Origin of the sequence: Arcticibacter eurypsychrophilus, from assembly GCF_001730525.1 — a bacterium.
Classification (GTDB): domain Bacteria; phylum Bacteroidota; class Bacteroidia; order Sphingobacteriales; family Sphingobacteriaceae; genus Arcticibacter; species Arcticibacter eurypsychrophilus.
This window is the reverse complement of sequence record NZ_MDFN01000005.1, coordinates 57,672-115,342: the sequence shown is the minus strand read 5'-3', so window position 1 is coordinate 115,342 and position 57,671 is coordinate 57,672. Positions and strand designations below refer to the sequence as shown.

At 38.0% G+C, this 57,671-nt stretch carries 48 protein-coding genes (2 of these 48 cut by a window edge); 20 read left to right on the top strand and 28 right to left on the bottom strand.

Going from position 1 to position 57,671, the window contains the following annotated elements; all coding sequences use genetic code 11:
• A protein-coding gene (locus tag BFL47_RS04410; RefSeq protein WP_069658593.1) for an AAA family ATPase crosses the window boundary here: on the bottom strand, window positions 1-1,222 show its start. Its footprint begins 2,441 nt before the window's first position; 1,222 of the gene's 3,663 nt are visible here — the first part of the coding sequence; its start codon is at window positions 1,220-1,222; its stop codon lies off the left edge, out of view.
• Between the two features lie 2 nt (window positions 1,223-1,224).
• Complete coding sequence (locus BFL47_RS04405) at window positions 1,225-2,442, bottom strand: exonuclease SbcCD subunit D C-terminal domain-containing protein (RefSeq protein WP_069658592.1); 1,218 nt, start codon at window positions 2,440-2,442, stop codon at window positions 1,225-1,227.
• A gap of 313 nt (window positions 2,443-2,755) precedes the next feature.
• Here BFL47_RS04405 and BFL47_RS04400 point away from each other — a divergent pair, with 313 nt between their 5' ends.
• From BFL47_RS04400 to BFL47_RS04390, 3 genes are all read left to right on the top strand, one after another.
• Window positions 2,756-3,070: an HPF/RaiA family ribosome-associated protein gene (locus tag BFL47_RS04400; RefSeq protein WP_069658591.1), complete on the top strand. Its 315-nt coding sequence runs from the start codon at window positions 2,756-2,758 to the stop codon at window positions 3,068-3,070.
• Window positions 3,071-3,209: 139 nt separating this feature from the next.
• Window positions 3,210-4,121 (top strand): DnaJ C-terminal domain-containing protein, encoded by a 912-nt coding sequence (locus BFL47_RS04395; RefSeq protein WP_069658642.1) that lies wholly within the window; start codon window positions 3,210-3,212, stop codon window positions 4,119-4,121.
• 9 nt (window positions 4,122-4,130) lie between these two features.
• A complete protein-coding gene (locus BFL47_RS04390) occupies window positions 4,131-4,421 on the top strand; it encodes a chaperone modulator CbpM (RefSeq protein ID WP_069658641.1) in 291 nt (96 codons plus the stop codon).
• Between the two features lie 105 nt (window positions 4,422-4,526).
• Here BFL47_RS04390 and BFL47_RS04385 read toward each other — a convergent pair whose 3' ends face one another.
• From BFL47_RS04385 to BFL47_RS04375, 3 genes are read right to left on the bottom strand one after another with little or no spacing between them, the layout of a single operon-like run.
• Window positions 4,527-6,017 (bottom strand): RagB/SusD family nutrient uptake outer membrane protein, encoded by a 1,491-nt coding sequence (locus tag BFL47_RS04385; protein WP_069658590.1) that lies wholly within the window; start codon window positions 6,015-6,017, stop codon window positions 4,527-4,529.
• Between the two features lie 11 nt (window positions 6,018-6,028).
• The gene (locus tag BFL47_RS04380; protein WP_069658589.1) at window positions 6,029-9,169 is read right to left on the bottom strand and encodes a SusC/RagA family TonB-linked outer membrane protein; all 3,141 of its coding nucleotides are present in this window, start codon (window positions 9,167-9,169) and stop codon (window positions 6,029-6,031) included.
• A 21-nt stretch (window positions 9,170-9,190) separates the two neighbouring features.
• Window positions 9,191-11,530 carry a glycoside hydrolase family 2 protein gene (locus BFL47_RS04375; RefSeq protein WP_069658588.1) on the bottom strand — a complete coding sequence of 780 codons (2,340 nt, stop codon included), beginning with the start codon at window positions 11,528-11,530 and terminating at the stop codon, window positions 9,191-9,193.
• A gap of 164 nt (window positions 11,531-11,694) precedes the next feature.
• Between BFL47_RS04375 and BFL47_RS04370 the strand changes: the two genes are divergently transcribed.
• Entirely contained in the window at window positions 11,695-15,819 is a 4,125-nt protein-coding gene (locus BFL47_RS04370) for a hybrid sensor histidine kinase/response regulator transcription factor (protein WP_245681301.1), read from the top strand.
• Between the two features lie 85 nt (window positions 15,820-15,904).
• On the opposite strand, the gene BFL47_RS04365 is transcribed toward BFL47_RS04370, so the two are convergent.
• The 11 genes from BFL47_RS04365 to BFL47_RS04315 all read right to left on the bottom strand — a co-directional run bounded on the left by BFL47_RS04365 (window position 15,905) and on the right by BFL47_RS04315 (window position 32,107).
• Window positions 15,905-17,341 (bottom strand): glycoside hydrolase family 28 protein, encoded by a 1,437-nt coding sequence (locus tag BFL47_RS04365; RefSeq protein ID WP_069658587.1) that lies wholly within the window; start codon window positions 17,339-17,341, stop codon window positions 15,905-15,907.
• 104 nt (window positions 17,342-17,445) lie between these two features.
• Complete coding sequence (locus BFL47_RS04360) at window positions 17,446-18,963, bottom strand: pectate lyase family protein (protein ID WP_069658586.1); 1,518 nt, start codon at window positions 18,961-18,963, stop codon at window positions 17,446-17,448.
• 77 nt (window positions 18,964-19,040) lie between these two features.
• Entirely contained in the window at window positions 19,041-19,967 is a 927-nt protein-coding gene (locus tag BFL47_RS04355) for an alpha/beta hydrolase (protein WP_069658585.1), read from the bottom strand.
• Window positions 19,967-21,622 (bottom strand): glycoside hydrolase family 43 protein, encoded by a 1,656-nt coding sequence (locus BFL47_RS04350; protein WP_083257002.1) that lies wholly within the window; start codon window positions 21,620-21,622, stop codon window positions 19,967-19,969. Before BFL47_RS04350 ends, BFL47_RS04355 begins: the two co-directional genes overlap by 1 nt.
• A 41-nt stretch (window positions 21,623-21,663) precedes the next feature.
• Window positions 21,664-22,671 (bottom strand): pectinesterase family protein, encoded by a 1,008-nt coding sequence (locus tag BFL47_RS04345; protein WP_069658584.1) that lies wholly within the window; start codon window positions 22,669-22,671, stop codon window positions 21,664-21,666.
• Window positions 22,672-23,177: 506 nt separating this feature from the next.
• Complete coding sequence (gene pelA, locus BFL47_RS04340; RefSeq protein ID WP_211480928.1) at window positions 23,178-24,233, bottom strand: pectate lyase; 1,056 nt, start codon at window positions 24,231-24,233, stop codon at window positions 23,178-23,180.
• Between the two features lie 54 nt (window positions 24,234-24,287).
• The gene (locus BFL47_RS04335; RefSeq protein ID WP_069658583.1) at window positions 24,288-27,527 is read right to left on the bottom strand and encodes a type I restriction endonuclease subunit R; all 3,240 of its coding nucleotides are present in this window, start codon (window positions 27,525-27,527) and stop codon (window positions 24,288-24,290) included.
• A 51-nt stretch (window positions 27,528-27,578) separates the two neighbouring features.
• Window positions 27,579-28,982: a restriction endonuclease subunit S gene (locus BFL47_RS04330; RefSeq protein WP_083257001.1), complete on the bottom strand. Its 1,404-nt coding sequence runs from the start codon at window positions 28,980-28,982 to the stop codon at window positions 27,579-27,581.
• Window positions 28,975-29,388, bottom strand: a complete 414-nt coding sequence (locus tag BFL47_RS04325; RefSeq protein ID WP_069658582.1) for a nucleotidyltransferase substrate binding protein — start codon at window positions 29,386-29,388, stop codon at window positions 28,975-28,977. Before BFL47_RS04325 ends, BFL47_RS04330 begins: the two co-directional genes overlap by 8 nt.
• Window positions 29,375-30,985: a type I restriction-modification system subunit M gene (locus BFL47_RS04320; protein WP_069658581.1), complete on the bottom strand. Its 1,611-nt coding sequence runs from the start codon at window positions 30,983-30,985 to the stop codon at window positions 29,375-29,377. The genes BFL47_RS04325 and BFL47_RS04320 overlap by 14 nt, the downstream gene beginning before the upstream one ends.
• Before the next feature lie 159 nt (window positions 30,986-31,144).
• Window positions 31,145-32,107: a hypothetical protein gene (locus BFL47_RS04315; protein WP_069658580.1), complete on the bottom strand. Its 963-nt coding sequence runs from the start codon at window positions 32,105-32,107 to the stop codon at window positions 31,145-31,147.
• Window positions 32,108-32,558: 451 nt separating this feature from the next.
• Between BFL47_RS04315 and BFL47_RS04310 the strand changes: the two genes are divergently transcribed.
• Window positions 32,559-33,002: a hypothetical protein gene (locus tag BFL47_RS04310; protein ID WP_131677934.1), complete on the top strand. Its 444-nt coding sequence runs from the start codon at window positions 32,559-32,561 to the stop codon at window positions 33,000-33,002.
• Between the two features lie 324 nt (window positions 33,003-33,326).
• Here BFL47_RS04310 and BFL47_RS04305 read toward each other — a convergent pair whose 3' ends face one another.
• The 3 genes from BFL47_RS04305 to BFL47_RS04295 are packed head-to-tail and all read right to left on the bottom strand — an operon-like array spanning window position 33,327 to window position 34,593.
• Window positions 33,327-33,746, bottom strand: a complete 420-nt coding sequence (locus BFL47_RS04305) for an arsenate reductase ArsC (protein WP_069658578.1) — start codon at window positions 33,744-33,746, stop codon at window positions 33,327-33,329.
• A complete protein-coding gene (locus BFL47_RS04300) occupies window positions 33,743-34,231 on the bottom strand; it encodes a GNAT family N-acetyltransferase (protein WP_069658577.1) in 489 nt (162 codons plus the stop codon). Before BFL47_RS04300 ends, BFL47_RS04305 begins: the two co-directional genes overlap by 4 nt.
• A 32-nt stretch (window positions 34,232-34,263) precedes the next feature.
• Window positions 34,264-34,593: an ArsR/SmtB family transcription factor gene (locus BFL47_RS04295; RefSeq protein WP_069658576.1), complete on the bottom strand. Its 330-nt coding sequence runs from the start codon at window positions 34,591-34,593 to the stop codon at window positions 34,264-34,266.
• Between the two features lie 265 nt (window positions 34,594-34,858).
• Here BFL47_RS04295 and BFL47_RS04290 point away from each other — a divergent pair, with 265 nt between their 5' ends.
• On the top strand, window positions 34,859-35,206 hold the full coding sequence (locus BFL47_RS04290; RefSeq protein ID WP_069658575.1) for a hypothetical protein: 348 nt from the start codon (window positions 34,859-34,861) through the stop codon (window positions 35,204-35,206).
• Window positions 35,207-35,208: 2 nt separating this feature from the next.
• Here the strand turns inward: BFL47_RS04290 and BFL47_RS04285 are convergent, their stop codons facing one another.
• Window positions 35,209-36,675, bottom strand: a complete 1,467-nt coding sequence (locus BFL47_RS04285) for an SDR family oxidoreductase (RefSeq protein WP_069658574.1) — start codon at window positions 36,673-36,675, stop codon at window positions 35,209-35,211.
• A gap of 141 nt (window positions 36,676-36,816) precedes the next feature.
• Between BFL47_RS04285 and BFL47_RS04280 the strand changes: the two genes are divergently transcribed.
• Window positions 36,817-37,038 carry a hypothetical protein gene (locus BFL47_RS04280; RefSeq protein WP_069658573.1) on the top strand — a complete coding sequence of 74 codons (222 nt, stop codon included), beginning with the start codon at window positions 36,817-36,819 and terminating at the stop codon, window positions 37,036-37,038.
• 155 nt (window positions 37,039-37,193) lie between these two features.
• Here the strand turns inward: BFL47_RS04280 and BFL47_RS04275 are convergent, their stop codons facing one another.
• Window positions 37,194-37,904 (bottom strand): DUF92 domain-containing protein, encoded by a 711-nt coding sequence (locus BFL47_RS04275; RefSeq protein WP_069658572.1) that lies wholly within the window; start codon window positions 37,902-37,904, stop codon window positions 37,194-37,196.
• A gap of 268 nt (window positions 37,905-38,172) precedes the next feature.
• Between BFL47_RS04275 and BFL47_RS04270 the strand changes: the two genes are divergently transcribed.
• The 8 genes from BFL47_RS04270 to smpB all read left to right on the top strand — a co-directional run bounded on the left by BFL47_RS04270 (window position 38,173) and on the right by smpB (window position 45,806).
• Window positions 38,173-38,616 carry a hypothetical protein gene (locus tag BFL47_RS04270; protein WP_069658571.1) on the top strand — a complete coding sequence of 148 codons (444 nt, stop codon included), beginning with the start codon at window positions 38,173-38,175 and terminating at the stop codon, window positions 38,614-38,616.
• A gap of 122 nt (window positions 38,617-38,738) precedes the next feature.
• A complete protein-coding gene (locus BFL47_RS04265) occupies window positions 38,739-40,475 on the top strand; it encodes a phospho-sugar mutase (RefSeq protein ID WP_069658570.1) in 1,737 nt (578 codons plus the stop codon).
• A 185-nt stretch (window positions 40,476-40,660) separates the two neighbouring features.
• Window positions 40,661-40,945, top strand: coding sequence for a hypothetical protein (locus BFL47_RS04260; protein ID WP_069658569.1), 285 nt, complete (start codon window positions 40,661-40,663; stop codon window positions 40,943-40,945).
• A complete protein-coding gene (locus tag BFL47_RS04255) occupies window positions 40,942-41,628 on the top strand; it encodes an ATP-binding cassette domain-containing protein (protein WP_069658568.1) in 687 nt (228 codons plus the stop codon). The genes BFL47_RS04260 and BFL47_RS04255 overlap by 4 nt, the downstream gene beginning before the upstream one ends.
• Window positions 41,629-41,795: 167 nt before the next feature.
• Window positions 41,796-42,269 carry a ribonuclease H-like YkuK family protein gene (locus tag BFL47_RS04250; RefSeq protein WP_069658567.1) on the top strand — a complete coding sequence of 158 codons (474 nt, stop codon included), beginning with the start codon at window positions 41,796-41,798 and terminating at the stop codon, window positions 42,267-42,269.
• 153 nt (window positions 42,270-42,422) lie between these two features.
• The gene (locus tag BFL47_RS04245) at window positions 42,423-44,654 is read left to right on the top strand and encodes a cation:proton antiporter (protein WP_069658636.1); all 2,232 of its coding nucleotides are present in this window, start codon (window positions 42,423-42,425) and stop codon (window positions 44,652-44,654) included.
• 20 nt (window positions 44,655-44,674) lie between these two features.
• Complete coding sequence (locus tag BFL47_RS04240) at window positions 44,675-45,331, top strand: metal-dependent transcriptional regulator (RefSeq protein ID WP_069658566.1); 657 nt, start codon at window positions 44,675-44,677, stop codon at window positions 45,329-45,331.
• A complete protein-coding gene (gene smpB, locus BFL47_RS04235; RefSeq protein WP_262482880.1) occupies window positions 45,324-45,806 on the top strand; it encodes an SsrA-binding protein SmpB in 483 nt (160 codons plus the stop codon). The genes BFL47_RS04240 and smpB overlap by 8 nt, the downstream gene beginning before the upstream one ends.
• A 14-nt stretch (window positions 45,807-45,820) precedes the next feature.
• Here the strand turns inward: smpB and BFL47_RS04230 are convergent, their stop codons facing one another.
• From BFL47_RS04230 to BFL47_RS04220, 3 genes are all read right to left on the bottom strand, one after another.
• On the bottom strand, window positions 45,821-46,480 hold the full coding sequence (locus BFL47_RS04230; RefSeq protein WP_069658565.1) for a protein-L-isoaspartate(D-aspartate) O-methyltransferase: 660 nt from the start codon (window positions 46,478-46,480) through the stop codon (window positions 45,821-45,823).
• A gap of 93 nt (window positions 46,481-46,573) precedes the next feature.
• Window positions 46,574-49,054, bottom strand: coding sequence for a replication restart helicase PriA (gene priA / locus BFL47_RS04225; protein WP_069658564.1), 2,481 nt, complete (start codon window positions 49,052-49,054; stop codon window positions 46,574-46,576).
• On the bottom strand, window positions 49,054-49,434 hold the full coding sequence (locus tag BFL47_RS04220) for a DUF423 domain-containing protein (protein ID WP_069658563.1): 381 nt from the start codon (window positions 49,432-49,434) through the stop codon (window positions 49,054-49,056). Before BFL47_RS04220 ends, priA begins: the two co-directional genes overlap by 1 nt.
• A gap of 147 nt (window positions 49,435-49,581) precedes the next feature.
• Between BFL47_RS04220 and BFL47_RS04215 the strand changes: the two genes are divergently transcribed.
• On the top strand, window positions 49,582-52,212 hold the full coding sequence (locus BFL47_RS04215) for a hypothetical protein (protein WP_069658562.1): 2,631 nt from the start codon (window positions 49,582-49,584) through the stop codon (window positions 52,210-52,212).
• Window positions 52,148-53,626, top strand: a complete 1,479-nt coding sequence (locus BFL47_RS19710) for a DUF5723 family protein (RefSeq protein WP_170827263.1) — start codon at window positions 52,148-52,150, stop codon at window positions 53,624-53,626. The genes BFL47_RS04215 and BFL47_RS19710 overlap by 65 nt, the downstream gene beginning before the upstream one ends.
• On the opposite strand, the gene tsaB is transcribed toward BFL47_RS19710, so the two are convergent.
• The 4 genes from tsaB to rpmH all read right to left on the bottom strand — a co-directional run bounded on the left by tsaB (window position 53,623) and on the right by rpmH (window position 55,185).
• Entirely contained in the window at window positions 53,623-54,309 is a 687-nt protein-coding gene (gene tsaB, locus BFL47_RS04205; RefSeq protein WP_069658560.1) for a tRNA (adenosine(37)-N6)-threonylcarbamoyltransferase complex dimerization subunit type 1 TsaB, read from the bottom strand. The two genes, BFL47_RS19710 and tsaB, sit on opposite strands and share 4 nt — an antisense overlap.
• A gap of 32 nt (window positions 54,310-54,341) precedes the next feature.
• Window positions 54,342-54,587 (bottom strand): membrane protein insertion efficiency factor YidD, encoded by a 246-nt coding sequence (gene yidD / locus BFL47_RS19220; protein ID WP_083257000.1) that lies wholly within the window; start codon window positions 54,585-54,587, stop codon window positions 54,342-54,344.
• Window positions 54,568-54,960, bottom strand: coding sequence for a ribonuclease P protein component (locus BFL47_RS04200; RefSeq protein WP_069658559.1), 393 nt, complete (start codon window positions 54,958-54,960; stop codon window positions 54,568-54,570). The genes yidD and BFL47_RS04200 overlap by 20 nt, the downstream gene beginning before the upstream one ends.
• Window positions 54,961-55,026: 66 nt before the next feature.
• Window positions 55,027-55,185: a 50S ribosomal protein L34 gene (gene rpmH, locus BFL47_RS19215; RefSeq protein ID WP_083256999.1), complete on the bottom strand. Its 159-nt coding sequence runs from the start codon at window positions 55,183-55,185 to the stop codon at window positions 55,027-55,029.
• Between the two features lie 364 nt (window positions 55,186-55,549).
• Here rpmH and BFL47_RS04195 point away from each other — a divergent pair, with 364 nt between their 5' ends.
• From BFL47_RS04195 to BFL47_RS04185, 3 genes are all read left to right on the top strand, one after another.
• Window positions 55,550-56,140 carry an NADH-quinone oxidoreductase subunit A gene (locus BFL47_RS04195; protein ID WP_069658558.1) on the top strand — a complete coding sequence of 197 codons (591 nt, stop codon included), beginning with the start codon at window positions 55,550-55,552 and terminating at the stop codon, window positions 56,138-56,140.
• Entirely contained in the window at window positions 56,137-56,622 is a 486-nt protein-coding gene (locus tag BFL47_RS04190) for an NADH-quinone oxidoreductase subunit B (protein WP_069658557.1), read from the top strand. Before BFL47_RS04195 ends, BFL47_RS04190 begins: the two co-directional genes overlap by 4 nt.
• An 86-nt stretch (window positions 56,623-56,708) precedes the next feature.
• On the top strand, window positions 56,709-57,671 hold the 5' portion of the coding sequence (locus BFL47_RS04185) for a 5-(carboxyamino)imidazole ribonucleotide synthase (RefSeq protein WP_069658556.1). It continues 177 nt past the right edge of the window; the window shows 963 of its 1,140 coding nt (coding positions 1-963); it begins with the start codon at window positions 56,709-56,711; its stop codon lies beyond the right edge, outside the window.

The following is a 57,671-nucleotide window of genomic DNA, read 5'->3' as shown; positions in this document are numbered from 1 at the left end:
GCTCTTTGGTAGCACCTTCTACTTTTAGTAATTCTTCAGATCGCTGCTCCTGTTCTTTTTGTTTCTGATCCAGTTCTTTTCCTGCCTCCTTTAGTAAAGATTCGGTGCGTAGAAACTGCCCCTTAATCACCTCTATAGAAGCATCTTTACGCGACACTTCCTGTAATAAAGGTTCCACATCCTTTATTACACTTTCTTGTTGTTCAGCTGAATTTTTAGCAAGTAAAAGATCTTGCTGTGCCTTTGTCAATTGCTCCTGAATAATTGGAAAATCAAGTTCCAATTTTTCTAATAAAGCTTGTTTGGTTACCTGCTGATCCTTCTGGCTTTGTATTTCCTTAAGCGCAGGCCTAAACGATTCCGCTACATGATGAGAAGACAACCGTTCAAAATCTTGCTTATGCTGCAGATGCAAGGCTGTTTGTTCATCTAAATATAGTTTCTGGTTTATCTGCTGTGCGCTGAGTTTAACAAGGCCTAAAAGCCAGTTTCGCTTTGAATTCGCTTCCTGCAGAGAAGCCCGGGCACTCTTATCTGCGTTAATTAGCTCTTCAAGGGAAACTTGTAGTGCCCGAATCTCCTCATCTGATAATAATTCAGTGCTATTGAGCTGCAATTTCAGATTTTCAAGCTTATCCTTTTCGGTCCTCGCCCTATCATATACATATTTAGAAATATCTGAATAAATCGCTGTATCCGTAATGCGCTCTAACAGTTCACTCCGCTCATTCTCTTTTGATTTCAAAAACTGGGTAAAGTCGCCCTGCGAAAGCATCACCGAACGCAGAAATTGGTTATAATCTAATCCGCATAGATCCACAATATACTGTAATACCTCTGCCAATGGGTGATTGATAATGACTTCAGAAGAACTTAGATCAATAAGCTCCATTTTATGCGTTTGAAGTGTGCCGTCTACCTTGCCTCTACTCCTTCTTTGCGACCATTTAGCACGGTAAGATTTCGCTTTTACTTCAAATTCAACCTCTGAAAATGACTCTGCGGTATGTCGTGTCATATTTTCAGATACATCACGATCGTGACGATGTACACGGCCATATAAGGCTACTGTTATAGCATCCAGAATAGTCGTTTTGCCGGCACCTGTTGGACCTGTTATCGCGAATAGACCACTTTCAGTAAAGGGATATTCATCAAAGCGAATCTGATGTTCACCCTTAAGCGAATTTAAATTCAAAAAGCGTACACTTAATATCTTCATTATTAATCTTTTTGATCCATATGCTCCAACACTTCATTAAACATGTGCATCAGATCGGTGTAATCTGCATCGGGTAGTTCCGATTCACAGCGTTTCAAAAAAACAGTTTTAGGATCAAGCTCATTTAAAGCGCTTGCTATGATTTGCTGTTCATTCAAACTTTGACTTTGTCGGCTCCTAATCTGCCTTGGAAAGAAGCGCTCTATGAAAGGTTTGGTTTTTATTAGTTGATCCAACTGCTCATCCAGGTCATGAATAAATTTATCGGTTTCAATTTGCAGCTCTATCCAGGCAGGAAACCGGAGTGCTTGATCTTCCAGCAATTCGATCTGTTTTTTTATGGAATCCATACTTCCTTTCATACGAATAAGCCGTCTGCTGGAAGGAACGATCAGTTCCTCAATATGCAGGTTATGCTCTTGGTCAAATTCAAGAATAAGTACTTGTTTATGATCTTCTGTCTCCGAAAAACTTAATGGAATTGGTGATCCGGAATAACGGACGTGATTCATCTTATTCACAATCTGAGGACGGTGAATATGTCCTAGCGCTATATAGTTAAATTCTTCGGGAAACTGATCACCACAGATCTGTCCCAGGTTTCCAACATGAATTTCTTTCTCACTATCAGATGTACTGGATCCTGCAGCAAAGAGATGCCCTGTAGCAATGACAGGGATCCCTTGTTGTTTGAATGTTGCTATATGCTTGCGGAAATTATTATAATGCGCACAGATGCCCTGTTTAATCCGTGCTTCACGATCAAGGGCAGATTCTCCCGCTACAGAAAGCCGTACATCTCGGTCACGCAAAAATGGAATGGCGCAGATTACTAATTGAATTTCTTGCTGTTCATTCCGGATTGGTATGATCTGATCATTAATATCCAAGGGAACACCTCCTATGACATGAATATTAAAAAAACGCAATAGTTCTTTTGGTGCATTTAATGTGCTGATTGAATCATGATTGCCACCAATGATAATCACTTCCCGGCAACAAGTACCCTTCACTTTCCACAGGAAATTATAATACTGCTCCAAAGAGGTATTGGAAGGACTCCCTGTATCAAAAATATCACCTGCTATAATGAGCACTTCAATGCAATGGGCATTGAGTTCCTCAATCAGCCAATCCAGAAAATACTGATGCTCTTCTGTTCGTTCACACTGTTCTAATTTTTTACCTAAATGCCAGTCGGCGGTATGAAGGACTTTCATATAAAAACAAACTTCGTAATATGATTGCTATTTACGCATACAATTTTTCATTTTTTAGATTTAATAAAAAGCAAAGCTTCCTAATAGAAACAATCAAAGAAAGTACTGGCTCTGCGAATATTTGGAATTCCTTAAAATAATGATTGAATTTGCCAATCAAATAAAACCTTGATTTAGCCTAATCATAAATTATGTCTACATTGGTAAACATTAACAAGTCAAACATAACACCTGGTTATTCCTTTACTGTACAGTACAATTTGTTAAAATATTATTTCAATAAATAACAACAAAACAATTTAAATTTAACACTATGACAATCCAATTTAATACAGACAAAAATATAACCGTAAGCGAAAAATTTGATGCTTCCTTAACTACCTTAATTACTAATGAATTAACCAGATTCAGCGATCACATTACAAGATTAGAAGTTCATATTTCTGATGAGAACGGAAGTAAAGAAGGACCTAATGATAAACGTTGCATGATTGAAGCACGTCTTGAGGGGCTACAGCCTATTGCTGTAACCGGTCAGGGAGACAGTACTGAGCATGCCGTTAAAGGAGCTGTGGTAAAGCTAAAAGCAGCCCTTGATACCGTAGTTGGACGTTTAAAAAATCACTAATTGCATATTATTTAATAAATTTTGATGGTTAATTCTCATAATTCTCCATCCTTTTATAATCCTTGTTAGCCCTTAAACTTATTAATTTAATAAACACCATTGTTTAAATAAAATGTTCAATAAGAAGGAACCTTATATTATGGCTTATATTGATTACTACAAATTACTTGGTGTTGAAAAGAACGCTACAGAGAAAGACATAAAAACCGCTTACCGTAAGTTAGCCCGCAAGTACCATCCCGATCTCAATCCTGATAATAAAGAGGCTAATTTAAAGTTTCAGCAAATAAATGAAGCCAATGAGGTATTGAGCGATAAGGAAAAACGCAAAAAGTACGACCAATATGGAGAACATTGGCAAAACTCGGAAGCCTATGAACAGGCACAACAACGAGGCTCTTCTTATAACCCAGGGACATCCGGGGGGACTAATGCTACAGGAGGTTATGATTTTGATGGCTTTGGTCAAGGTGGAGATTTCTCCGATTTTTTTCAGTCTATGTTTGGAAATAATAGAACATCAGGTAATAAAAGGCAGGCCAAATACCGTGGCCAGGATTATCAAACTGAACTTCATTTAAGTTTGCTGGATACGGTCGAAACACATAAACAGACGTTGTCTGTAAACGGTAAAAGCATTCGAATTACCATTCCAGCCGGTATAGAAAACGGCCAGGTTATTAAAATTACAGGTCATGGAGCACCTGGAGCAAATAATGGACCTTCGGGAGATTTGTTGATCACGTTTTTAATTCAGGATGATGCCCACTTTAAACGGGATGGCAAAGATCTGTATAGCACCGTTCCATTGGATCTTTACACTGCTATACTGGGTGGAGAGATTGTTACCGAAACTTTAAATGGAAAAGTGAAAGTAAAGGTAAAACCTGAAACGCAGAACGGAACAAAAAATAAGCTTAAAGGGAAAGGACTACCGCTATACAAAACTGAAAACGAATTTGGCGATCTCTATATCACCTATTCTATTCAAATACCAGTAAATCTGACCGATAAACAAAAAGAATTATTTAAAGAACTTGCTCAATTATAAATGAAGAAAATGGCAACAGAAGAATTAATTAAAGCAACCGTTTTTTGTACCTATCATGAGATTGACTACTCTTTTATTCTTCTATTGGAAGAATCGGGCCTATTGGACCTTCAATTGGTAGAAGAAGAAAAATTCATTCTACATAGTCAATTGCAACAACTTGAGCAGATGACAAGGCTTCATCAGGACCTGGAGATAAATATTGCAGGAATAGATGCTATCGTAAATCTTCTTCAACGCATGCAGGAAATGCGAGAGGAGATGGAGAACTTAAAAAACAAACTCCACTTTTATGAATAGCCTATTAAACAGCTCTTTTATACCCGAAATTCTCTTTAAAATTAAGAATAGTTAGAAGCGAATCTATATAAATACAGACTCCCTTCTAACCATTTATTACCAAACTTAATATCCTGAATTTTGAGTAATGGTTCCCGCTCCTTCAATCATCACATTGCTCGGAATAGGAAATAAAACCATGTACGGCTTCGCATTTGTTTTACCTCGTGCAATTGCATTTGAAATAAACAAATTGTGCCTGATCAAGTCTTGGCGACGTGTACCCTCAGCATAAAGTTCCCGTGCACGCTCATCAAGAATCGCATTTCGGAATGTTTCGGTGTTCATTCCTGAAAAATCATTTATTCCTGCTCTCTTTCTAACCTGGTTGACATATTGATAAGCCTCGGCAGGTCCGCGTTGTTCATTTATGGCTTCCGCAACAGACAAGAGCACCTCTGCTAGTCTGAATACCACCACGTCTGTTGTGTATCCGGGTCCGCTTCCTTGTATACCTGTGTATTTCATTGGAATGGCTGCCCGCAATCCATTGCTGCGATTGATTACCTTACCTTGCGTATTGGTATAGCTATCAAATATGGTACTCTTTCTTAGATCTCCGGACTCATACTTATCATAAAATGACCAGGGCATCCAATAGGCATACCAGCCTGTAGAAAACCTATAACTCCCTGAACTTGCAAAGTCTGTTGGAAGTACTTCTGTTGGGTAAATATTAGGCAGAGCTTCATTTGATGGTATAGCATAAATCAGTTCATTATTCTGTTTCTTGATAAAAACATCAGCATATTTTTGCTCCAAAGTATAACCCATCCCTAATATTTCTTTACCGGTTACTTCAGCCAGACTCCATTGATGGGTATGCATGTAGACTTTGAGTAAGAGCATCCGAGCCACACCCTTAGAAATACGTCCCCAGTTTTGTGCATCTGCATTATACTTATCCGGAAGTCCGGGTAGAGCTTCCGTCAGGTCGACAATCATTTGATTCACGTAATCTGCATCACTCATGCGAGGGGTAATTGCATTATCGCCCAGCACAGCAGGATCCAGTTTTACGTTTACCGCTCCAAAGAAATCATAGATATTATACATGATCCAGGCACGCATGCATTTTGCTTCTGCCAGGTACTTGGTTTTAACGTCATCACTTACCCCTGTTGCTGTGCCGATCTTGTCAATAATATCGGTTGCTCTGGCCACATAGCGAACTTTAGAATAAATAGGATCATTACCTCCTTGCCATGTGGAAGGTCCAAATGTAAAGTTAACAAGATCAGGTTGCCCATCTGTACCCATTTCATCGGTACTGATCATACTTTTCAACCAATAGGATGATATATCAGGCGAATAAAAAGAGGAATACCAGGTTGATGCACCTGGATCAGGATTACCCCAGTTACTCGTCATGGTAGAATAGAGCGTGATTAATGCCGCATTAAAATCAGCCTCTGACTTAAAGAAATTTTCTGGTGTCAATTCAGTGTATACCTTTGATTCCAGCTCCTTTTTACAAGATATAGTGGACGACATTAGTATTAACGCCGCCAAACTATACCGTAATGTTTGTTTTATAGTTTTTGATAGTTGTTTCATGGTGAGATATCTTAAAATGTAACATTTAAACCAAAAGTGGTAGATAACGCCATTGGATAAGGGTTCGCCCTGGTACCAAATTCAGGATCGTAACCTTTATATTTGGTGATTACGCCCACGTTTTGAACATCAGCAAATACCCGGATCGCCTTAAATGTTTTACTTGAATTTAGAGTTTTATTAGAGAAGGTATACCCCATCGTAATATTCTTTAAACGGATAAAGCTGCCGTTTTCAAGATAAAAATCATTATTACCACTTGGGTTAGACCCTGTATAAGGATTGTTCGCTATACCTGGCAAACTTCCTTCCGGATTAGTGAACGACCAGATGTTCTTTGCTTCAGTAATTGTATTGGATGGATTCTGCACCGCAAGTCGATACGGATCTAAAAATAAACCACGGGTATCATAGTATCCGGAATAGTTATTAAAGATTTTATTACCCAAAATACCATAGAAGAAAAAATTCAGATCAAAACCCTTAAACGTAAAGGTATTACCTAAACCAATATTTAGTTTTGGATCTGATGTACCTAGTTTCACGACGTCATTTATATCCAGCGTACCATCATTGTTAATGTCTTTATATATGATATTTCCAACTTTAGCATCAGGCATATATGCTGGAATCTGATCTGCCCTTTTAATTATCCCATCGGTTTCCCAACCATATATCTCTCTGATTCGATCTTCATCACCTATATAAGAGGCTAATGGAGTTACCGGATTTCGTTCTACCCAATAGTTTTTATACGTAGAGATGTTAAATGAAGTAGTCCACCCAAAATCGCCACTAAAATTGATTGAATTCAGGCCGAGCTCAACACCGTCACTACGGGTTGATCCAACATTAGCGTACATGTAACCCACCGTATTATTTGAAGGTAATGGAATGACATCCAGTAAGTCTTTAGCCGTCTTTCTAAAAATGTCAAATGAACCGGAAAGCCTGTTGTTAAAAAACCCGAAATCAAGTCCAAGGTTAATGGTCGCATCTGTTTCCCAGGTTAGATCTGCGTTATCTACCTGACTCTGTGCCACACCTGTATATTGCGTTTGTCCAATAACAAATGGCGAACCTGTTGTATACAAGGCTAATGCATAATTGCCTCTGATTTCATTTCCTGAAGTTCCGTAACCCGCTCGTATTTTTAAATCGGAAAGCATAGAAACGTCTTTCAGGAAGTTTTCATTCTTAAGACGCCATGCTCCTGAGATCCCTGGGAAAAAACCATACTTCTTGTTATAAGCAAAACTACTGGCACCATCGTTACGTCCGGTGAAAGTAAAAATGTATTTATCTGCCAGCGAGTAATTGATACGAACAAACTGAGAGATCTTCGTAAACTCGGTACGGTCTGAATTTACATTACTCCGCTCCTTATTACTTGCTGCTCCAACATTATTATCCTCAAAAGCATCTGTAAAAAAATCAATAGCTTCCAGACCGAAACCATCCGTGATAGTCTTATAGTATCCCGCTCCAGCAACTACAGAGAGATTGCTTTTTCCGAAAGTATTGGCATAGGTAAAATAACCTTCACCACTGTAATTACCAATATTACTGGTGCTGAGAAAAGCCATTCCATTTGGCAGGTTTGCTCTTCCAACTGCTGCAGGAAGGAAGAAATTACGTTGGGAGGACTGATCATCAATACCTACGACCACATTAGCTTTTAAATTCTTGAGTAGTTTAGCTTCAATATTCGGAGCAATGAAGACACGCTTTGTTTTCGTCTTATCCTTGATAATAGAAAAAGCCTCAGGATTTGTAATTAACGGATCAAAAGTGGAAGAATAATCCCCATTTTCATCATACACTCCTACTGTTGGAGAAAATGCATAAGCAGTTTGAAGCATGTTATAGGCCTCAACTCCTCCATTATTAGATCCGGTAGAAGCGTTGTTGTTATTAACCTGACTGATTGACAAATTAATATTTGCTTTCACGCGGTTGCTTATTTGCTGTTCCAGATTAACCCGGCCAGTTAACCTTTTAAAATCAGAATTTTTAAGTATAGCCTTATTATCAAAATAATTGAATGATGTAAATACCTTTGTCTTTTCACTTCCCCCGGAAACAGAAATATTGTGCTCCTGTATATATCCCTTTCGCATGATCCGATCAAGCCAGTCCGTTCCTTCACCAGCTCCACTAATCTGTGAGTCAGTGAACTTGGGAGTAAACGCAGGCATAGCGGATGAGTTAGCGTTTCCATAAGGCGCCAGATTATTATCGTACAAGTATTTATCATACGATAAGCGATTATTTTGCTGCATAAATTCCGTAGCATTCAAAAGATCAAAATAACTGTCTGGTGTCTGAATAGTGAAACTACCCCTGTAATCGGTAGTTGTTAAACCTGCCTTCCCTTTCTTTGTAGTGATCAGAATTACACCATTGGCTGCCGCGGAACCATATATAGCGGTAGCACTGGCATCTTTTAAAACGTCAATGGACTCAATATCACCGGGATTGATGCTACTAAGGGGACTTCTGTCCACTCCTCCATAGTAACCCAGGTTACCCTGATTGACTGATCGTTCCGGTGAGGAATTAGTTAAGATTGGAACACCATCGATAACATAAAGTGGCGAATTGCTACCTCGGGGAGAAATAGAACCTCGAATATTTATGTCAAGTCCTCCTCCAGGCTGTGCGCTTCTTGAGGTTAAGTTCAATCCGGGTGCTCTTCCCTGCAATAGATTATCGATTGAAGCATTGGCTACCTGAGGAAGATCATCTGTTTTCACGGAAGTGATAGATCCGGTTACATCTCTTCTGTTTGTGGTACCGTAACCTACCACAACCACCTCACTTAATGCTCTGCTCTCCTCGGTCATGCTGACGTTAATTGTGGAGCGATTGTTTACCTGCAATTCCTGTGTAGAGAAACCGATGTAAACGAAAACCAAGGTTGCATCCCCTGTCGGGACGCTGATCGTATACTGACCTTGTGTATCTGTTGAAGTACCGGTATTGTTCCCTTTTACACGGATACTCACTCCAGGAAGATCGACACCTGCCTGATCTGTAACTTTTCCCCTTACAACTGAGGATACTTGTGAAAATACATTGCCCGAAATAAAGAATAACAGTGCTGTTATTATTATCGTGCAGCTTCTGATTTGGTTAGTAAATGGATGCATATAATGATTAATTTGGTTTGTTTATTTTTCTGATTTAATAGCGAAGATTCCTTTTTTCAATCCTTCAGATTGCGCTTCCAGTTGGATAGTCCCATTATTGCTTCCCGCCTTTAATAGAAAAGTAGCTATCCCTGCTTCTGCATTTATAGTTTGGCTTCCTACAATTTCCGCATCGCCCTTCACATTCAGTTGAACAGAAGCAGTGCTTTCAGAAAGAACTGTTCCTTGTTCATCTATGATTTCGGCATAAATAAAGAGTATATCGTTTTGTCCGGCTACTAATTGTTTTTCACTATAGTCTGGTCTTAAACGGATTGCAACAGCTGTCCCCGGAGTTTTTCGCTCAGAGACAACTGCCTCTTTCTGATTCAAATAACCTACAGCGCGTAGCGTCCCTGCCTCATAAGGGATTCCTGTGTAGGTAAAAGGAGGATGGGCCAAATTAGTGGTTGTACTGTTCTGGTCTGGTTTTCGTTTTCCCAAAGAATGGCCATTCACAAAAAGCTCTACTTCGGTACAATTGCTGTAAATGGTGACACTTGAATCGGTTGAGGCATTCCAATAGTTTGCAATGTAAAGCATAGGCTTATTTCCTGCATCCCTCTGGCTCTGGTAGAAATAAAAAGAGAATTTAGGCAAACGCATGATATCCATAATTCCTGACGACTCAATATCATCGGCATACCCTCTCTTATAATCAAACATTAGCCAATTGGCATCTCCCACTGAAGGGCCATACAGGTTGTCATTGTGTGATTCCTGAAAATTTAGCGCCTGTTGCAGTAACCGCTCAGCACCCGATCCTCTTAACTGACGTGAAGTCCGCTCATCCTGTTTCAGATCCTTAAACGTCTTCTGTTCAAAACCTGCATTCTGGGCGTAATATTCCCAATCCCCATACTCGGCAATCAGAATAGGTTTATCTTTAGAATACTTTTTCCAATAATCAGGAGCCTTTGCATGTTGGCGTGCCGGAACATAAACATCATAAACATCATCGATCCAGCCACTTGTATAGGTGTCAGGGAAAGGCATTTCCTCATGTGCCGCAGTATGAGCAGCCTTCATATAATCCTTGCTCATCGCAGATTCATTCAGCGATGGCTCCCATAATATGATAGAAGGATGATTCCTATCTCTGCGAATCATATCACGAACATCCTGAATACTGTTCTTTTGGAACTCCGCATTGCCAAAAAACTGCCATCCAGGAATAGCATCCATGACCATGATCCCTAACTCATCACATGCATCAAGGAATGCAGGTGACTGCGGGTAATGAGAACTCCTGACAAAATTAAATCCAGCTTCTTTTATTTTTACGGCATCCCTGTATTGGGCACGGTCAGAAAGTGCATTTCCCAGGTAAGGATATTCCTGGTGACGGTTAGTGCCCCTGATGTTTACTTTTTGACCATTTAAAGAGAATTCCCCCTTAACAAATTTCAGCCCTTTAATTCCTGTGGTTAAAACCTCAGTATCCAGAACCTTGTCATTCTGAATCAATTCAACCCGTACCGAATACAAGGAAGGACTGTCGGGAGACCATAACCAAGGATTAGTTAATTTACACCTTTGTTTGAAAGTTCCGTATGCACCTTTTCCCAGTTTCTGACTTTCAGAAGTAAACATTGCTTTTTGAACATTCCCCAGCTTGTCCATAAGTGTTATTCGCACCTTTGCTTCAACATTAGTAGCCAATCCGTTGAATATGTCTGTCCGGATGTTCATTACCGCTGATTCTTTCTTTACATCTTCCCAATGAATCAATACGCCTCCACCGGCAATCCTATTTGGAGAAATTGGATCAGAGATCCGTAAAGGATTTTGCTTAATCAGAAACACATTGCGGTATATGCCACTATAATAATTAAAATCGAGATCTGCTAACGGCTTTCCCGGAGGGATAATTGCATTGTTACGGTTATCCAGTCTAACCAACACATTATTTTCCTTCCCGTAATTGATGTATTTAGACACTTCTACATAAAAAGGAAGATATCCTCCAAGATGTTTATAAACATGTTTTCCGTTCACATATACATCCGCTTCCTGCATAGCAGCATCGAATTGCAAAGCGATATATTTTCCTTTATCAGCTAAAGGGACACTAAAAAATTTCCTATAAAAACAGATGCCCTGCCATTGTTGTAACTTCTTCTCAATCGGTTCTAAATTAGCAGTATGCGGAAGAGAGATAGCAAGCCAACCCTCGTCACTCCTTTGAATTAATCTTTTAGAGAAACTGGTATCCCTATCCTTAATAAATTCCCAGTCCTTATTAAATAAAGTCTTTTTCTGGGCAAATATTGAAAACGTAAATAAGATACAACAACTGGTAAAAAATAGCTTTTTGAACATGGGACGGTTTACTGTTAGAGCTTGCAAATAACTGCATTAAATCAATCAGACTTTAGTTCATATATCCATTTTTTTAGTTCTATTGTACATACTTATATAGCATAATACATACTATTTTTCTTAATTTAGCGATAGAATCTACAGTTACTTAACATTTTAACTTATTGAAAGCAATTTTTACTTTAACTTTTCTCTTAGCTCTGTTTTCGATTGACCAGCGAAGCTATGCGCAACCTAAGCTCCAGTTTAAGCATCTAGGAAATGAACAGGGTTTGTCTAATAGTACGGTTGAATGTATTTTTCAGGACAGCAAAGGTTTTATCTGGTTTGGCACCAGGGATGGCTTAAACAGATATGACGGAAATCAGTTTATTGTATACCGCACCATTGCCGGCGACTCAAGCAGTATCAGTGATAACTATATTAAATATATTTATGAAGACAGGGAGAAAATTATTTGGGTCGGCACCATAAATGGACTTAACCAATATGACTCGCGAAAAAATAGGTTCATCAGGTATAAACACCATGCAACTTCCCCTTTCAGTATCAGCTCTAACCATATTACCTCTATTTATGAGGATAAAAAACATTTCCTTTGGATCAGCACCTACGGGGGTGGATTGAATTTATTTAACAAAAAGACGCAACACTTTAAATCTTTTTATTCCACATCAGATCAAATCAAAAACACTAAAAATATCAATCATCTGTTTGAAGATCGTTCTGATAATCTATGGATGGCTACCGATAAAGGGTTGATACTATTTAACCGTAAAAAGTTCTCTTTTCATCTTTATCCCCAGGCCACATCCATGCTAAAAGCAGATAAACAGGCTCTTCGTTTAATCAATGAAGATCATGACGGGAATCTGTGGCTTGGAACAGAAGAAAGCGGACTTATTTGCTTCTCATTAAAAACCAATAAAGCAATTCATTATCATCACAACGAAAAAGACAAACATAGCTTGTCGAGCGACCTGGTTAGGACCATATTAGCAGATAAAAGCGGTCAATTATGGATCGGTAGTATTAATGGAGGCCTTGACCTGTTTAACAAAGAAACAGCCACTTTTTATAATTACACCAATGAACCAGATAATCCTAAATCATTATCACAGCGAACAGTATCATCGACATTAGAGGATAATCAAAGGAATCTATGGATTGGTACGCATCGTGGTGGTGTCAATCTACACGCTCCCCTTGCCTATAAATTTAAGTTATACCAGCAGGGAACCTCTCAAAACACACTGAGTTATAACGATGTAAAAGCTTTTTGTGAAGACAGCAAAAAGAACATCTGGATTGGCACAGATGGCGGAGGCTTAAACCTGCTGAACCCTTTATCGGGTAAATTTCAATCCTATAGATATCATCCCTATGATGCGACAAGTCTTGGATCAGATGCCGTTCTCGATATTACTGAAGACAGCAGGAAAAATCTTTGGATCGGAACATGGGGAGGGGGACTAAACCTAATGAACCGGGAAACCGGAACATTCAAAAGGTTTATGAATAACCCTGGAAATGTACATTCAATAAGTTCTGATTTTATCCAAAAAATATTTGAGGATAGCAGAGGCCGGTTATGGATTGCAACCTATTATGGTGGGCTAAACCTGTTTGACTATAAAACGAAAACGTTCACCCGATTTATTGGCCATGCAAATAAATCGGGACAGATTTCCGGTAATAACATCATCACCATAAATGAAGATCAGGCAGGCAGTTTATGGGTAGGCACAGATGATGGAGGATTAAACCGAATCGATTCCCAGTCAGGAATAATAACCCAATATTTCCAAAAAGAAGAAAAACTACCAGATATCAGGGTCATTTTTTTGGATAGTAAAAGTAGATTATGGATAGGACAAACTGGATTATACCGATTTGATCCATTAAAAAACAAGTTTAAGCTGGCCAGTAGCAATGCAGACTTGTCTTCCGAATTTATAAAGGGAATTATTGAAGATAAGCAGGGCTACTTGTGGATATCAACATCAAACGGGCTGATTAAGTACCATCCTGATACACATCAATATAAAAAGTATAACACAGGAGATGGAATCCAAGGTTCTGAATTTGAATCAAATGCTTATCTAAAAACGAGTAACGGGGAGTTCTATTTTGGTGGCATCAACGGGTTTAACCGCTTTTTACCATCTTCCATACAAGTGAATCAATTTGCACCACCCATATATATCACTGATTTTCAAATTTTCAATAAAAAGATCATTCCCCTAGACAAAAACTCCCCTCTTCAAGAAGACATACTTTATACTAAAAACATTAAGCTGACTTATAAACAGTCGACCTTCTCATTCAACTTCTCCGCGCTTAACTATGCGGCATCTGAGAATAACCAGTATGCATACAAGCTTGAAGGCTTTGACAAAAACTGGAATGCGGTAGGGAATGAACATAAAGCGTCTTATACCAATCTTGATCCGGGAGTTTATACTTTCAAGGTCAAAGCTTCCAATAATGACGGTATCTGGAATGAAGAAGGAGCATCCGTGCATATCATCATCAGCCCTCCGTTCTGGTCTACCTGGTGGTTTAGAACTCTGATTATTCTCATTCTTTCTGGTAGTCTCTATTGGTTCTATCGCTTTAGGAAAAAACTTGCTCTCCAAAAAATGGAAGAAAGCAAAAAAGAAGAAATACATCAGATGCAACTGCAATTCTTTACCAATATTTCGCATGAATTCAGGACACCATTAAGTCTGATTATTGGCCCTGTAGAAAAGCTTTTAAAAGATGATCCACATTCCGGATTTACTTCTTTGTACCATAGCATGTTTAGAAATGCAAAAAGACTGATGTCGCTGATCAATGAATTAATGGACTTTAGAAAAGTAGAGTCAGGCGCTTTAAAATTAAAGGTAATGCCCGGAAAACTACACTTGTTTATTGCTGAACTAGCGACCGAATTTAAGCAAGTAGCAACCGACAAAGAAATAGATTTCCAGGTAAACCAAGTCGCAGACCAGACAGATGATTGGTTTGACCGCCAGATTATAGAAAAAATACTTTTGAATCTTCTTCACAACTCATTTAAATACACGCCTACAGGAGGAACTATTAAGCTTGATATTCTTGATCATAATCCATCACCTGCATTTGCCAATCAGCTGGTACTGAAGGGAAAGTATAGTGCAAAAAGTTATCGCTATATCCGGATAGCGGATAATGGAATAGGCATATCCAAAGATTCCATCCAGCATCTTTTTGAACGATACTATCGGATTACAGACGCACATTTAGGATCGGGTATAGGATTAGCATTTGTTAAAGTCATGACTTTTTTACATAAGGGATCGATCTATGTATCCAGTGAACGAAATGAAGGCACCGAAATAATTATCGCACTGCCAGTAGCAAAAGAAGATTACTTAAATGAGGAGCACTGGGCTTCAAGCAATACCGATTACACCAAACTCGAGAGCATTTATTCGCCATCCATGGAGCAGATCACTGATTTCTTCCCCCATTCCTCAAAGGAGAAACCAACAGCAGTGAATAAAGCCGGATTTATTCTTATTGTAGAAGACAATCAGGAATTAAGACAATTTCTGAAAGAAAGTCTGGAACCTGTATATCAGATTGCAGAGGCCGCTGACGGAGAAGAAGGCTATTTGAAAGCTAAAGAATGTTATCCCGATCTGATTATCAGCGATGTCATGATGCCACGCAGTACAGGAATTGAATTCTGCCGAATGATTAAGAACGACCCGGAGACCTCCTATATACCATTTATTATGCTCACTGCAAAAGATGCAATAGAATCAAAGATTGAAGGACTTGGATCGGGGGCTGATTATTACTTTTCTAAACCTGTAAGTATAACGTTCTTGATGCTGACATTGCATAACCTGTTTGCTCAGAAAGAGATTATTAAAAAACATTTTTATGAAAGCTCACATGCAGTAGCACTCGAACTTGTTCATACTAAAAAAGATAAAAACTTTGTATCTAACCTGATGCAAGTAATTGAAAAAAATCTCATGAATACAGATTTAGATGTTGATTTCGTATCTCAACAAATGGGCATGAGCAGAACGAAGCTCTATCAAACTATTAAAGAAGCAACAGGACAAACTATAGGAGAATTGATCCGGACAGCACGTCTTCGTAAGGCCTTAGAAATCATGACCAATGAGGACATTCCATTATCTATAGTCATATATAGGGTTGGCATTCAAACGCAATCTTACTTCACTAAGGCTTTTAAGAAGGAGTTTGGCAAAACACCTTCCGTTTACATGAGTGAAATAAGAAAATAAACAAACAAGGCTGCATTGCGAATAATGATTCCATCTGATACAGAAACAATTACTAACAAAACAGCCTTATCCTTCAACCTAAAAATCAATCGTTCTTCAACGTATCAGGAACCACTACTTTTGTCCCATTGATACTTACATTTTCGAACTGAAGATTCTTTACATAATCAATTTGCATCGGAACCTCAACCCCTCTGATATTGCAATTAATCAATTTAAGATTCTCTACCGGAGACGATTTATATGCCCTTACGTATACACCATATTTCCCTCCTCGTTCCACATCCACATTCTCTACCCAAATATTACGAATAGTGGGTACGAAATTGCCTGAATTTTCATAAAACATATTACAAGTGATCGCTGCATCTTTATACGTTCCCACCTTGATATCCTTCATGAAAACATTTTCAATAATTCCACCACGTGAAGAACTTGTTTTAAGTCGTAATACACGGTCCAGCTCCGGACTATCCATAATACAATTGATTGCATAAATATTTCTGGCACCACCGGCAATTTCACTGCCAATAACCACACCACCATGACCATCTTTCATTACACAACCTTCAATGATATGATTTTCTGCAGGACGGCCTATCCCCCTACCATCTTCATCTCTGCCCGACTTAATAGCAATACAATCATCACCGGTATCAAATAGACAATCTTTTATCAGGACATTTCTGCAAGATTCAGGGTCACAACCATCGTTATTAGGACCATGAGAAACGATCTTCACCTTTTCAACAATCACATTTTCACACAAAACCGGGTTGATAAACCACATGGGAGAATTCACCATCTTCACATCTGCAATCCTTACGTTCTTACAGTTATAAGGCTGAATCATGTTAGGACGAAGATAATGGCCATCCCCAAAGATTCTCTTTTTGGGATCAGTTTTCTGTTTCATGAATTCATGAAGAGCTTCACGTGCTGGAGTCTGCTTAGGCATTCCTTCTTTCCAACCGAATCTTGGGCTTCCATTCCAATTCCACCAATGCTCATTATCAGCATTACCATCAATCGTACCATTTCCTGTAAGTGCAATATTTTCTTCACCATAAGCATAGATCAGCGAAGAATAATTCATGCACTCCATGCCTTCCCAGCGAGTAAATACAATCGGATACTCCTTGACATCCCTGCTAAAAAGAATCTTCGCACTGTCAACAAGATGCAACTCTACATTGCTTTTCAGATATATAGCTCCGGTTAAAAAAGTTCCCAGAGGAACAATAACACGGCCACCTCCTTTTTTATTACAGTCCTCAATTGCCTTTTTAAAAGCCATCGTATTGCTCGTTGTTCCATCTCCTACAGCACCATAGCTTGTTAATAAAAAGTCCTGTTGCTTAAATTTCGGAGGAGTAATTTTTGCACGAAGCAACTCCATTTCCTTCAATGGCTCGTCAGAAGATTTCCATACAACCGCTTTATTTGCCGTAACACAAGAAGTCAATAATAAAGTTATACAGGCTGTAATGAGTAGAAAAGATTTACTTTTTGTTGATTGCATAGTTAGAATTTATGATTGTATAATTTCACAATAGGGCTCTGATTAGCTCCAAAGTAAGGAATCTCTTGTAAAACAGTATTGCAGTTTCAGTTTAATGATGACGATCAATTCTTTAATTCGTTAATATACACTTCTACATTATCGTAAGCAGTACTCAGGTTTTTGCCATTTCTGTCAGATGTACTATTGGGATTTAAGCCTTTAACCTTTTCCCAATCATCTGGCATACCATCCAGATCGCTATCTAAAGGAGCAGCAGTAGAATTATAAAGAGGCCAGCCTCCAACATCGCTCTGGCTGTCGATAATTCCTGAAGGATGTGTAACTCCGGGGCTAGTTACAGTTGAGTATCCTTTACCTTCATAAGATGCCGTACCGGTACGAGCATCATTGACAACCCGTAAATCTACCGCATCTCTTTTAGGAAAAATTGCTCCTGCACTATCAAGTACTGAAAAATATGCCTGTTCTGCTGTTTGGGTTTTTATTACTCCAAAGTCTGCAGGCAACACTTGCCTTGCAGATGCCATAAGTGAAGATCTTCTATAATAACTATCTGGTTGTACACCTTTGGCTATATTATCTAATGTAACATCAGAATATCCATTTATGTAGTTCCCGCTAATATAAAATTTCCCACCAAATAAGGTATCAGGATAAACTTTAGCATCCGTTCCAAAGTAAAAACTGGTATAATTAAGAATTCTGTTTCTCTTGTTGCTGACTGAGCTTGTAGTTAGATTACCGGGAGTCGCAGGCCCTGCCTTATAGTAATTATTGACTATGTTGACATATCCACCTTCATTACCATAAGCAGAATTTACATTTCCCCAATTGTAGATCACATTATTACGAAAATCCACAATTTCCAGATCCGGTTGTCCCGAATATCTGCTCCCATTAAATCTTGGTGTACGGCTAGTATGACTACTGATCAAGTTATGGTGAAAACTGGCTTTCTGACCACCCCATATTCCTCCATAACCATGATTGCCCTTAACATGTCCAGCAGCAAACAAGCTCTCACTAAGGATACACCATTGCAAGGTAAAATTCTTATTATCATAAAAACTTCCTGTCTCATCAACTGACCAGCTCAGGGAACAGTGATCGATAATAATATTCTGATGATTTCTGCCATTCATTGCATCATTTTCCACCAATACCTCATTCCCTAACCGGCAACGTAGGTAACGTATGATCACATTATCGGCATTAATAGTGGTTGTGTAATCACTTAAGCAGATTCCATCTCCAGGTGCCGTTTGCCCAGCAATAGTCACATCTCCATTATTTATATTCAAAGTACTCTTCAGAATGATTCTTCCGGAAACTTTAAAAACAATGATTCTAGGCCCGGTAGTTAAAATTGCGGCTCTCAAACTCCCAGATCCGCTGTCATTTAAATTCGTCACCATAATTACAGAACCTCCACGACCTCCTGTCGTATTCCGTCCAAAACCTTCTGCTTGTGGAAAAGCCAAAGCCTCCTCCACAACAGGAATGATTACAGGTAAAACAATGGGTCCTGAAATGTCCGTTCCGCTTGTTTGTTTCTTTTTGCAAGATGCAAATGAAAGCAATGATATAGCTGTAAATAATAAGATGTATCTAAATTTCATTTAATTAAAATTTATAAAAGGCATATTTTAGCTCGTAAGAATAGATGCAATCCTTTCATCTTAAGGGCATCTGTAAATTATTTAGATAATATCCTTTCAAGTATAAAATTCATTTCAATCATCCAACGTTCACATAGACCTGTCCACATTTCTGTTGAGCCGGGATTATTTCTTAAAGCGATTGCATGTCCTCCTTGTGGAAAGATATGCAGACTTGATGGAATGTTTTTATCTACTAACGTTTGGAAAAATAACAAGCTATTTTTAACATTGACTGATTTATCATTAAAAGCATGCACAATAAAAGAAGGCGCTGTTGAGGCGGTTACATTTAAATAAGGCGAATACTTTTTAATCATTTCATTTGATGGATTTTCACCTAACAAATTTTTACGGCTTCCAACATGAGCAAATGTACCCAGATCAATTACTGGCGATACTAAAATACTAAAATTCGGATGCATAGAGATCTTATCCAGTGAATCGCCAATGGCTGTGAGGTCAATTTCTGCTACACTTGTTAAAGCAGCCAGGTGGCCTCCGGAGGACGACCCCTGAATCCCTATTTTATCCGAATTTATAGCCCATTTAATGGAATTTGCTCGAATTATTTTAATTGCCCGTTGTGCATCCTGCAAAGGCCCCTTCTCCCTTTCCACTAAATCAGGAGAATTGGGTAAACGATAATTCAGCACAAACGCTGAAACGCCCATAGTATTAAACCATTTGGCCAATTGCGTTCCACTAATCACATAGGCGAGGCGTTCATAGCCACCACCTGGACAGATTAAAACTGCAGCACCCTTATTTTCAGTTTTAGAAGGAAAATAGGCAAACATCCCTGGAGTTCCAACCCTGAATATTCTTTCATTAGCTATGCTATCTTTTAATGCCATCCCTTTGGAATTGGGCATTTTACCTTTAGGCCACAATGGAATAAACTCCTGTGCCTGTACATGAAGAGCCAAACACAAGCTGATTACTAAAGTGATTTTAAAACGCATTATTTCGATTTAATTGCTTCTATTCTAAACCAGTCATAGTCTGCCGATCCCGAATCATTAATCTGTGTATCTCTAGTCGCAAATAATCCTATTTTAGCACCTATCCATTTACCGGGTGTTGCTTGAAATACCGGACCAGCATTGTTGAATTTAACCCCATCAGTACTATAACTAAATGCGCATTTAGCTCCTGCCTTAACACTAACCCTTAAATAAGCAGTTCCATTTTTTAATTTAGTTATTACAGTTTCTTTTTCCGCAGCACCTTTATCCGCTTTTTCGCAAAGCGAGTAGACCAGGTAAATACCATCTTCTTTACTTTTCAAACTGATACTGGCGTAACTTAAACCCATAACGACCAGACCTGTCTTTTCATTCTGAATCGCAATATTCGGATTAAAAGTAAGCTTCGTTGTCGCCTTAAATTCATCAGCAGGAGTTTTCTGCATCAGCACATTAGGAACATCCCATAAACTCTTTGCATCTTGAGGAGCCTGGCTAGTATATAATTTAAGAACACCCTTTGACACATCCATAAAAGACCATGTTGCCTGCGGGTTTGCCTGCCACTGCCATTGAAGTCCCGGTGCCAGATCATTGAACTCATCGCTTTCTGCAGGAGTAACAATAGGATAAGATTTACCCACATTAGGTTTTTTATAGGCCATAACCGGATCTCCTGATCCATCACCATCGGTGTCAACGCCGATAACAGGCCAGTCTTTTACCCATTTCATAGGCTGAAGGTGTACCACTCTGCCATAAGCATCCTTATCCTGAAAGTGAAGGAACCAGTCCTCACCACTTTGTGTGTCTACCCATGCACCCTGATGTGGCCCGTTTACAGTACTTTTCCCTTGCGCCATAACAACTTTACGTTCATAAGGACCATAAATATTTTTAGATCGTAAAACTAGTTGCCATCCTGTAGACACACCACCAGAAGGAGCGAAAATGTAATAATACCCGTTTCTTTTATATAATTTCGGACCCTCAATCGTTGGATCAAGTTCATGACCATCATATACAATTATTCCCTGATCTAATGCTTTCGTCCCATCTTCACTTAATTGCTTAACAGCAATAATACTTTTAATTCCTGCCCGACTTCCTGCATAAGCATAAGCCAGATAAGCCTGACCATTGTCATCCCATAAAGGACAAGGATCAATTAATCCTTTTCCTGGTGATACTAAAATAGGATCAGACCATGGCCCAATCGCTTCTTTCGCTTTGGTCATATAAATCCCAAAATCCGGATCAGGATAGTAGATATAAAATTCCTTGTTATGATAGCGGATAGAAGGAGCCCACACACCATTACCATGCTGTGTTTTCTCAAAATGTTCAAAAGGAGGCTGACGTTTTAAGGCATGCGTCAAGATGGTCCAGTTAACCAGGTCTTTTGAATGAAGGATCGGTAGACCAGGAACAGCATCAAAACTAGAAGCTACCATATAAAAATCATCCCCTACCCGTACAGCATCCGGATCAGAATAATCAGCATTCAGTATTGGGTTTTTATAAGTTCCATTACCCTGATCAGCTACCCAAACCTTAGATATATTGTTTGCTGTGCCTAAATTTTGAGAAAAACCCTTTATCCCTATCAACAAGGTAATACTTAATACGAATATGTTTTTAAAATTAATCATCTAACCTTTTTTATACATTATCACCAATTACCTATTTAGCGCTATTTATTCAGCCATTGCGTTGAACCGAAAATATTATTTAGCGTGTATTGCTTTAATTCCTTTTTTGAAAGCTGCTTTGACCACTCAACCCTTTGAGCAGTAAGCGCTCCGGGCCCTTTACTTGCATATTCGCCATAATAAGCTGTTTTCTCTTTATCCGGAAACATAACATCCCCTTTCCATGGATTCCATCCCTCTGGGATAATATGACTACCCATTTCCGTGCGAATAAACACAGTCTTGGCAAAAGGTCTCCAAGGCCTTCCGAGATAAACGACTTTAACCCCGGGGTCTGCTGTGAGCGTACAATCAAAGAAAACATAGCCAAATTTCTGATCCGGTCTTGTTGCAGCAGCAGTTATATAAGAATCCGCAAGACTTTTTATCGTGCAGCTTTGAAAAACCACAGTGGCCTCCCCAAATATAAAATCCGTTGTACCCTCGATATAGCAGTTTTCATAATACTGTCTGCTACTTTCATCTGCTGTATACAACGTATCCTGATTTCCTAAAATGCGACAGTTCTTAACGGTAATCTTATCCCCTTCAACATGAAGAGCAACCGCTTGCCCCACTCTACCTGCAGTATTTTCAATGGTCAAGTTTTCTAAAGTAATGCCATTCCCCTGTATCAACACCGTAGAAGATGTAAACGTAGATATCTTATCTAAACCCACGGCATCTTTTCCTGTTGAAATCACTTTACCAGAGTAGTCATCGCCTGTAATGATTGTATTTTCAGCACTTTCACCAATCAGAGTCAGGTTTGTTTTCGAGGAAGGAATCAAAATTTTCTCTTTATAGGTACCATTCTTAATAAAGATAGTAACCCTTTCCTGCCCAAGGTCGCGAACTGAATTTATAGCTTCCTGAATAGTTTTATAATCATTATTCCCATTCTGGCTTACCGTTATTTCTTTAGGGTATTTAACTTTTTGAGCATATATACTTCCAGCGAAAAAAACAAAAAGAAGAGTTGTAAATAATATCTTAAATTGGTACTTCATGGATGCATTTGAATTTAGGATTATAGTCAAAGAATAACTTCGCACATGTGGAATGATAGTGTTAACTTAATTTAGTTATTGGGTTGGCTTAAACCAATATTGGCTGTTATTATTTCAATTTTAGGTTTAAAAAATTACTTTCCGAACTAATCACATCTAAAAATCTATGCAATCGTTGTAGTAAAAAGTATTTATCGTATAAGTTATTATCTTTACTTAACAGAGTTAAGAGCCTAACGTTCCAGTTGATTAATGAGGTAAGATAGATTAATAAAATCGTTAATAGATTCATGTTCAGCAGATAAATTAGCCGAGCTAAAAGCCATACCCATCCCTGCAAACGTTGGTACAAACTTAAAACGTTGATCTAAAACCCAGGTATAAAAATTGGTTGAATAGGTATAAATTTTACTTAAAAGGGCTTTTATTGCTTGACCCTAACGTAATATACATTTTAATTCTTTCTAAATAGGCATTGCTTTGAATAACGCAATGCCAATAAAAATTTAATTTGCATTTTTCTTCAACCATTTTGAATAGCCTTTTTCTAACAGTTTTTCAGGCCATACGCCATACCAGGCATAACCGTTGCGCCTTTCGTAACCTATTTCCTGGATCGAATATTTCACAATGCCATCCCGGTCACAAAAGAACGGTTTGTTGGTATCGATCTCATAATATCGTGCCCATATGGTTGATGAACTGTCAGGTACCACTTTTCTATCCGTTCCTTTCGCTGTACCGGGAGCATCCACATTGACAACTTGATACCCTTCAATCTTCACCGCACTGAACCATTCTACAGCTGCCTTTATAGCATCTTTTACCTCTTGGGACGGATTGGATTGAACCATGAGAAAATCAACGATATTGTCACTTTCGGAACTACTTAAAGAAGGCAATTCAAAAGCCCTGGCTTTTGTCGGCTTCAGCGTTACCTCATCGTACTGTTGACACCAGGCTGTCCGCTTGCCATCCACCTCGATCTGCGTTTTCAAGATACATTGAATCCCCTTGTCTACTGCAAGGGCACTAGGTGCGACTAAAGTAGCGTTGACCACTTCCAGGTCGTTCTGTTTTAACGCTACGTCCTGTAATACCTCCATCACATTAATTATTGCATTGTCGTTAAAGGTCACTTGAGCTCTATACAGATTCTTCTTAGGATAATATTGAGGCCACCCTCCATTATCATATTGCGCTTTTAACAGGTAACGGATCCCGTTTTCAGCAGCGGCCAGATACTTCGGATTTTTGACTGTTTTATATGCCTTAACCAGGTACCTGATTTCTTTGGTAGTTGATCCATTGTCTATGTTTGCATCCTCTTTTTTAGCCGCAATAGCAATCTCCGCTTTCACAGGTGCGGTAAATTCTACATTATAGTCAAAGGCTTTACCTTTAAATTGTTTAGACCAACCACCACTACCTCGCTGAAAAAGCAACATATTGTCTGCTTGCAAATCCTGTGCATTTAACTGCACAAAAAAAGAGCAGGCAATAACGCTTAAAAAAAACTTCACATTAATTCTCATAATTTCCTTTTGGACATGTTTTATCATGTAATGTACTTTTAACTGTAATCTTATATTGGTCCCCAAATCTATCTGATTAGTTTACCCCGCCGTAAAAAAATCAGCCATTAATTCAGCTTGTTTTAAAACAGTTTCAATTGCCTTCGCTTGCTTATCCGGAGGATAACCCCATTTAGTTAGCGTTCGCTTTACAATGACCATAAGCCGTGCCCGGGCACTTTCCCTTATCGTCCAATCAATTGTTGCATTAGCTCGTACTTTATCTGTTATTTCACGGGCTATTTCCTTCAATTGGTCATCACCTAGAATTTGAACCGCGCTGTCGTTGATTTCCAATGCGTTATAAAAAGCGATTTCATCTTTTGTAAGGCCCAATCGCTCTCCTTCCCTATCCGTTTCTTTAATCTCTTTCGCAATATGAATAAGTTCTTGTATCACTTCCGCTGTCGTGAGCAAGTTGTTTTGATACCGTTTAACCGATCCTTCCAACATTTCCAGCAACTTCTTACTCATAACCAAATTAGTCCTCGAACGAGTTTTAATTTCATCATTTAACAACTTTTTTAATAGCTCAAAAGCAAGGTTCTTATGTTTCATCCCCTTAACTTCAAGTAAAAATTCATCCGAAAGAACCTCCAATCCTGATATTTCAGGTTTATCAATACCCGCTGCTTCAAAAATATCAATCACCTGATCAGAACTTAAAGCCTCATCAACTATTTGTTTAATAGCTGTTTCCATTTCAAGATCAGATTTCCCCGATCCTCCAGTACCTTCAAATTTCACCAGTCGGGCCTTTACAGCCTGAAAAAAAGCAACATCATCTTTTATAACCATCGCTTTTTCATGAGGAATAGATAAAGCAAAAGCCTGACTTAACATCGATACCTCACGCACAAAACGATTCTTCCCATCCTGTAAACCCAAAATATGTTCTTCAGCCTGCAGAATAATAGATAACTTCTCTCTTGGACCTACACTAAAAAAGCGTCTGTAGTTAAATTTAAGACTATTTTCATAATAAGCTTCCGGTTCTTCTGCTAAAATATCACCTTGAGTCTTTGCTTTTTCATTGAAAAGTTGATCAACAACCTCAAGCTTCTCTTCCATCAACTCAATAGCTTTATCCAAATCAAGGGTAGGTTCGCCCTTACCCCCTGCATCAGAATAGAATGAAAGAGCCTTTTTCAAATCGGAGGCTATACCCAGGTAATCAACAATTAACCCACCTGGCTTATCTTTAAAAACCCGATTTACTCTTGCGATAGCCTGCATGAGCGAATGTCCCTTCATCGGCTTATCGATATATAACGTATGCAGACAAGGAGCATCAAAACCAGTCAACCACATATCGCGCACAATAACTAAACGCAAAGGGTCTGCAGGATCTTTCATCCGCTCAGCCAGCTGTTTCCTTTCCGGTTTAGTCGTATTATACTGTTGCATATCAGGGCCGTCGGCACTTGCAGATGTCATGACGATTTTAATCATACCCTTACTCAGCTCCTTGTTATGCCATAACGGTCGTAACTCAATAATTTCGCCATATAATTGAGCAGCAATCTTTCTGCTCATCGCCACAATCATAGCCTTACCATCAAAAACGTGTTGCCGCGCCTCAAAATGATCCACAATATCTTTAGCAATGTTTTTGATACGTTTTTTATTCCCTACAATAGCTTCAAGTCTGGTCCATTTAGCCTTCGCGTTCTGATCATCTGTAACTTCTTCATTTTGCTCCTGTTCATCATCATACTCGCCAATCAGTCGCTTACCTTCTTCGTCTAGGTTTACTTTAGCCAGTCTGCTTTCATAGTAAATCCGAACTGTTGCTCCGTCAGCCACAGCTTGAGAGATATCATATATATCCACATACTGACCAAAAACCTGGGGCGTATTCACATCAGTGCTTTCAATTGGCGTACCGGTAAAACCGATATAAGTTGCGTTTGGCAAGGCATCACGCATATACTTAGCAAAGCCATAGGCGATTCGTTGCCCTATAGTTTCTTTTGTATTTTTATCTTTAACCTCTTTGATTGAAGCTTCAAAACCATATTGAGTACGGTGCGCCTCATCAGCGATTACCACTATATTTCTCCTGGACGAGAGTTGATCATAAACCGACTTTCGATCTTCAGGCAAAAACTTCTGAATGGTGGCAAATACGATTCCGCCGCTGGCCACTTTCAAGAGTTCTTTTAAGTGCTCTCTATCTCTTGCCTGAACCGGCTCCTGTCTTAATAATTGTTTCGAAGCAGCAAAAGTATCAAATAGCTGATCATCCAAATCATTTCTGTCGGTGATCACTAAGATGGTAGGATTTTCCATTTCAGGAGCAGTGACTAATTTTCCTGAATAGAAGACCATACTTAAGCTTTTACCCGATCCCTGCGTATGCCATACTACACCCCCCTTTTTATTTCCGTTTATTCCTGATGCGATAATGGACGATTCAACTGCTTTTTTTACTGCATAATATTGATGGTAAGCCGCTAATTTTTTTACCGTTTGTATTTTTCTAATACCGGTTTTAAGATCTTCGTGAGAAGTTTTTTCAAAGACAATGAAGTTGCGTAAAAGCTCTAAAAATGTAGATGGATTTAACATCCCCATCAGTACAATTTCCAGCTGTGGATTAAAACGGGAAGCCTCTTTTTTCCCATCCTTTGTTTTCCAGGCCATAAAACGACTGAAGCCGGCAGATAGACTTCCGGCCTTACATTCATGACCATCCGAAATTACACAGATGGTATTATAAGTAAACAAAGAAGGTATAGTTGCTTTGTACGTTTGTAATTGCTCATATGCTTTCCGAAGTGTCGCATTTTCATCCGCAGCATTTTTCAGTTCAATGATTACCAATGGAATACCATTCACAAAAAGTAATACATCAGGACGTTTATTCTGATTATTTTCTAAAATGGCATATTGGTTGATGACTAAAAACTCATTGTTTAAAACCTCCTCAAAATCAATTAATGCCACTTCATAACTGCGGTCTAAACCATCCTGATGATAGGGGATTTTTACTTTTTCAATCAGTAATTGATGGAAGGTTTCATTATTATGTATCAGATCCGGAGAATAAATGCGCAATACCTTTTGTACAGCCTGTTCCTGCGCCTCCACAGGAATATCCGGATTGAGAGTCCTTACCGCTTTACGTAACCGATCAATTAATATAATTTGCTCAAAACTATCGCGTTCTGCTTGTACTGCTCCTGGTCCTATCATCAGACCAGGGATATAGGTCCAACCTATATGCTGTAAAGTTTCAATGGCAAAGGTTTCTATATTACTTTCGGTGATGGGTTTCATAGGTTATTGAGTACTATTCAAATATACATTTCAGAGCTACAGTTGTTAAATTTACATCTTTACTTTGGCTTCACCGCTCATTAATTTCGGTAGAAGAGTATCGCGAAGTTTAGTTATTGTATAGATTTGACTTTGGTTACTAACTATTTTTGTGAATAGTGGTGTTACTTCTTTTTCAAACTTTTTAATTACATTAGGCTCAGGAAGTTTTATATTGTACTCTTTGAAGGTGCTTGTTGTAATAGTATCAAAGACACTTCCATAAGCAGCTGATTGTAGTTCGTTTACAGAGTTAGCTATAAGTAAATAAGTAAAAAAATAACAATCATCATATTTGGGTTCTATTCCATAATTAGACTGGCTAAATGCCATTGGTTCATAAAGCATACAATATTTTCCAACTGTGCCCCTTGCCGATATTACCGTACTAAACTTAGGTAAAAGATTTGAATTACAACGTTTTAATCCTGATTCAGTAATTGTCTTTTCAGTATTCATAACTACACTTTTGTGGTTCTTAGAAATATCTCCGCCTGAAAGCCAATTAATGTTTCCATTCCAGTATTCAGAAACATTAGTTTTAGGAGTTCCGCCACCAACCAATTCGATCGCCTCGTATAAGCTCATTTTATCCCAATCATCCTCAGCCTCCTCTACAAACCATTGTCTAAAAAGAGTTTCTGCTAATTGTTCTAAGGTTTTGTTCTGTTTATTTAGTAATTCTATTTTATCATCTAAACTACTAAGAGTCTTTGATATAAATACTTGCTCATCTATGGGAGGAAGCGAAATCTTTATATCGTTAAGAACCGGTACAGTTAAACTAGGTACAGCAGAACCTACGTTTAAACTAGCAAAATCAAGGATCGTTAATTGATAAAATAGAAATCTAGGAAAAACAACATCTTGATTAATTTTACTCCAAAATAAAGTATCAACTGTCCAAAATGGTTGATCTAGGTAATAGATGTTATTCAATGACCCTTTTCGTGGTATAAGTATTGATTCTCCTTCATAAATAGATTTATCAGCATATCGCATAATTCCACCACTTCCATAAACAGGTATGTTCCCAGTTGTGAGGCTTTTATGGTCTTTCCCATACTTTATCTCGATAACCTCTCCTAATATATACTCCTTCCACCTGCTGTAAACCTCAACCCCAACCCGATCAATATGCTTTACCAATGCAGGTTCATTTATTTTATCATAATCCAATAAATCTATATCATAAGGCAGATTAAGCGCATCCAGTTTAACACTTAAACTCAATACATCTTCATAATCTAAACCATACCCTTTAACTGCTAAATCTATATCAGAAGCCTCGCGGTAATTCCCCTTAGCTCGCGAACCAAAAATCATTGCTTTATCAATCCTAGCATTGCCCTCAAGCACCTGCTGAATACTATTAATTAAATCTTCCGACAGACCAAATGTCATGCTCTCACTCATCCCTTAAAAATTCTACTTGCAGTCTCGTTTGTAATTGAATAAACATAGGATGATAGTGCTCCACTATAGCATCTGCTATTTCCCTTGCTATTTCTTCGTTATAAGTATGTGTGGTTTTTATTCGACTATTCACCATCTCCATCCACAACTCCACATTTTTAATCAAATCCCGATTAGCCGCCAGTTTAAAAGCATCTCTGCTACCCTGAATATCAATCACTCCTTGATTAGAATAGTAATCCTTAATTGTATTCCAGGCAAGTTCGTATGTATACTCGAAGGCTTGAATCAATCCTTGTTCTTCTAATTCATTTAACTCCCCTTTGTCAATAAACTTCTGCAACTGCGATAGAGCCTTTGAATAATTGTGGAAACGTTGTTTCCAGCGTATGTCATTGTTTTGCATGAGTAGTGAATATAATTTTAGAAAGGTTTTCTGCAATTCTTTTATTCAATTCTTCCTCTTCAGCGATCTGCTTTTCAAGTTCAGTCTTTAACGATGTGAAACGTTCTTCAAAGTTAAAATCATCTTCCTCGTCTGCCAGACCTACATATCTTCCCGGAGTAAGTACATAATTCAATTTCCTTACCTCCTCAATAGTAGCTACCTTACAAAAACCAGGCACATCTTCATAGTTACCATCCGGATTACGCCAATTATGGTAGGTCCCTGCTATAAGATCGGTATCAACCTCACTTAAATCCCTGTTTTTACGACTTACCAAATGACCCATATTACGGGCATCGATAAACAATATTTCATTTTCTCTTTTTCTAAATCCACTCGTACTTCTATTCCTTGATAGAAACCATAAACAAGCCGGGATCTGCGTGTTCAAAAATAATTTCGTAGGAAGATTTACAATGCAATCTACCAAGCCCTTCTCTATTAAAGCCCTCCTTATATCACCTTCACCCGTTGTATTCGTCGTTAATGATCCTTTGGACAATACAAATCCAGCTTGACCAGTCGGTGCCAAATGGAAAAGAAAATGTTGTATCCACGCATAATTCGCATTTCCTGCTGGAGGAACTAGTTTTTCACCAAGCACTTTCCAACGGGCATCATCGCGTAACAGTTCACCACTCCAGTCACTATCATCGAAAGGAGGATTAGCAATGATAAAATCAGCTTTAAGATCGGTATGAAGGTCATTTAAAAAAGAACCTTCGTTGTTCCATTTTACATTGCTGCTATCTATACCTCGAATGGATAAGTTCATCTTAGCTAACCGCCAAGTAGTTTGGTTACTTTCTTGTCCATATATAGAAATACGATCCGCAGGATCTAATGACAACCCAACATCCCCATTCTTTTTATAATGATCACGATGCGATTCGATGAACTTTTCACTTTGCACAAACATCCAACCACTGCCGCAGCAAGGGTCAAATACTCTACCTTCATAAGGCTCTAACATTTGAACCAGCAATTTCACCACGCTTCCGGGAGTATAAAACTGGCCACCCTTTTTACCTTCCGACAAAGCAAACTCACCCAGAAAATATTCGAACACCCTACCCAGTAAATCCTTACTTTGTGCTTCTTTAGTACCTAATACTGCCGAGCTAACCAAATTTACCAAATCACCAAGACATGTTTTATCCAATTTCTCCTGAGCAAACACTTTTGGCAAAACCCCACGTAAGGATGGATTATCCTTTTCAATGGCATCCATAGCATCATCTATATCTTTTCCAATGGTAGGTTGAGGCGCTCTTCCCTGAATCCAATTCCATCTGGCCGAAGGAGGTACATAAAAAACTTTTTCCGCTATGTATTCATTTTTATCTTCGGCATCAGCACCTTCATAATCTCCCTTACCCTCAACCAGCTTATTATGCAATTCCTCAAATGCATCAGATATATATTTCAAAAAGATAAGACCTAGTACAACATGCTTGTATTCACCAGCATCCATATTCTTGCGGAGCTTATCAGCTGCTTTCCAAAGTTTTTTCTCTAAGGGTTCTTCTTGTTCGTTCTTTGCTGTCTTAGCCATTATGTACGTAATATCAATCAATGGCTGCTAATTTAAGATTTATATTAGCAATTACGGTTGACTAAATCGCTTCTGATTTGAAGGAATTTATATTTATTATGTTAAATCTAAATGATAAAAATTACATTTCATGTCTTAATGAATTAATACTCGAATACCTTATTTTTTTTTGAATGAAACTCTCTTTTTAAATAAGTCGCAGGGAATTACTTCCTTAGTTTTCATCTTATTACTGCTTATACTTAGCTTATGGATACTATTGTTTATTTTAAGCATCAGTAGATTACCTTTATAAAACATCTCTTTGATCTTTTCTTCCCTGCCCGGATAATTGGATAGTTTCATATCAATCTTTTTTAATGGGTAGTCAGATGGCTCTTCGGATTGGAAAGCCCCGATAATAGAGCAAGGACTAAACTCTTGACTATTCAGCAAGATGCATTCATTGGTTTGACTGACATTTGAGTACAATATCAGCGACATACTGACCAAAGCCAAACAATCTTCAGGAACCTTTTCGTTAAAAGTGATGACTTGTCCTTCAAAACTTTGATATCCTTCAAGATCGACATCCTGAAAGCCCAAGTTTTCATAATACTCTTCCCTGAAGTTAAAAGCAACCAGCATTAGCCTTATGCGATGTTTCATATAGGCTCCGCTTGCGTTTCTAGGCCTTTTGACACCTGTTTTAGTGTCTAATGAACCCAAAGTTACACTGACTAAACCTTCCTCACTTTTACCTACCGAATGGCTCATTTGCAGCACTTCATGTAGTTTACTGTTTGCATTAAAGTCCATTCCGCTAATTAAAGACAGATCCCCATCATGCAAATCCCTCTTCCCTTTTTCCCCACTTACATTGTTCAATATCGACCGGTACACCAGTTGAGTGCTCCTATAAGCTGCCGCTCCATCTTTAAAGAAGTAAGCCGATTCAAACGCAGTCCGGATCACTGCCGCCGCCGAACTCGAAAGCCCAAATTCAGTAGCACTCCTGATTGTTTTTTCGGTCTGTTTAAATGCTTTTGCCTTACCCTGAATGATGTTCTTTCCCCGGTACGCACGGTAGATTACCGAACCTGCAGTTCCGTGTACCATTCCTTTGTTGTCTATAGTTGCCATAGTGTTATGTTATTTGCATAAAGTGACCACAAAAGATTCTTAAAAACAAAACACTGACTAAAACTTCTTAAATCTTCGGTGAAAAGACATATTTTTCCTATAAAAGGTAAATGAAATTGGATAACCGCTATAAGACATATAATTCAAGCAAAAACAAACTAATAAGATTCCATTAAAAGTCCGACTTTAAATACCCCAGGTTGGACTCATACCTGATTCTTATTGCATTCTTATCAGAATCATTTACTATCCTTCTACACCCATTTACCAATCAACCCTAAGTAATGATGGCGTCCTATAAGGAGCTATTAAACAAATAGTAGATTTTTGTTAAATCGTTGTTATTTGACCGAAGTTAAAATACGCACCTTTTAACTACCTTAGTTCCTTGCAAAAGTAAAGTACTTTTAATCTGGCACAATATAAATCTGTAAACCTGAGGCATGATTAAATGAAACATCTTCTAACCTACCTTTCTTTCGGACTACTAATTGTTTATGGGTGCTCGCCTAAGATATCTGATTTATCTTATACGACTTATAAAAATCTACCAACGGTTGATTTATGCGATTTACCAAAATATAGGAACCAGAATGTTTACTTGAAATGTAGTTATAGCGGAGTTGAGGAGTATTGGAACCTCAATTCCATAAAAAATAAAGGATGCGGTCAACAATTGCTAGTGGACCTAGACTTTGTTAATGACTATGGCGAAATACCGAAAAGGTACAGAAGAAAATTGCAAAAAGTGCATAACAATTATCCTGTATTATACTTATACTTAGAGGCTATAGGAGTTTTTGAAACCGAAAAAGGTAGTTATGGGCACCTGGGAAGCAATAAATCCAGGTTCTTAGTGACTAAAATCAATAAAATGATACTGGTGAAAAAGTAAAATAAACTATGCGACAGCACCACTTACTACGATTAGCAATTATTTGTAAATTGAATAGATTTTGAACAAGAACAAATAAGAATTGCATTACATGAATTGGGGATTGTGTCAATATATGCGCGATAAGGGTATTAAGAATCTTCTTGTTTTCAATTCGTGACTGATCTTTTTACAAAATCTTCGGTAACACCGGCAAACTAGCTACTTTTGATACACTCAAATCGATTGAAGATAATAGATTTTTGCTGAACTATTGAGCTGATAAAATTTAACAATAATGCTGTTACTATTAGTATATCGAAAAAGAGAAAGAAGCCTTACCAATCAGGAATATATATAAACCTGAACAAATCGTTCCGCATAGTCACGGATCATATCCCGCACCTCATTAAATTGTTTCCTAACTTCCTCCTCCGTTCCAGTCGCTTTAGCCGGATCAGGAAAATCACAATGGAGTTTAACCGCTTTTGAAGGAAAATAAGGACAGTTTTCTTTGGCATTATCACATACCGTGATTACATAATCAAAATCCACATCCTGGTATTCGTTCACGTTATTTGAGGTATGAGCCGAAATATCTATTCCATCGGCCTTCATCGTTTCAATAGCCTTTGGGTTAACGCCATGCGTTTCTATCCCCGCGCTATAGATTTCTGCGGTATCTCCTGCAAAATGTCTTAAATACCCTTCGGCTATCTGACTGCGACAGCTATTTCCCGTACATAATACTAATACTTTTTTCATATAAATATAGTTTGGCTTCTTCGTTCTAGTAACATGGAATTTCTCCACACCCCATTCATCTGACCTATTTTTTCCCTATAACCTACTTCCCGAAATCCTGTTTTTTTGTGAAGCTCTATGCTGGCTGTATTCTCCGGAAAGATCCCGGATTGAAGTGTCCAGATCCCTTGTTTTTCACTATCGGCAATCAGTTGATTCATTAGCAACTTACCGATCCCCTGTCTGGAAAAAGCAGAGGACACATAAATACTTACTTCGGCCACTCCTCCATACACACATCGTGAGGACACAGGTGATAATGCTGCCCAACCAGTGATTGTATTATCCTTTAAAGCGACCAACCGGCAAGTAGACAGGTGACTGGAATCCCATTCCTCCCAGGTAGGTGCAATCTTTTGAAAGGTCGCGTTGCCCGTAAGGATCCCTTGCATATATATTTCCCTGACCTGTGGCCAGTCCTGTACCACTAATTCTCTGATGATCATAACACAAAGTTTATCAACTAGCTATCATTTTGTTAGCAGCATCCCTTTGGATCCTGATAGGAATTAAAGAATACATTCATTTCTTTTGCCAGCAAGTTCCAGGCTTTTGGCTCTATGCAATAACAAACCTTGACTCCTTCTATTGTTCCCTGAATTATTCCTGCATTCTTTAATTCTCTTAAATGCTGGGAAATAGTGGGTTGTGCTAATCCTAACTCGTCAACTAAATCGCCACAGATGCAGCTGTTGGCCCTGATAATAGATTGAAGAATAGCTACCCGGGCAGGATGAGCCAATGCTTTCAACATGGTGGCAAGCTGATTCTGCTCTTCTGTGAAGATCTCTGTTTTTGTAAGTCCCATAACGTATTGCAATATTACGATTAAATAATAACGAAATCAAATGTAACACACTGATTTATGAAAGTATCATTTTGTAATGAAATTAACGTTTAGTGCACAAAGAAAATTTAAGGTACTATCGGCTGAGTGTTTTGAATTCAGAATGAATAAACATATTTAATTTCAAAACGCCTTGCCATTCATTTAATTTTATTTCCAGTTTGTTTACTTACAAAACGTGTTTATTTTTGTATATTATTTTTTACTTAAAAAGCGTTTTAAAGACATGAAACCAGGAGACAAAGTAATTTGCATTAATGCGCTTATTGACGCCAATAAACAGGAGGAGATTAGCCGCGATTTTGAAATTTGGGTTACTAAAGATAAAGAATATACCATCAGGGAGATCCTGGATAATAAAGGCATTGTAACAGGCGTACTTTTAGAAGAAATTTATAATATTCCAAAGTTTTTCAAGCTCATTAACATGAATCAGGAACCTGCATTCGCAATATGGCGCTTCAGAAAACTGAATTATGCTACAGCTGCTGCTGCTGAAGAACATGAAGCAGAATTGGTTGAAGTGGAAATTGAACGAAAAAAAGAAGCTATGCCCTTAAAACAAAAGCCTTAAATCTAAGGGTTTTGTTTTAAAAGCTTAGGTTGATACCGGATCAATTCATTGGCCATACCTTTGAATATAAACAAATGAAAGGGCCACATGGCATACCAATACAAACGGCCCCATAGTCCTCTAGGACGAAAAGTAGCCGTTTGTATTAAAGTATTTCCACTTGGATTCGACTTATCGATGTAAAATTCTAACCATGCTTCTCCTGGCAACTTCATTTCGGCATAGAGCAAGAGTCGCCTTTTCTCTTTATCAACTAGTAATACACGCCAAAAATCAAGGGTATCACCAGCAAGAAGTGAAATGGGACTACGCCGTCCTCGTCTCATACCTACCCCTCCTACTACTTTATCAGCAAAACCGCGCAGTTTCCATAGGAAGTTTAAATAATACCACCCCCGGTTTCCACCTATTCCCCAAATGTTATCCAGCACTTCATTGGTATTTCGTTTGAATATTATTTTCACTTTAGAACTCACCGTACCGTTTTGTGGAACCTTTACCTGATTCATAAAGGTTGTTTCGAGATATCCTCTATTTAATGCGTCTTTCCAGCTTGATACAATGGAATTTTGTTCTATTTTAACAAAGGCAAGCTTTAAAGATTCCCTGTAGGTCAGACAATTACCGGGTATAATCTTCTTGATATGGTCGTCATGACAAATAACCTCATTCTTCATACTTTCTACCAAAGAGCTTGCTAAAGAAAACGGAACTGAGGTTACCAGATTGAGCCAGTAAGAGGACAATTTGGGTGTGAGGAAGGGTACGTTGAGAATATATCTTTTCAAATTCCTTGATTCAGCATAGATTAGAAGCATTTGCTGATAGGTCAGAATATCTGGTCCTCCTATGTCAAAGGCCTTACCGTAACTTTCTTCCTTATTAAGAATTCCGGTGAGGTATCGAAGCACATCACGAATTCCTATAGGCTGACATCGTGTGAGAACCCATTTGGGGGCAACCATTATAGGAAGTTTCTCTGTCAGATCGCGGATAATTTCAAATGAAGCACTTCCTGAACCGATTATAATGGCAGCACGCAAAACCGTACATGGGATTTTACTTTTATTGAGGACATCTTCTACAGCCAGGCGGGATGAGAGATGTTTGGATAGCTTTATATCATTGACGATACCCGTTAAGAAGATCACTTGCTTGCAACTGGTCGTATCCATAGCCTTAGAAAAGTTCTCAGCTGATGTTTTTTCTGTATCACTGAAATCGCCTTTTGGAGATGACATGGAATGCACCAGGTAATAAGCAGCTTCAATATCCCTGGGGATCTGGTCAAGCCCCTTACCGGAAATCAGATCCGCTTCTATGATATGAACATGTTCAGACAGATCCACTTTCTGAATGAAACGTCTTTTATCACGTACCATACAGACTAAATCATGCCCCTCATTTAATAATAATGGAATTAACCGGGTACCAATGTAGCCGTTAGCACCTGTGATCAATAATTTCATAGTTCTTATATATAAAGCATAGAGATAACAATACAATGAATTCTTTGTTACAAATTAGTTACTTGTAAAGCTAATATTCTTAAAAAATACTGCTGTTAAAAAGTTTAATTGATACATTTGAATACTCAAACAAAGCAAAATATGAATTCATTACTTAAAAAGTTACTTTATACGTTCTTGCTTATTACTTCTATATCATACTCTTCATTTGCAGTGAATGTGGTGGATAGTGATTTAAGTAACACAGCAGATTCAAACTCGGGACATAGCAATGCAACCATCTATGCGTTTATCGTCATCTTTCTAATTCTTGCTGCCACTGCTCCTTTTTATGATAAAAAGGGCAAAAAAAACACTAATTGAGAACTAAAGGAATCAGCTGTAAATGGACATTTCTAAAATTAATTTAAAAATAAATCATTTTTTTGAAACCAAAAGATAAGTTTCTACGTTAATAGATGTGATAAGGTTTAGGTGCCCTTGCTATACTCATTATAGCAGGGGCTTTTTTTTTGACCTTAATTACACAAGAATACCCATGCTATTAAGGCTGCAAAGAGCGTATTCAGGAAATTGACCAGGTTATTATTCAACATATACTTACGTTCCAGAGTCGCCCCTAATATAGAATCCACTATATTTCCTAGAAATCCTGCTATCAAAATCAAAAAGACATAGGTTAAAGAACCGAAACATACAGCATAAATCAGCGCAATGAATGTACTACCTGCAATTCCGGCTAGGGTTCCTTCCAAACTCACTACACCATTTTCGCCTCTAAGATCTTTTTGCCATGTAATGATATGATAATACTTTTTGCCATAGACGTTACCAAGTTCGGATGATACCGTATCAGATGTTGCAGCAGCGAATGATGAGGCTAGCATCACCTCCCACATCAACTGATTGGATGGATAAAAAAGGGCAATGATTGCAATAACAGCCGATACTCCTGCATTTGCGAGTACCTGAAAGGCTGATCTTCTTCCTTTATTTGTTTCGGAAAGGCCTGCTAATACTTTGTCTTTGAGTTTCCAGGCAGTGGCAATAACTGCTATGATGAAAAATGAAGCCATCATCAGCAAGCCTCCATATCCGATTCCTGCAAACAGGAGGAACCCAATTACACCTCCGGTTAGTGATGCCCCAACTGTCAGCTTTTTAGTCGATACACTAAAATACATCCCCAGCACCAATAAGAAAACTAATAACAAATAGTCCGGTTTCATCAATTAAAGGTAAGCCTTAACAGGCATATAATAAGTTTTTGTATCAACCATATAAAAGGATTGTAAGGCATTTAAAATCGGTAACAAATTTAATACAAAGCATTAAGTCAAGCAATTAGGTTAATTAACTTGATTTTTGCAGGTTAAAATATCTAACTTGCAAAAAGGTCAGAAACCAAATAAGGTAATTAATAGTTTTATAAAATAATATGAGCGACCTTACGTTACAATACTATCATGTAGAACCATTTTAAACCATCGTAATCATATGGATGATATCTTAATTATAAATCTAAGGCATTTACTAATTCATAGTTTGAATGAAACCAGATTTTATGATCAGGCTATTGACCTTGTGAAGGTTCCTTCATTAAAATCATCTTTTGCCAAATATTTATGGATGAGAGGGGAACATATTGTGGGTATACGTTCGTATTTGCTTCGATCAAACTGCCGGTTGAATGAACTTAACTTTCCGCAATGTCCTGATCCGGCTGCATGGGAAGCGTTTAAGAAGACTATTACTAAACATGATAGTCAGGCTTTGATGCGTTGGGGCATGCAAAAAGGTAAACAAACACTTCGTAAGTATGATTCTGCTCTCTCTAATATTTCGAGCGATATTAAATTACAGACTATGCTTCATCATCACATGATGGATATCAAACATTCGCTGGATTCTCTTTCTTCATTGAAAATCACCTCTTATTAATATTATTTATGCTTTTTATCGGTTAAGTGTTTGCTTTGTAAAACAACTAGTTTAATTTTACCTTGTGCTAGTAGATATGTACAATTGTATTATAAACTACGAAATACTTAAATCTTTTAATTATGCAGGAATTAGAGCCATCTGTTCTAAACAAAATTAATGAGTGGCTTCAGGGAAGCTACGATAGTGAAACGAAACAACAGATTCAAACCTTATTAGATGAAAAGTCTTTTACCGAATTAACGGATTCTTTCTATAAGGACCTCGAATTTGGAACAGGTGGTCTGCGTGGACTAATGGGACCGGGTTCAAACCGTATAAACAAGTATACGATTGGTTCGGCAACTCAGGGTTTAGCTAATTTTCTTAAAAAAACATATCCGGAGGAGCAGATTAAAGTCGCCATTGCACATGACTGCAGAAATAATTCAGCTTTGTTTGCTGAGATTACGGCTGACGTGTTTGCAGCTAATGGCATTTATGTTTATTTCTTTAAGGAATTACGTCCTACTCCTGAGCTTTCTTTCGCTATAAGGGAACTGGGATGTAAAAGTGGGGTGATGTTAACGGCATCTCATAATCCAAAAGAGTACAATGGCTATAAAGCATATGGTTATGACGGTGGACAGTTTGTAAGTCCGGCAGATACCGATGTGATGACAGAAGTTTCTGCCATAAAAAGCATAGATGACGTTAAATTCATTCCTCTGCCAAAACATCTTGAACTTCTGGGAGAAGAAATGGATGAACTTTACCTGAGTAAAATTATCAAACTGAGCATATCTCCGGATGCTATTGCAAAACAACGGGATCTTAAAATTGTGTATTCTCCTATTCACGGAACAGGTATTACACTAATCCCGAAGGCTTTAGCTTTATTTGGTTTTACCAATGTGCACCTGGTTGAAAAACAAGTTAAACCAGATGGCAATTTCCCTACTGTAATTTATCCGAATCCAGAAGAAAAAGAAGCATTAACGCTTGCGCTGGAAAAAGGTGCTGAAGTGGATGCAGATCTGATTATGGCTACTGATCCTGATGCAGATCGGATTGGGATTGCTATTAAAAACAATGATGGTGAGTTCATTTTATTAAATGGAAACCAGACCGGAAGTTTATTGATCAACTACCTTTTGACAGCATGGGCTCAAAAAGGCCTTTTCACTGGCAAGGAATACATTGTTAAAACGATTGTTACCTCTTATCTAATTGATGAGATAGCGAAAGCTAAAAATGTGGAATGTTACAATACTTTAACCGGATTCAAATATATTGGTGAACTCATTACCCGCTTTAAGGACGCGAAGGTTTTCATCGGTGGCGGTGAAGAAAGTTATGGATATCTGATAGGTGACCTGGTAAGAGATAAAGATGCTGTGGTTTCTGCTGCATTTATTGCTGAAATGACTGCTTTTTATAAAAACAATGGCAGCAGTTTATACAATGCCTTATTGGATATGTATTTACAATATGGTCTGTATAAGGAGAAATTGGTTTCAGTAACCAAGAAGGGTAAAACCGGTGCCGAAGAGATCAAGGCCATGATGGAGCGTTTCCGTAATACTCCTCCTACTTCTTTGGGTGGTTCAAATGTAATCACATTGAAAGATTATGAACTTAGTGTGCAAACGGACTTGATAACAGGAATAAAAACTTCGATTGATCTTCCTACATCAGACGTATTGCAGTTTGTAACTCAGGATGGCAGCATTATTTCAGCCCGTCCATCTGGTACCGAACCTAAGATTAAGTTCTATTGCAGTGTTAAAATGCCTTTACAGGACAAATTAGCGTATGAGCAAAAAAGCAAGGAGCTGGATGTGAAGGTTGATGCGATTATGAGTGACCTGGGAGTTTAGGCTCTTTATTCATTAACATAAAAAAGAGGTTGTATCAATTTTAAAATTGATCAACCTCTTTTTTATAATCTACCCTTATTTCTCCATTTGGGCTATGGAATTTTCTTTTGCTCCAGCATTCTGCTTTACATATTCCATTTCAAGTTTAATTATCTATATTGGGATTTTAAAATAGTAATTAAAGGATGCGTACAGTTTATGGTCTATGGTTTTTTTATAAAAAACTCATTATCCCTTCATTAGTCGTTTCAATTGCGCTATCCTATTTAATGACAGCAGCCAGCAATTTCCTAATTGGTATTGGAATCTCCTATATTTTTTTAACTCCAACATTCCATTACCTTACTTATGAACTTAAAAACCCTAATGAATACTACTTCTATTACAACATAGGCCTTAGTAAGTTTATTTTATGGACGAACACACTGGTTATTAGCACAATGATAGGATTGTTGTTTATGCTGATATGAGCGGATTACACGTTGATAGCATTAGAAAACGATTTGGAGATAAACAAATCCTCAATGATATTTTCATCTCTTGTAAGCCAGGGCAGATTATAGCCCTCTTAGGAAGAAATGGATCGGGAAAGTCTACATTATTAAAGATAATTTTCGGGTCGTTGAGTGCCGATAATAAATTTATTAAAGTTGATGACAGGAAGATAGATTCGCTTTATCAAAAAAGAAAACTAATTCGTTATTTAGCTCAGGACAATTTCTTGCCTAACCATGTAAAAATCAAAAATATAATCCAGTGTTTTTGTGACAAGAAGAATGCTGCCCTGGTAATGGAGAATAATTTAATTGTACCTTCTTTGCAAAAGAAAGTAAATCAGTTATCAGGAGGTGAAAAAAGGATTTTGGAGATTTTGCTAGTGGTTCATTCCGATGCGAAATATGTATTGCTTGATGAACCTTTCAATGGGAGTTCTCCATTGCATGTTGAAATCATAAAAAGTCTTATCAAAGAACATTCAAAAGATAAGGGCTTCATAATTACTGATCATGATTATGAAAATGTATTAGATATATCGTCAACGGTTATTTTAATGGATAATGGAAATACCAGAGTGATCAAAGAGTTCAGTGAACTAATAGAGTTTGGATATTTACCTGCAAGATCTGAAAGAATACAGCCACCTAATTTATGAGGAAATGATTGCGTCATTAATTTTTGCAGGAAATATATCGAAATCTTAAGATGATTGAATCTTAACAAAAATTAGACCTATTGTGTATCTCCTTTTAACTACCTTTATATCAGGATTAACAATTGCTTTTTAAGTTTTTGTTCTTTCATATATGTAATCGTAAAATCATGACCTGGAAAAAATTTAGTGGAGAAGTCATCTCCAGTTCTATACATGAGGCAGTGGAAAACGCAATTGAAAGAGAGTATAGACAAGGAAACAAATTAAAAGTTTGTATTGGTACAGATTCACAGGTGAAAGGACCTGTAACGGATTATGCCACAGTAATCGTATTTATTCGGGAAAAGAAGGGAGCATTCATGTTCATCCATCAGGACCGAAGTTCCATTAAGATGAGTATCAAGGAACGCATGTTAACGGAGGTGCAAAAGTCTATTGAGGTAGCCTATTCACTATGCGATTTGCTGGACCTGTATCATGTCGATCTGGAAGTACATGCGGATATCAATACGAATCCAATGTTTAAGTCAAACCAGGCACTTCATGATGCGATGGGATACATCCTCAGTATGGGATTCGTTTTTAAAGCAAAACCTGAAGCTTTTGCCAGTTCTGCCTGTGCAAACAAAATGGTTCATTAAGAAAAACTGAGACTGGGTTAAAGCCCCGAGTAAGCGTTTAACGCTAATTTTGTATATTAGCAATATGCAAGGTTGGGGGTTTTTGTATGCTTTATTTTTCTTATCGCTTTTTTCATTTCTGAAAGGGCAACCTTCCGACCTGAAAAAACATTTATGATCCATCTTCCACAACTTGTAACCGATCTCGGATTAATACTTGCCGCTGCGGCATTTACAACACTCCTGTTTAAAAAAATCAAACAACCTCTTGTATTAGGTTATATCATTGCCGGCTTATTAGTTGGACCGCATTTTAATTTTTTCCCCTCCGTAAGTGATGAAGCCAGTATTTCTACCTGGGCTGAAATAGGTGTGATCTTTTTATTGTTTAGCCTGGGACTCGAATTCAGTTTCAAGAAACTAGCAAAAGTTGGAGGGGCAGCTTCGGTAACGGGTATTACAGAAGTGAGTATCATGCTTTTATTAGGTTACACAGCTGGTGTGATGCTGGGTTGGTCTACCATGGACAGTATCTTTCTGGGTGGAATGCTGGCTATTTCCTCCACTACAATTATTATAAGGGCTATTGATGAGCTTGGAATCAAGCATAAAAAGTATGTCAACCTTGTCTTCGGTGTTTTGATTATTGAAGATTTGGTAGCCATATTGCTCCTGGTGGTATTGTCAACTATGGCTGTAAGCAGGGAGTTTGAAGGAACTGAAATGCTATTTTCCATTTTAAAGTTTGGATTTTTCCTGATCCTTTGGTTTATAGGAGGAATATTTCTGATCCCAACCTTTCTTAAAAAAACGCATAAGCTGATGAATGATGAGACGATGCTGATCGTGTCTATCGCATTGTGTCTGCTCATGGTAATGCTGGCGGTTCAAGTTGGCTTCTCTCCTGCTCTGGGTGCCTTTATAATGGGCTCAATCTTAGCCGAAACCACTATGGCAGAAAGAATTGAGCATATTACTAAATCTGTCAAAGATCTTTTTGCTGCTGTGTTTTTTGTTTCCGTCGGGATGCTGATTGATCCTTCTGTCTTAATGGATTATGCTATTCCTATTTTAATTATCTCGTTGGTCTCTATTTTTGGTAAACCAATCAGTACGTTAATTGGAGCGCTTTTATCCGGACAAACCTTAAGAACGTCGCTTCAATCAGGCATGTGTCTGGCTCAAATAGGGGAATTCTCCTTTATCATTGCCACGTTGGGGGTAACATTGAATGTAACCAGTTCTTTTCTTTATCCTGTTGCGGTAGCGGTATCGGCGTTAACGACCTTTACAACGCCTTATCTGATTAAAGCATCAGGGCCCTTTGCAGAATACCTGGAGCAGAAACTACCGGCAAAATGGATCTCTACTTTGAGTAAATATAGTTCCAGCACAGAAGGGATTTCGGAGACGAGCGATTGGAAGATCCTATTGAAAGCCTATTTCATGCACTTCCTTATTCATTCGGTTATTTTGATTGCACTATTATATGTGGTTCAGCATTATCTGCATCCGTTTATTATAACCAATATAACTAATGGAATTCAGGGAACAGGACTAACCATGATCATTTCCTTTATACTGATGGCCCCTTTCCTATGGGCTTTTGCATTAAGAAGAATCGAAAAAAGGGCTTATGCGCATTTGTGGCTGAATAAAAAATATAGTCGGGGACCGCTGGTGGCTCTGGAAGCGCTAAGAATATCTTTGGCAATTATATATCTTGTATTCTTATTCACTATTGTTCTGGATACAAAATTCGCCATTATCATTGCCATCCTGGCTATTGTGCTTGTGGTGTTTATCTTTTCGAAAAAGCTTCAGTTTTTTTACGGAAGGTTGGAGAACAGATTCCTGCTTAATTTGAACGACAGGGAAAATAGTGTGGATAAAACACGTTCCAATCTTGTCCCTTGGGATGCGCATTTAACTGAACTTATTGTTTCGCCTGAATCAACACTGGTAGGCAAGAGCTTGATTGAATTAGCGATCAGAGAAAGACATGGTGTAAACATTGCACTTATAGAGAGAGGGAATCTTGTTATTGCCACGCCGGCAGGGAACGAGCGCATCTATCCGAATGATCAGTTGACGGTTATTGGCACAGATGATCAGATTGCTGCTTTAAAAGCACAACTTGAAGTGTCTGATCAGTACAATGAGACTATTCAATCATCAAAAAAAGACCTGGAACTTCAAAAAATAGTGATTACTTCCAAGTCTCCGGTATGTAATCAAACAATACGAAATTCAGGCGTTCGGGAGAAAACGCAAGGTTTAATAGTTGGGATTGAGCGGCTTAATGAACGGATATTAAATCCGGACTCCACCCTTACCTTGTTAGCCGGAGACATCGTATGGATAGTAGGGAACCGTAAAAAAATTGTAGAACTTTTAAAAGACTAAGGTTTTTGTATTTTTGTAACATGCTTTCTTTTACAGAAGAGAATTATATTAAAGCGCTGTTCCATATTACGTATGAGATCGAGCACAATAACGAGGCGGGAACAAATCAATTAGCTTCTTATATGTGTGTGAAGCCGGCAACGGCGACCGACATGTTAAGGAAGTTGAAAGAGAAGGGTCTGATTGATTATGAAAAATATGGTAAAATTACTTTATCAGAAGAGGGTCGTGTAAATGCTCTGGAAATATTGAGGAAACACCGTTTATGGGAAACTTTCTTGTTTCAAAAGCTCGATTTCAGTTGGGATGAAGTGCATGAAGTGGCCGAACAGCTTGAACATATTCATTCAGCAAAGCTGATTGACAAACTGGATAATTTCCTTGGGTATCCTGAATTTGATCCTCATGGAGATGCTATACCCGATTCAAAAGGGATTATAAAGCCTTTGTCCCGGAAGTCCCTTGCTGAAGTTGAACCAGGTTATACCTGTAAAATGGTAGCTGTAAGGGATAACACAGCGGCTTTTCTGCAATATGTAAGTCAGCTGAACTTAAAGCTAAATACGCCGATAAAGGTTTTATCCAGGCAAGGTTATGATGGGACTATAGAAATCCTCATTGATAATCAATTAAATACTGTTTCGCAAAAGTTTGCGGAAAACATAATGATTGTTTGACACGTCTACATATCAACCACAAAACAAAATGAACGTTAATATCCGCAATAAAAAGGCATACTTTGAATATAATATACTCGATAAGTTTGTAGCCGGAATCCAGTTTCTGGGTACTGAAATTAAGTCAGTAAGAGAGGGTAAGGCCAATATCAATGATGCATTTTGTGCTTTCCTGGGCAACAATCAACTGTTTATACGAAACATGCATATTGCCGAATACTCGCATGGATCGTTCTATAATCATGAATCGAAGAGGGACCGGGTGTTATTGCTAACTAAAAAGGAATTTAAGAAGCTAAAGGACAAAAGCGAAGAAAAGGGCTATACCATTGTTCCACTTGCGTTATTTATTAGTGAACGCGGGTTTGCTAAGCTGGAAATTGGTCTGGCTCAGGGTAAGAAAACTTTTGACAAGCGGGATACCATTAAGGACAGGGAGAGTAAAATTGAATTGAATCGAGCGATGAAGCAATAGTTATTGGTTCCCTTTTACCAAGCCTGATCGCCCACCAGGGGAACGAAACGGAAGGTATCGAGCTCGATTCTTTCATAGTCATTTTCGTTAACACGAATTACGGTAATCATTTTTTGACTCTTTTCGTCTCCTACAGGGATGACCAGTGTACCACCTATACGGAGTTGTTTGAGCATAATTTCGGGAACAAATGGAGCTCCGGCAGTAACCAGGATCTTATCGTAGGGTGCATGTTCGGGAATGCCCTTTGATCCGTCACCCAAAAAGAAATTAGGGTGGTAGCCCATTTTACCAAGGAATAATTTTGCTCTGTGATATAGTTTTTCCTGTCGCTCAATGGTATATACAGAGGCTCCCAGCTCCAATAAAACGCAAGTTTGATAACCTGACCCTGTTCCGATTTCCAATACTTTATCCCCTTTGCTGACATGAAGTAATTGGGTTTGATAGGCTACGGTATAGGGCTGAGAAATGGTTTGGCCCTCTCCTATTGGAAAAGCAATGTCACGATAGGATTGACTCCAAAAAGTTTCATCAAAGAAATAATGCCTTGGAACTTTACCTATTGCTTCTAATAAGTTAGTGTCTTCAATCTTTCTTTCTTCTTTAAGCAGATTCACTAATTTTTTACGTGCACCTTTTTCTCTGTAATTATCAACAAACTTGTAAGCCATCCTTCTTCAAAAATAAGCTTATTTCTATGAACAGCGCTATTTTAAGACGGGTTCATGGTTAGTAGATTAGGAATCAGGTTTATAAAATTGTCTTTAATACGGATCAACGTCGACCTGGATAAAGGTTCCTTTATTTAATTTATCAGCTTCAAAACCAATCAATGCGGTCTTGAGATAGTCTTTGACTTTTGAAACAGGAATTCCATTCCGCTCAATCTTTATATAAATAGTTTTGATATACAGGTTCCTGATACGGGTAATCATCGGGTCTTCAGGCCCAAGTACACGGATCCCCAGATCTTTCTTAATGGCCGTTGCAAAACGTTGGGAGGCATGATTTAACACGGCCTGATCCTTATGTTTAATATCAAGACGGATCATCCTATAAATGGGCGGATACTTAAAGTTCTGCCTTTCCTGAATTTCTGTTTTGAAAAGGCCTTCATAGTTGTGATGAATCACCTGGTCGATAACCCGGTGTTTTACATCATAGGCCTGAATGATGACCTTTCCGGCTTTGTCACGGCGACCTGCTCTTCCTCCTACCTGAGATAACATTTGGAAGCTTTTTTCAAATGCCCTGAAGTCAGGGAAGTTTAATAAGCTATCGGCATTAATAACCCCTATTAGGGTTACATGACTGAAGTCAAGTCCTTTAGCAACAATTTGTGTGCCTACCAGGATATCTATTTTCTGGTCTTCAAACTCTGTCAGGATATGCTGGAAGCTGTGTTTTGCCCTCGTAGTATCGAGGTCCATTCTTGCGATACGGGCATCGGGAAAAATGTATTTCAAGTCGTCTTCAATCTTTTCGGTACCAAAACCTTTGGGCTCGATATGAACCGAACCACATGCAGGACAAACAGATAAAACATCCTGTTTATAGCCGCAGTAATGACAATGTAGTTGATGGGTGCTTTTATGGTAATTTAAACTAACATCGCAGTGGATACATTTTGATATATACCCACAGGTGCGGCAGATAGACATAGGCGTATATCCTCTTCTGTTCTGAAATAAGATTACCTGCTCCTTTTTCTCCAGATTTTCTTTGATCGCTTCAATTAAAACACTAGTAAAGTTAGATTGGATAGTCTTCTTATTGGTTTCATCCCCAATACTAACCACTTGTATTTCGGGGAGTCCGGCTTCTCCATAACGCTCAGATAACTGAACAAAGCCATACTTTCCGGTTTTAGAATTGTAAAAACTCTCGAGGGAAGGCGTTGCGGATCCAAGCAACACTTTAGCCTGATGAAGATGCGCCAGGTAGATAGCGGTATCCCGTGCGTGATAACGGGGAGCAGGGTCCTGTTGTTTATATGAGGTTTCATGTTCCTCGTCGATAACGATTAAACCCAGATTTGAGAAGGGTAGAAAAACAGCTGATCGTGCCCCTAGAATAATGCTGTACTCGTTCTTTAATACCTTTGACCATACTTCTGCACGCTCATTATCACCCATTCTGGAATGATAGATCCCAATGGCGTTTCCGAAATATTTCTTCAAACGTTCAACAATCTGTGTGGTTAATGCAATTTCAGGAAGGAGGTATAATACTTGTTTTCCTTGCTTGAGATTTTCTTCAATCAGGCGTACATACAGCTGGGTTTTACCGGAGGATGTGACGCCATAAAGTAATACGACTTCTTTTTGAGTAAATTGAGTATGTAATTCTTCATAAGCCAGTTCTTGTTTAGGACTTAGAAGGAAATGTTCATCTAACTCAGTGTCTCCTTCAGGCAGGCGGCTTACGGCTATACTGTCCTGAATCAGAATCTCTTTATCAACAAGCGTTTTTATAATGGCGGCACTACAACCACATTCTTCCATGATCTCTTTTTTGAGAACAGAAGGATTGGAACGGCTTAACTTGGTAAAGGCGAGGAAAGCTTCCAGTTGTTTTGGACTTCGTTCTAGTACGTTATATAAAGCCTTTCTGTTTGCATCGTCCTTATAAAAAGGATTTAAATGGAAAAATGATTTCATACGGGGTTTATACCGTTCAATTACTTCTTCGGAGATATGGATAATTCCTTTGTCAAAAAGGGACTTTAGAAGCTTGAAAACAGACTTTTGACCTAAGAGCTTAACAATTTCATTTACCTTGAGTTCAGGCTGGATCTCCAGGGCATCAATAATTAAGAATTCTTTGTCGTTTAAGTCGGCTTTATCATATTCAGCGTCTTTCAACAAGATAACCCTTGTTTCGCTGGCTAATTTCAAGGCAGATGGTAAAGCGGCCTGCATCACCTCCCCTATTGTACACATATAGTAAGAAGCAATCCATTCCCAAAGTTTTATTTGCTTCGCATTTACTATCGGGGTGTCATCCAGAATATCAATAATGTACTTAGCTTCATATAAAGAAGGAGCTTTTTCTGAAATGGAATAGATAATAGAGGTGTAAATTCTACTTTTACCGAATTGAACCACAGCACGTTTCCCTACTTCAATCTGTTGATTAAAAGACTGCGGTACCCGGTAGGTATAGGTTCGGGAAATAGAAAGTGGTAATATTACTTCTATAAAAAAGGTTTTATGTTCGCCAGGGGCTTCATTAAATTCAAGCATTATTTATTTTTAATTGCAGCTAGTAATAAAAACACCCAACCTAGTATAAACATTAGACCGCCTAATGGAGTGATGGGACCAAGTACACTGACTGGAAGACCTGTTATAGAGCGTGTAGCAAGAAGATATAAGGATCCGGAAAATAAGATTATTCCTAATGAAAAAGTATAATAGGAAAAATTGATATACCTGCTCTTAAGTGGTACTGCAGATAAAAACAGTAGCGCCAGGATATGATAAAACTGATAATTAACAGCTGTTTTCCAGTTTTCAAGATCAGAAGGTGCAATTAGATTTTTTAATCCGTGCGCTCCAAAGGCTCCTGATATAACGGCAATGATTCCGAACACACAGGCTGTTATGATAATTTTTCTGTTCATAAATGATCTAAAGTGCTAATGTAGTCATCCTGTTTTAATCCGATTGTAAAATAGTACTTGCTTTAATTTTATTCTCGTTTTTAGCTAAAATCAAAAGCTTTTTCTTATCAAGTTAAAGGCAAAATTATCTAAGTTTGTAAGCAAACGATGAAGAAAATAATAATTCTAAGTTCAGTTTTGTTAATCGCTATCGCAGTTATTGCGGTAAAATATTTCTCAGAGCTAACAGGTAATTCAAATAACAATACAAAAGTATTAAAATATATTCCTTCGGACGCCACACTGATTGTCAATTTCAGCAATGATGACTACTTCTATGACATCATAAAAGACTATTCTCTTTTTGATGAATTAATTGGAGAAAAACGGAGTGTGGAGATCTCTCAACTACGGGCAATGCTGCTTAAGCAACCGCTTATAGCAGAAGAAGTTAAGGGTCGGAAGATTTTCATTTCTTTTCATAAGATGCATACTGATTCGCTGGACTATTTATTTTCAATGGGGATGAATGAAGCAGTGAATAAAGAGGAAGCGGAGCTTTTATTAAAAAACTGCACAGGGGTTAAATATAGCTTAATGCCTAAGAGCGATACCTATAAGCTGGAGTTTAAGAATCTGAAACGTCCGTTCTACCTTCATTTTTTTAAGGGAGCAGTGCTGGGAAGTTACTCCAGTGAATTATTGGATAAGGCTGCAGACAGCAAATCTCCGAAAATTTCATCCGAATTTGTTTCCCTGATTAATAAGGAAATAGCAAAAACGCAAAGTACTCCCATCAATCTATTTGTAAATAAAAGCAACTTGTCGTCGTTTGTATTGTCCTTTATGAAAGGAAAAGCAATAGGAAATACGCTTTTATTAAAGGGGCTAAGCGGGTATTCGTCGCTTGGCATGAACTTTAAGAGTGATGCCTTAATGTTTAATGGCAATAGTATTCCAGATACCACAGGGGTAAATTATTTAAATACCTTTTTACATCAGCGTCCGGTAAAAAACCAATTAAAGGCTTTTCTTCCAGTCAATACAGCTAATTTTATCACTTTCGGTATATCAAATTTCAAACTGTTTCATCAGGATTTAACTCACTATTTTACCAAGAAGGGGGAAGTAAAAAAAATGCAGGACCAATTACAAGCCTTACATGCAGACAAAGGCCTTAATTTAGATCTTGATCTACTTCCTCAATTTGGGAATGAATTCATGATTTTTGAAACTGTCCAACAAGAAAAGGTAGGTATTATTAAACTCATCAATGGAACAGCGGTTGATGCATCCTTACAAGCGATATCCAGTAAAAGTTCCGCATTTATCAGCCAGATGAATTATTCGAACATTCTTTATTATTGCCTGGGCGAGCCAATGAGGGCTTTTCCGAAACCCTATTTTCGAATAATTGATAACATTTTGATTATCGCAAATTCCCAGGGCGCCATAACGAGATACATGGATAATTATGATGCGGGTAGTTTTATAGCAAAATCAAAAGAGTTTAAGGATCATGATCAGCTCGTAGCAACAAAAAGTAATATTTCGTTTTTTGCTGAAACACAAAACTCTTCAGGTGTGATTGGTTCCAGATTAAAGAATCGATATGCTGCACTTTTTAAGGATGAAGAAGGTTTGAATAACTTCTATGGCCTTTCCGTACAATGGAGTTCGGCAGGCAGTTATTTTCAAACTAATATATATGCCAATTACAATACACTGGCAAAAAAGGCTTTTAAAAAGGTTTGGTCGTTTAAAATGAATGCCCGGATCGCTTCGGCACCTGCAGTATTTAATGATGGGGACCGAAAAATTATCATGGTTCAGGATAACGTGTATAATCTATATGCGCTTTCGGACGAGGGAAAGAGAATTTGGGCTACACAGCTTCCGGGAACAATACGTGGGGAACTTCATCAATTAAATGATGAATCTATTTTGTTTAATACAGAAGATAAAATATACCGAATCCATCCTGATGGTACTGCTGTAGAAGGCTATCCGCTTTCTCTTCCACAAAAAACGGTATATGGCTTAACGCTAACAGGAACAGACCCGGCTCAGTCATACCTATTAATTGCTGCTCAGAACAAGATATTAGCCTATACTTTAGCAGGGAAAGAGTTGGAAGGCTGGAATAAAAACATGCCATCGAAACTGTGTTCAGCTCCTCTTTACGCAGAAATTGGGAAATTACATTATATCATTGTGGGCACTCAATCGGGGGAATTCTTCTTTTTTAATGCTATGAATGGTTCTTTAATTCATCATGTAGAGGAAAACACGGTTGTCACTGAATTTAAAAATAATCTTTTTCCTGTTATATCGGAGAATCTTAACGACTCCTGGATTGTGACTACGGATACGGCGGGGGTGTTGCATGAAATACCTTTTAATGGAGCAATAACACGTACGAGTGTTGGCGTGTGGGATGAAAATCATATTTTTAGTTATAAAAATATAACAGGTGATAGTAATCCTGAGTATATTTACCTGGACAATAATAGCTTATCTGTGTTAAATAAGGACAATACGACTGTTTTTAGTTATGATTTCGAAAACTCTTCTAAAAACAATCTACAGTTTTTTTCTGTGGATCAAGGGACCTGGAATATTGCTGTATCTTCTTACCAAAAAAATGAATTATACTTATTTGACAATGAAGGCAATCTTTCTAAAGGTTTTCCGGTTAAAGGCACGGGAGAGTTCTATATGGGTACAATCAGGAATGATGGTTTACGCTACCTCATTTGCGGAAGTAATGATGGGAACCTGTATGCTTATAAATTGTAAATCAGCTAGGTGTATTCTTTTATCAACTTTAGCATTTGCTTGGGCCCATCCTGTTGCTGCACAAAAGTTTTCGCTATACGGAACAGGAACGTTATGGGACTCATTTGAAAATCCTTCTCAAAAGTCTTTTGAACTTGATAATAGCAGGCAGTTTGCGTCTAACTTTTTTTTTCCTAACAGCGGGGTTAATGCTAGTTTTTCGGGTCCTGGTAAAGCAGCACTAAAAAATAGTATACTTTATGATAACGGTTTATCGTATACGCCCCTTGATGTGGATTCCCGAAAGTTTAACAGATTTAATGTCAGTACAAATACCTATTTACTCATGTTTCGCCTTCTTAAAACGGTTAAATATCAACGTGAACTGGGCTTCTCCTGGCAAACAAGAGCTGAAACGCAAGGAAAACTGCATAATCAAGCCTTGATTGTTTTTAAAACCAGAACAGATACGAGTGAAAATGGAGTGATACAATACATGGATAGGAAGGGTAAGGATCAACTGTCGGCAACAAATATAGAGGCTCAATCCTACCATCAGATCGGTTTTACATACAAGGAGCAATATAACAAGATGTTCAGTTATGGAGTAAAAGTAAGTTATCTGAGTGGAATTGCTCAAAACTCCATAAAGGTTTCATCTGTGGTGTTAATTCCTAGAACTAACACATTTAATATTGATGGCGATTTAAAGAGCAGCTATAATTATCATGATATTGATCGGGATTATTTAAACCCTGGATTTAAAAATCCAGGTATGTCGGTATCCCTTAGCGGTAATTTTAAGCTTAAAAATGGATTATATGTGTTAACCAATTTGAAAGATATAGGATTTATAAGATGGGGGAAAAAGTCGTACAGGAACGACGGAAGCATTGTCATAGATCCTCTTGGAGATTCGAATGACCAACTGAATTATATACAAAATTCATTAGTCCAGCAACGTTACACAACGTTAATTAATGGAAAGGCTGAAGCGCTTGTCAATAAAGAAATAGGTGCTTTCAAACCATCAATATTGATTTCTAAAAGCCTTTTCAATCATAGTGGTGATATCGTATTAATGAATTCTTATCGATATAAGGTTTTGAATCTAAGCGTTTCTGGAGCTTATAACTTGAATGAATATTTTCAAGTGGGCGGACAGGTGATGTTAAAATCGCCAAATGTGGAATTTTTTATTGGATCAGATAATATTCTGCAATCTTATCATTCCACTGTATTATTAACTCAGAATGAAGAGTCCAGAAAGGAGAATTTCAATGAGGGCATTGCAGGTGCATCTGCCTATATCGGCTTTGCGTTAAAGTTTGGAAGAGTAGTTAGTTATCCCCAAAATGAAAACTATATTCCGGGTATTAATCATAGAATGCCAGGAACTGGCATCTTACGTAAGCTATTTGGAAACAGGGATTAAACGGCTTTAGGAGTTGTCGCGACAAAATCTTTTAAATAGTAGGGCTCAAAATAGGCTAGATCTTCAAATAATTGCGTATTATATTTGTCATAAGCCTGTGCATTATGATCAACTGCGGAATTAGTAAAGTCAGTAATAAAAATTGCATTAGGGTGATTTCCTAGTGATGCGATGCACTTTTCTGCTCCATCTCCAAAGAACACAACCTTATGTTTTTCTAGAATAGAAGAGAACGATGTTTCTTCTATGACATTTGCGGCTATAGGGCTAATCGGAACTAATTCGGCATTGTATATCGCAGAATACACCTCCATTCTTCTGGCATCGATCATTGGACAATATAAATGCTCTCCACTACCTAAATTAATTTTTATGCTAGCAGCCATTGCTTTTAAGGTATCAATAGCAATCAGTGGAATACTTAGTCCATAACAAAGTCCTTTAGCCGTAGAAACGCCTATACGTAAGCCTGTATAAGATCCAGGTCCCATGCTTACGGCAACTGCATCAAGGTCTGTCAATTTCTTATCTGCCACTTTCATGACATCTTCAATAAATAAAGTGATACTGGAAGCGTGAATATTCCGTTCGGCTGCCTCTTTGAATGAAAGAGTTTGTCCGTTTTCTGAAAGAGCTACAGAGCAGGAGATGGTTGAAGTTTCAATTTGAAGAATTAAAGCCATTTTAATAAGATAAATTGGGACAATAATATAAGTTAAGGAACGGGATCATGACCATGACTTCCCCATGGATGGCATTTGGATATTCGTTTTAGCGTTAGCCAACCACCTTTAAAGGGACCATGCTTTTTAATTGCCTCCACACCATACTGGGAACAGGTTGGTGTAAATCTACAGGATGCACCGGATAGCGGTGATATAAAGTACTGGTAGAACCGTATTAACAGGAGAAATGTAAGGCCGATAACCCATAAAACTGCATCAATTAATTTCCTCACCATACACCTTATTCAATTGCTTTAAAACCAATAAAAGCTTTTTCTCAATTACACTGTAATCGGCAATTTCGTTGCCTATGTAATGTAAAGAAAGCATAATCTGTTGATTTTTCTTGCTTAGAAATGAATATAAAGACAAATCTTTATGCAATCTGTACGCCTCACGGACTCTTCGCTTTAGCAAATTGCGATCAGCGGCGCGCTTAAATTTGCGTTTGGGAACGGCAACAAGTACCTGAACAGGATAGCTGGAAGGTAGTAATTCGAGTAAATGAACAACTCGAAACGGGTAAACTAAAAAAGAAGAACCGTTCGTAAAAAGCTTTTTTAAAAGCCTTTTATTACATAACCGTTCTTCTTTTTTAAATGTGTACATATATTGATTGCGCTAGCCTAAATGCAGATACTCTGCAGATCCGCAGGGAGATAGCTACGATCAATACTATGCTTTATGACTACGTTCGTCTGATACTGTCAATCTTTTTCTACCTTTGGCTCTTCTTGAAGCTAATATTCTTCTACCATTGGCAGTACTCATACGCTCTCTGAATCCGTGCTTATTTCTTCTTTTCCTTTGGGAAGGCTGGAATGTTCTTTTCATGACTTATATAAAATGTGTCTCTATTCTTACAAAGAGCGCAAATATAGGGAGATTTTTTTTATTGTCAAATTTTGTAGTAATAATAAGGTGTTTTTATTAATTTCTTATATCCAGGGACATCATCTATATCTGGAAATGCTCAAAATAGCATTGTTTTCCATACATTTTCAATTTGGTATTTCTTTGAACTCGACCTTTACCTGATCTGTTCAGTAGTTATTGGTAATGTCGTGTATGTCAAGTATACAACACAACTATTTGATGTGCTCATAGTTATTTAGTTATTCTATTCAAATTTAGCACTCCTCTGAACTTGATCTTTATCCAGTCTGTATTCAAGCAATTATTATGTAATTTTGAGCGCATGGAAGAGGTATCTCAATTAACCGAATTTGGAAAAGTATTTATAATCCTCATCACAGGTCTCCTACTCGTGTCTGGCACAATATTACTATCCGGTTTTCTTGCTCCCTCCAAACCAAACGAAACTAAGTTAAGCTCTTATGAGTGTGGTGAAGAACCTACAGGTAATGCGTGGATTCAGGTGAATACCCGTTTTTACGTTATAGCATTGGTGTTTTTATTGTTTGAAGTAGAGATGATATTTATTTTCCCCTGGTCAACTGTTTTTGGTCAAAAGGAGCTTATTCTGGCAGACCATGCATGGGGCTGGCTTACTTTAATTGAAATGTTTATTTTTGTAGGTGTTCTTTTACTTGGTTTGGTTTATGTCTGGATGCGTAAAGATTTGAATTGGATCAAACCCAACCCTATTTTAACTGTGATTGATACTGGCATTCCATTGAGTGCTTATGATAGGATTAATTCAGAAATATATACAGTAAAATCATTTTCAATGGATTCCTTTCCTTTAGTGGCTGAAAAAGAAAATGTAATTACACAACCTAATGTAAAGCCGGCATTTAAGCCTGCTTTTAAAAGAATACAGAAATGAGTCTTGATAAAATGTCCCAGGATGGAGGAATTATAGTTACGAAGCTGGATGATTTATTGAATTGGGCCAGACTTTCTTCTTTATGGCCTGTAAGTTTCGGTATAGCTTGTTGTGCAATTGAGATGATGGGTGCTTATTCTGCCAATTTTGATTTGGATAGGCTTGGGGTTTTTCCACGTCCTACTCCCCGCCAATCTGATGTGATCATCATCGCAGGTACGGTTACCTTTAAAATGGCTGAGCGTATTCGTAGATTATATGAACAAATGCCCGAACCCAGATATGTTATTTCAATGGGCTCCTGCTCAAATTGCGGGGGGCCTTATTGGCAATATGGCTACCATGTGGTGAAAGGAGTTGATAGGATTATACCAGTTGATATCTATGTGCAGGGATGTCCGCCCCGACCTGAAGCATTAATTGGAGGAATCATCGAATTGCAAAAAAAAATTAGGGGAGAGAGTCTTTTGACTTCCAGCTAGTTAACATTCAAGTGAACATACTAAATCCTATTCAGGTAGTAGACTTAAATTAGTTTTTTTCGCAGATTTAAACTAAACTTGCAACAATGAAAGCATTTTATGGTGATTTGCGTGTAGGAATTCTTGGAGGCGGTCAACTTGGCCGTATGCTAATTCAGGAAGCTATAAACTACAATGTCAACATCCGAGTTTTAGACCCTGACCCTGATGCATCTTGCAAGCACTTGTGTAACAAATTTGTAGTTGGTTCTTTAACCGATTATGAGACCGTGTATGAATTTGGAAAAAATACAGATTTGTTAACTATTGAAATCGAAAAAGTAAACGTAGATGCCCTTCAAAAGTTAGAAGAAGAAGGTGTATTAGTTTATCCAGAGCCGCGTGTTATCCGCCTTATTCAGGATAAGGGGCTGCAGAAAGAGTTTTTCAAACAACACGATATCCCTTCTGCTCCATTTCAGCTCATCACATCCAAAGAATTTCTTAAGACTGCTGTTATCCCATTCCCTTATATTCAAAAGTTAAGGAGAGATGGTTATGATGGAAAAGGAGTGAAGAAAATAAATAATGAAGGGGACTTCAAACATGCTTTTGATGAGCCTAGTATCATTGAAGAATGGATAGATTTCGATCGCGAAATTGCAGTTATTGTTGCCCGAAATAATGACGGAGAAACAAAAGCGTATCCTTGTGTAGAGATGGAATTCAATAGTGAAGCCAACCTCGTAGAGTTTCTTATTTCTCCATCTACATTAACATTAGAAATTCAGCAAAGAGCAGAATTTCTCGCTTTAGAAATTGCTAATGCGCTAAAGATAACAGGGCTGCTTGCTGTAGAAATGTTTCTTACTAAAGATGGAGAAATATTGGTAAACGAATTAGCGCCACGCCCGCATAACAGCGGACACCATACTATAGAAGGGAATTTTGTTTCTCAATTCGAACAACACCTTAGGGCTATATTTAATTTACCGCTAGGAGATATCAGATTGATAAGCAATGCGGTGATGATTAATCTTTTGGGAGAACCCGGTTTTGAAGGACCAGCT

Bases quoted from the DNA above. Each gene is read 5' to 3' on its own strand.
- BFL47_RS04405 (WP_069658592.1), bottom strand. From the start codon at position 2,442: ATGAAAGTCCTTCATACCGCCGACTGGCATTTAGGTAAAAAATTAGAA.
- BFL47_RS04400 (WP_069658591.1), top strand. From the start codon at position 2,756: ATGACAATCCAATTTAATACAGACAAAAATATAACCGTAAGCGAAAAA.
- BFL47_RS04395 (WP_069658642.1), top strand. From the start codon at position 3,210: ATGGCTTATATTGATTACTACAAATTACTTGGTGTTGAAAAGAACGCT.
- BFL47_RS04390 (WP_069658641.1), top strand. From the start codon at position 4,131: ATGGCAACAGAAGAATTAATTAAAGCAACCGTTTTTTGTACCTATCAT.
- BFL47_RS04385 (WP_069658590.1), bottom strand. From the start codon at position 6,017: ATGAAACAACTATCAAAAACTATAAAACAAACATTACGGTATAGTTTG.
- BFL47_RS04380 (WP_069658589.1), bottom strand. From the start codon at position 9,169: ATGCATCCATTTACTAACCAAATCAGAAGCTGCACGATAATAATAACA.
- BFL47_RS04375 (WP_069658588.1), bottom strand. From the start codon at position 11,530: ATGTTCAAAAAGCTATTTTTTACCAGTTGTTGTATCTTATTTACGTTT.
- BFL47_RS04365 (WP_069658587.1), bottom strand. From the start codon at position 17,341: ATGCAATCAACAAAAAGTAAATCTTTTCTACTCATTACAGCCTGTATA.
- BFL47_RS04360 (WP_069658586.1), bottom strand. From the start codon at position 18,963: ATGAAATTTAGATACATCTTATTATTTACAGCTATATCATTGCTTTCA.
- BFL47_RS04355 (WP_069658585.1), bottom strand. From the start codon at position 19,967: ATGCGTTTTAAAATCACTTTAGTAATCAGCTTGTGTTTGGCTCTTCAT.
- BFL47_RS04350 (WP_083257002.1), bottom strand. From the start codon at position 21,622: ATGATTAATTTTAAAAACATATTCGTATTAAGTATTACCTTGTTGATA.
- BFL47_RS04345 (WP_069658584.1), bottom strand. From the start codon at position 22,671: ATGAAGTACCAATTTAAGATATTATTTACAACTCTTCTTTTTGTTTTT.
- pelA (WP_211480928.1), bottom strand. From the start codon at position 24,233: ATGATAAAACATGTCCAAAAGGAAATTATGAGAATTAATGTGAAGTTT.
- BFL47_RS04335 (WP_069658583.1), bottom strand. From the start codon at position 27,527: ATGAAACCCATCACCGAAAGTAATATAGAAACCTTTGCCATTGAAACT.
- BFL47_RS04330 (WP_083257001.1), bottom strand. From the start codon at position 28,982: ATGAGTGAGAGCATGACATTTGGTCTGTCGGAAGATTTAATTAATAGT.
- BFL47_RS04325 (WP_069658582.1), bottom strand. From the start codon at position 29,388: ATGCAAAACAATGACATACGCTGGAAACAACGTTTCCACAATTATTCA.
- BFL47_RS04320 (WP_069658581.1), bottom strand. From the start codon at position 30,985: ATGGCTAAGACAGCAAAGAACGAACAAGAAGAACCCTTAGAGAAAAAA.
- BFL47_RS04315 (WP_069658580.1), bottom strand. From the start codon at position 32,107: ATGGCAACTATAGACAACAAAGGAATGGTACACGGAACTGCAGGTTCG.
- BFL47_RS04310 (WP_131677934.1), top strand. From the start codon at position 32,559: ATGAAACATCTTCTAACCTACCTTTCTTTCGGACTACTAATTGTTTAT.
- BFL47_RS04305 (WP_069658578.1), bottom strand. From the start codon at position 33,746: ATGAAAAAAGTATTAGTATTATGTACGGGAAATAGCTGTCGCAGTCAG.
- BFL47_RS04300 (WP_069658577.1), bottom strand. From the start codon at position 34,231: ATGATCATCAGAGAATTAGTGGTACAGGACTGGCCACAGGTCAGGGAA.
- BFL47_RS04295 (WP_069658576.1), bottom strand. From the start codon at position 34,593: ATGGGACTTACAAAAACAGAGATCTTCACAGAAGAGCAGAATCAGCTT.
- BFL47_RS04290 (WP_069658575.1), top strand. From the start codon at position 34,859: ATGAAACCAGGAGACAAAGTAATTTGCATTAATGCGCTTATTGACGCC.
- BFL47_RS04285 (WP_069658574.1), bottom strand. From the start codon at position 36,675: ATGAAATTATTGATCACAGGTGCTAACGGCTACATTGGTACCCGGTTA.
- BFL47_RS04280 (WP_069658573.1), top strand. From the start codon at position 36,817: ATGAATTCATTACTTAAAAAGTTACTTTATACGTTCTTGCTTATTACT.
- BFL47_RS04275 (WP_069658572.1), bottom strand. From the start codon at position 37,904: ATGAAACCGGACTATTTGTTATTAGTTTTCTTATTGGTGCTGGGGATG.
- BFL47_RS04270 (WP_069658571.1), top strand. From the start codon at position 38,173: ATGGATGATATCTTAATTATAAATCTAAGGCATTTACTAATTCATAGT.
- BFL47_RS04265 (WP_069658570.1), top strand. From the start codon at position 38,739: ATGCAGGAATTAGAGCCATCTGTTCTAAACAAAATTAATGAGTGGCTT.
- BFL47_RS04260 (WP_069658569.1), top strand. From the start codon at position 40,661: ATGCGTACAGTTTATGGTCTATGGTTTTTTTATAAAAAACTCATTATC.
- BFL47_RS04255 (WP_069658568.1), top strand. From the start codon at position 40,942: ATGAGCGGATTACACGTTGATAGCATTAGAAAACGATTTGGAGATAAA.
- BFL47_RS04250 (WP_069658567.1), top strand. From the start codon at position 41,796: ATGACCTGGAAAAAATTTAGTGGAGAAGTCATCTCCAGTTCTATACAT.
- BFL47_RS04245 (WP_069658636.1), top strand. From the start codon at position 42,423: ATGATCCATCTTCCACAACTTGTAACCGATCTCGGATTAATACTTGCC.
- BFL47_RS04240 (WP_069658566.1), top strand. From the start codon at position 44,675: ATGCTTTCTTTTACAGAAGAGAATTATATTAAAGCGCTGTTCCATATT.
- BFL47_RS04230 (WP_069658565.1), bottom strand. From the start codon at position 46,480: ATGGCTTACAAGTTTGTTGATAATTACAGAGAAAAAGGTGCACGTAAA.
- priA (WP_069658564.1), bottom strand. From the start codon at position 49,054: ATGCTTGAATTTAATGAAGCCCCTGGCGAACATAAAACCTTTTTTATA.
- BFL47_RS04220 (WP_069658563.1), bottom strand. From the start codon at position 49,434: ATGAACAGAAAAATTATCATAACAGCCTGTGTGTTCGGAATCATTGCC.
- BFL47_RS04215 (WP_069658562.1), top strand. From the start codon at position 49,582: ATGAAGAAAATAATAATTCTAAGTTCAGTTTTGTTAATCGCTATCGCA.
- BFL47_RS19710 (WP_170827263.1), top strand. From the start codon at position 52,148: ATGATGGTTTACGCTACCTCATTTGCGGAAGTAATGATGGGAACCTGT.
- tsaB (WP_069658560.1), bottom strand. From the start codon at position 54,309: ATGGCTTTAATTCTTCAAATTGAAACTTCAACCATCTCCTGCTCTGTA.
- yidD (WP_083257000.1), bottom strand. From the start codon at position 54,587: ATGGTGAGGAAATTAATTGATGCAGTTTTATGGGTTATCGGCCTTACA.
- BFL47_RS04200 (WP_069658559.1), bottom strand. From the start codon at position 54,960: ATGTACACATTTAAAAAAGAAGAACGGTTATGTAATAAAAGGCTTTTA.
- rpmH (WP_083256999.1), bottom strand. From the start codon at position 55,185: ATGAAAAGAACATTCCAGCCTTCCCAAAGGAAAAGAAGAAATAAGCAC.
- BFL47_RS04195 (WP_069658558.1), top strand. From the start codon at position 55,550: ATGGAAGAGGTATCTCAATTAACCGAATTTGGAAAAGTATTTATAATC.
- BFL47_RS04190 (WP_069658557.1), top strand. From the start codon at position 56,137: ATGAGTCTTGATAAAATGTCCCAGGATGGAGGAATTATAGTTACGAAG.